This is a genomic window from Dyella caseinilytica (assembly GCF_016865235.1).
Classification (GTDB): domain Bacteria; phylum Pseudomonadota; class Gammaproteobacteria; order Xanthomonadales; family Rhodanobacteraceae; genus Dyella_B; species Dyella_B caseinilytica.
Window position 1 is genome coordinate 2982698 of record NZ_CP064030.1, and the last position, 57514, is coordinate 3040211.

The 57514-nt window shown below is 59.6% G+C and carries 56 protein-coding genes (2 of these 56 cut by a window edge); 10 read left to right on the forward strand and 46 right to left on the reverse strand.

What is annotated here, in order from left to right:
* The 3 genes from hflX to miaA form a co-directional block, all read right to left on the reverse strand.
* Positions 1-738: the 5' portion of a ribosome rescue GTPase HflX gene (gene hflX, locus ISN74_RS12830; protein ID WP_188801228.1), read on the reverse strand. It extends 573 nt beyond the left edge of the window; 738 of the gene's 1311 nt are visible here — the first part of the coding sequence; its start codon is at positions 736-738; the stop codon falls past the left edge of the window.
* A gap of 6 nt (positions 739-744) precedes the next feature.
* Positions 745-1026 carry an RNA chaperone Hfq gene (hfq, locus tag ISN74_RS12835; protein WP_188801190.1) on the reverse strand — a complete coding sequence of 94 codons (282 nt, stop codon included), beginning with the start codon at positions 1024-1026 and terminating at the stop codon, positions 745-747.
* A gap of 153 nt (positions 1027-1179) precedes the next feature.
* On the reverse strand, positions 1180-2139 hold the full coding sequence (gene miaA, locus ISN74_RS12840; RefSeq protein WP_188801191.1) for a tRNA (adenosine(37)-N6)-dimethylallyltransferase MiaA: 960 nt from the start codon (positions 2137-2139) through the stop codon (positions 1180-1182).
* A 136-nt stretch (positions 2140-2275) separates the two neighbouring features.
* On the opposite strand from miaA, the gene ISN74_RS12845 reads away from it, so the two are divergent.
* The 4 genes from ISN74_RS12845 (at position 2276) to kbl (ending at position 9463) form a co-directional block, all read left to right on the forward strand.
* Entirely contained in the window at positions 2276-2989 is a 714-nt protein-coding gene (locus tag ISN74_RS12845) for a hypothetical protein (protein WP_188801193.1), read from the forward strand.
* Between the two features lie 232 nt (positions 2990-3221).
* Positions 3222-4256, forward strand: a complete 1035-nt coding sequence (tdh, locus tag ISN74_RS12850; protein WP_188801195.1) for an L-threonine 3-dehydrogenase — start codon at positions 3222-3224, stop codon at positions 4254-4256.
* Between the two features lie 225 nt (positions 4257-4481).
* On the forward strand, positions 4482-8129 hold the full coding sequence (locus ISN74_RS12855) for a DUF748 domain-containing protein (RefSeq protein WP_188801197.1): 3648 nt from the start codon (positions 4482-4484) through the stop codon (positions 8127-8129).
* A gap of 137 nt (positions 8130-8266) precedes the next feature.
* Positions 8267-9463 (forward strand): glycine C-acetyltransferase, encoded by a 1197-nt coding sequence (gene kbl / locus ISN74_RS12860; protein ID WP_188801199.1) that lies wholly within the window; start codon positions 8267-8269, stop codon positions 9461-9463.
* A 151-nt stretch (positions 9464-9614) separates the two neighbouring features.
* On the opposite strand, the gene ISN74_RS12865 is transcribed toward kbl, so the two are convergent.
* From ISN74_RS12865 to ISN74_RS12880, 4 genes are all read right to left on the reverse strand, one after another.
* On the reverse strand, positions 9615-10340 hold the full coding sequence (locus ISN74_RS12865) for a pseudouridine synthase (RefSeq protein WP_229679401.1): 726 nt from the start codon (positions 10338-10340) through the stop codon (positions 9615-9617).
* Between the two features lie 83 nt (positions 10341-10423).
* On the reverse strand, positions 10424-11563 hold the full coding sequence (locus tag ISN74_RS12870) for an OmpA family protein (RefSeq protein WP_188801201.1): 1140 nt from the start codon (positions 11561-11563) through the stop codon (positions 10424-10426).
* 316 nt (positions 11564-11879) lie between these two features.
* A complete protein-coding gene (locus tag ISN74_RS12875; protein ID WP_203546608.1) occupies positions 11880-13022 on the reverse strand; it encodes an OmpA family protein in 1143 nt (380 codons plus the stop codon).
* 291 nt (positions 13023-13313) lie between these two features.
* A complete protein-coding gene (locus ISN74_RS12880) occupies positions 13314-14765 on the reverse strand; it encodes a bifunctional 2-methylcitrate dehydratase/aconitate hydratase (RefSeq protein ID WP_188799620.1) in 1452 nt (483 codons plus the stop codon).
* Positions 14766-15060: 295 nt separating this feature from the next.
* On the opposite strand from ISN74_RS12880, the gene ISN74_RS12885 reads away from it, so the two are divergent.
* Positions 15061-15747 (forward strand): TerC family protein, encoded by a 687-nt coding sequence (locus ISN74_RS12885; RefSeq protein WP_188799621.1) that lies wholly within the window; start codon positions 15061-15063, stop codon positions 15745-15747.
* 58 nt (positions 15748-15805) lie between these two features.
* The gene (locus ISN74_RS12890) at positions 15806-16417 is read left to right on the forward strand and encodes a glutathione S-transferase N-terminal domain-containing protein (RefSeq protein WP_188799622.1); all 612 of its coding nucleotides are present in this window, start codon (positions 15806-15808) and stop codon (positions 16415-16417) included.
* A gap of 341 nt (positions 16418-16758) precedes the next feature.
* On the opposite strand, the gene ISN74_RS12895 is transcribed toward ISN74_RS12890, so the two are convergent.
* The 8 genes from ISN74_RS12895 to ISN74_RS12930 form a co-directional block, all read right to left on the reverse strand.
* The gene (locus ISN74_RS12895; protein WP_229679257.1) at positions 16759-18156 is read right to left on the reverse strand and encodes an acetate kinase; all 1398 of its coding nucleotides are present in this window, start codon (positions 18154-18156) and stop codon (positions 16759-16761) included.
* Between the two features lie 35 nt (positions 18157-18191).
* Positions 18192-18719, reverse strand: a complete 528-nt coding sequence (locus ISN74_RS12900; protein ID WP_188799623.1) for a hypothetical protein — start codon at positions 18717-18719, stop codon at positions 18192-18194.
* The gene (locus ISN74_RS12905) at positions 18716-19408 is read right to left on the reverse strand and encodes a C39 family peptidase (RefSeq protein WP_188799624.1); all 693 of its coding nucleotides are present in this window, start codon (positions 19406-19408) and stop codon (positions 18716-18718) included. Before ISN74_RS12905 ends, ISN74_RS12900 begins: the two co-directional genes overlap by 4 nt.
* Complete coding sequence (locus ISN74_RS21120) at positions 19405-19806, reverse strand: hypothetical protein (RefSeq protein WP_229679258.1); 402 nt, start codon at positions 19804-19806, stop codon at positions 19405-19407. The genes ISN74_RS12905 and ISN74_RS21120 overlap by 4 nt, the downstream gene beginning before the upstream one ends.
* Before the next feature lie 126 nt (positions 19807-19932).
* A complete protein-coding gene (locus ISN74_RS12915) occupies positions 19933-20856 on the reverse strand; it encodes a hypothetical protein (protein WP_188799625.1) in 924 nt (307 codons plus the stop codon).
* Positions 20857-21268: 412 nt separating this feature from the next.
* A complete protein-coding gene (gene prpC, locus ISN74_RS12920; RefSeq protein WP_188799626.1) occupies positions 21269-22417 on the reverse strand; it encodes a bifunctional 2-methylcitrate synthase/citrate synthase in 1149 nt (382 codons plus the stop codon).
* 87 nt (positions 22418-22504) lie between these two features.
* Positions 22505-23389, reverse strand: a complete 885-nt coding sequence (gene prpB, locus ISN74_RS12925) for a methylisocitrate lyase (RefSeq protein WP_188799627.1) — start codon at positions 23387-23389, stop codon at positions 22505-22507.
* Positions 23386-24522, reverse strand: a complete 1137-nt coding sequence (locus ISN74_RS12930) for a DUF2332 domain-containing protein (protein WP_188799628.1) — start codon at positions 24520-24522, stop codon at positions 23386-23388. The genes prpB and ISN74_RS12930 overlap by 4 nt, the downstream gene beginning before the upstream one ends.
* Before the next feature lie 87 nt (positions 24523-24609).
* On the opposite strand from ISN74_RS12930, the gene ISN74_RS12935 reads away from it, so the two are divergent.
* Positions 24610-25827 (forward strand): citrate synthase family protein, encoded by a 1218-nt coding sequence (locus tag ISN74_RS12935; protein WP_188799629.1) that lies wholly within the window; start codon positions 24610-24612, stop codon positions 25825-25827.
* A 245-nt stretch (positions 25828-26072) separates the two neighbouring features.
* Entirely contained in the window at positions 26073-27263 is a 1191-nt protein-coding gene (locus ISN74_RS12940; protein WP_188799630.1) for a tyrosine-type recombinase/integrase, read from the forward strand.
* Positions 27264-27364: 101 nt separating this feature from the next.
* Here ISN74_RS12940 and ISN74_RS12945 read toward each other — a convergent pair whose 3' ends face one another.
* From ISN74_RS12945 to ISN74_RS13070, 26 genes are all read right to left on the reverse strand, one after another.
* Positions 27365-28537, reverse strand: coding sequence for a hypothetical protein (locus tag ISN74_RS12945; protein WP_188799631.1), 1173 nt, complete (start codon positions 28535-28537; stop codon positions 27365-27367).
* 1 nt (position 28538) lies between these two features.
* Positions 28539-29231 (reverse strand): hypothetical protein, encoded by a 693-nt coding sequence (locus tag ISN74_RS12950; protein WP_188799632.1) that lies wholly within the window; start codon positions 29229-29231, stop codon positions 28539-28541.
* 290 nt (positions 29232-29521) lie between these two features.
* The gene (locus ISN74_RS12955) at positions 29522-32779 is read right to left on the reverse strand and encodes a TipJ family phage tail tip protein (protein ID WP_188799633.1); all 3258 of its coding nucleotides are present in this window, start codon (positions 32777-32779) and stop codon (positions 29522-29524) included.
* Positions 32772-33410 carry a tail assembly protein gene (locus tag ISN74_RS12960; RefSeq protein ID WP_188799634.1) on the reverse strand — a complete coding sequence of 213 codons (639 nt, stop codon included), beginning with the start codon at positions 33408-33410 and terminating at the stop codon, positions 32772-32774. The genes ISN74_RS12955 and ISN74_RS12960 overlap by 8 nt, the downstream gene beginning before the upstream one ends.
* Before the next feature lie 73 nt (positions 33411-33483).
* Positions 33484-34305 carry a C40 family peptidase gene (locus ISN74_RS12965; protein WP_229679261.1) on the reverse strand — a complete coding sequence of 274 codons (822 nt, stop codon included), beginning with the start codon at positions 34303-34305 and terminating at the stop codon, positions 33484-33486.
* On the reverse strand, positions 34230-34868 hold the full coding sequence (locus tag ISN74_RS12970; RefSeq protein ID WP_229679263.1) for a phage minor tail protein L: 639 nt from the start codon (positions 34866-34868) through the stop codon (positions 34230-34232). Before ISN74_RS12970 ends, ISN74_RS12965 begins: the two co-directional genes overlap by 76 nt.
* A gap of 50 nt (positions 34869-34918) precedes the next feature.
* A complete protein-coding gene (locus ISN74_RS12975) occupies positions 34919-35254 on the reverse strand; it encodes a phage tail protein (RefSeq protein WP_188799636.1) in 336 nt (111 codons plus the stop codon).
* Positions 35247-38030 carry a phage tail tape measure protein gene (locus ISN74_RS12980; RefSeq protein ID WP_188799637.1) on the reverse strand — a complete coding sequence of 928 codons (2784 nt, stop codon included), beginning with the start codon at positions 38028-38030 and terminating at the stop codon, positions 35247-35249. The genes ISN74_RS12975 and ISN74_RS12980 overlap by 8 nt, the downstream gene beginning before the upstream one ends.
* An 8-nt stretch (positions 38031-38038) precedes the next feature.
* On the reverse strand, positions 38039-38389 hold the full coding sequence (locus ISN74_RS21125) for a DUF1799 domain-containing protein (RefSeq protein ID WP_203546766.1): 351 nt from the start codon (positions 38387-38389) through the stop codon (positions 38039-38041).
* Entirely contained in the window at positions 38350-38661 is a 312-nt protein-coding gene (locus ISN74_RS12990) for a phage tail assembly chaperone (RefSeq protein ID WP_188799638.1), read from the reverse strand. Before ISN74_RS12990 ends, ISN74_RS21125 begins: the two co-directional genes overlap by 40 nt.
* A gap of 78 nt (positions 38662-38739) precedes the next feature.
* Positions 38740-39387, reverse strand: coding sequence for a phage tail protein (locus tag ISN74_RS12995; RefSeq protein ID WP_188799639.1), 648 nt, complete (start codon positions 39385-39387; stop codon positions 38740-38742).
* A gap of 39 nt (positions 39388-39426) precedes the next feature.
* Positions 39427-39840, reverse strand: a complete 414-nt coding sequence (locus ISN74_RS13000; protein ID WP_188799640.1) for a phage tail terminator-like protein — start codon at positions 39838-39840, stop codon at positions 39427-39429.
* Complete coding sequence (locus ISN74_RS13005) at positions 39837-40421, reverse strand: hypothetical protein (protein ID WP_188799641.1); 585 nt, start codon at positions 40419-40421, stop codon at positions 39837-39839. The genes ISN74_RS13000 and ISN74_RS13005 overlap by 4 nt, the downstream gene beginning before the upstream one ends.
* Positions 40414-40794, reverse strand: coding sequence for a hypothetical protein (locus tag ISN74_RS13010; protein WP_188799642.1), 381 nt, complete (start codon positions 40792-40794; stop codon positions 40414-40416). Before ISN74_RS13010 ends, ISN74_RS13005 begins: the two co-directional genes overlap by 8 nt.
* A complete protein-coding gene (locus ISN74_RS13015) occupies positions 40791-41324 on the reverse strand; it encodes a DnaT-like ssDNA-binding protein (protein ID WP_188799643.1) in 534 nt (177 codons plus the stop codon). Before ISN74_RS13015 ends, ISN74_RS13010 begins: the two co-directional genes overlap by 4 nt.
* Before the next feature lie 2 nt (positions 41325-41326).
* Positions 41327-41500, reverse strand: a complete 174-nt coding sequence (locus ISN74_RS13020; protein ID WP_188799644.1) for a hypothetical protein — start codon at positions 41498-41500, stop codon at positions 41327-41329.
* Positions 41501-41567: 67 nt separating this feature from the next.
* Positions 41568-42536: a major capsid protein gene (locus ISN74_RS13025; RefSeq protein ID WP_188799645.1), complete on the reverse strand. Its 969-nt coding sequence runs from the start codon at positions 42534-42536 to the stop codon at positions 41568-41570.
* 61 nt (positions 42537-42597) lie between these two features.
* A complete protein-coding gene (locus ISN74_RS13030; RefSeq protein WP_188799646.1) occupies positions 42598-43212 on the reverse strand; it encodes a hypothetical protein in 615 nt (204 codons plus the stop codon).
* 341 nt (positions 43213-43553) lie between these two features.
* Entirely contained in the window at positions 43554-44561 is a 1008-nt protein-coding gene (locus ISN74_RS13035; RefSeq protein ID WP_203546610.1) for a phage minor head protein, read from the reverse strand.
* A gap of 73 nt (positions 44562-44634) precedes the next feature.
* Complete coding sequence (locus ISN74_RS13040; protein WP_188799648.1) at positions 44635-46044, reverse strand: DUF4055 domain-containing protein; 1410 nt, start codon at positions 46042-46044, stop codon at positions 44635-44637.
* Positions 46045-46048: 4 nt separating this feature from the next.
* Positions 46049-47377 (reverse strand): terminase large subunit domain-containing protein, encoded by a 1329-nt coding sequence (locus ISN74_RS13045; protein ID WP_188799649.1) that lies wholly within the window; start codon positions 47375-47377, stop codon positions 46049-46051.
* Positions 47374-47694, reverse strand: coding sequence for a DUF5681 domain-containing protein (locus ISN74_RS13050; RefSeq protein WP_188799650.1), 321 nt, complete (start codon positions 47692-47694; stop codon positions 47374-47376). The genes ISN74_RS13045 and ISN74_RS13050 overlap by 4 nt, the downstream gene beginning before the upstream one ends.
* A 17-nt stretch (positions 47695-47711) precedes the next feature.
* Positions 47712-48203, reverse strand: a complete 492-nt coding sequence (locus ISN74_RS13055; RefSeq protein ID WP_188799651.1) for a lysis system i-spanin subunit Rz — start codon at positions 48201-48203, stop codon at positions 47712-47714.
* Positions 48200-48706 carry a lysozyme gene (locus ISN74_RS13060; protein WP_188799652.1) on the reverse strand — a complete coding sequence of 169 codons (507 nt, stop codon included), beginning with the start codon at positions 48704-48706 and terminating at the stop codon, positions 48200-48202. The genes ISN74_RS13055 and ISN74_RS13060 overlap by 4 nt, the downstream gene beginning before the upstream one ends.
* 157 nt (positions 48707-48863) lie before the next feature.
* A complete protein-coding gene (locus ISN74_RS13065; protein ID WP_188799653.1) occupies positions 48864-50027 on the reverse strand; it encodes an oxidoreductase in 1164 nt (387 codons plus the stop codon).
* 43 nt (positions 50028-50070) lie between these two features.
* Positions 50071-50655 (reverse strand): dATP/dGTP diphosphohydrolase domain-containing protein, encoded by a 585-nt coding sequence (locus ISN74_RS13070; protein ID WP_188799654.1) that lies wholly within the window; start codon positions 50653-50655, stop codon positions 50071-50073.
* Between the two features lie 403 nt (positions 50656-51058).
* Here ISN74_RS13070 and ISN74_RS13075 point away from each other — a divergent pair, with 403 nt between their 5' ends.
* Positions 51059-51508 (forward strand): hypothetical protein, encoded by a 450-nt coding sequence (locus tag ISN74_RS13075; protein WP_188799655.1) that lies wholly within the window; start codon positions 51059-51061, stop codon positions 51506-51508.
* On the opposite strand, the gene ISN74_RS13080 is transcribed toward ISN74_RS13075, so the two are convergent.
* Positions 51509-53140: an MASE1 domain-containing protein gene (locus ISN74_RS13080; protein WP_188799656.1), complete on the reverse strand. Its 1632-nt coding sequence runs from the start codon at positions 53138-53140 to the stop codon at positions 51509-51511.
* 449 nt (positions 53141-53589) lie between these two features.
* Between ISN74_RS13080 and ISN74_RS13085 the strand changes: the two genes are divergently transcribed.
* The gene (locus ISN74_RS13085; RefSeq protein WP_188799657.1) at positions 53590-54510 is read left to right on the forward strand and encodes a hypothetical protein; all 921 of its coding nucleotides are present in this window, start codon (positions 53590-53592) and stop codon (positions 54508-54510) included.
* A 392-nt stretch (positions 54511-54902) separates the two neighbouring features.
* Here the strand turns inward: ISN74_RS13085 and ISN74_RS13090 are convergent, their stop codons facing one another.
* The 4 genes from ISN74_RS13090 to ISN74_RS13105 form a co-directional block, all read right to left on the reverse strand.
* Positions 54903-55091, reverse strand: a complete 189-nt coding sequence (locus tag ISN74_RS13090) for a hypothetical protein (RefSeq protein ID WP_188799658.1) — start codon at positions 55089-55091, stop codon at positions 54903-54905.
* Positions 55088-55651, reverse strand: coding sequence for a hypothetical protein (locus ISN74_RS13095; RefSeq protein WP_188799659.1), 564 nt, complete (start codon positions 55649-55651; stop codon positions 55088-55090). Before ISN74_RS13095 ends, ISN74_RS13090 begins: the two co-directional genes overlap by 4 nt.
* Before the next feature lie 76 nt (positions 55652-55727).
* The gene (locus tag ISN74_RS13100) at positions 55728-56141 is read right to left on the reverse strand and encodes a VRR-NUC domain-containing protein (protein WP_203546611.1); all 414 of its coding nucleotides are present in this window, start codon (positions 56139-56141) and stop codon (positions 55728-55730) included.
* 350 nt (positions 56142-56491) lie between these two features.
* Positions 56492-57514 carry the 3' end of a DUF3987 domain-containing protein gene (locus ISN74_RS13105; protein WP_188799660.1) on the reverse strand. 1398 nt of this gene lie beyond the right edge of the window, so only the last 1023 of its 2421 coding nucleotides appear in the window; its start codon lies beyond the right edge, outside the window; its stop codon occupies positions 56492-56494.

Consider the following 57514-nt stretch of genomic DNA (forward strand, 5'->3'; position numbering starts at 1 on the left):
GCAGCTCAGGTTTTCCAGCTTGCGCACGGTGGGATCGAGCGTGGCGAACAGTTGGTCCGCCGCGTAGACCTCGCCTTCCGTAAGCGTGTTGAACAGTGTGGATTTGCCGGCATTGGTGTAGCCCACCAACGCCACGCGTGGCACGGTGTTGCGCAAGCGGGCGCGACGCTGCTGATTGCGCTGGGTCTGCACCTTCTCCAGCCGCTTGGTGAGCATCTTCACGCGCTCAGCCAGCAGGCGACGATCGGTTTCCAGCTGGGTTTCACCCGGGCCACGGTTGCCGATGGCACCGCCACGCTGTGCATCAAGGTGAGTCCAGCCTCGTACCAGGCGAGTAGCCAGGTGTTTGAGCTGGGCCAGCTCGACTTCCATCTTGCCTTCGTGGGAGCGGGCGCGCTGGGCGAAGATGTCCAGGATCAACCCGGCACGGTCGACCACCCGGGCGCTGAGCAGCTTCTCCAGATTACGCTCCTGCACCGGCGACAGCAGATGATCGACCAGGACCAAGTCAGCGCCCAGGGCACGTACGGCCTCGGCCACTTCTTCGGCTTTACCGGTGCCGATGTAATAACGGGGATTGGGCACGTCGATACGTGCGGGAATCGTAGCCAGCACTTCGGCGCCGGCTGATTTCACCAGCTCGACGAATTCTTCCGCCCGTTCGGCCGCATCGCTCCCGCCACGGGAATGTGGCAGGACGAGTACGGCACGTTCGCCTTTCTTTTGTCTATCGAACAGGGTGAATCAACCTTCGCTTTCTGCCGACACGTGCTCGAGGTGGCTTTCGTTGCCGTCATGGCCCTCATGGCCATTGCCGACGCGGACGTTGCGACTGGGCACCACGGTGGAGATGGCATGTTTGTAGACCATCTGGCTCACCTGATTACGCAGCAGCACCACGAACTGATCGAAGGATTCGATCGTGCCCTGCAGCTTAATGCCATTCACCAGGTAGATGGCGACCGGTACGCGCTCACGGCGCAATGCATTTAGAAACGGATCTTGCAAGGATTGCCCTTTTGACATTTTTGTTCTCCCCCTCGTCCACCGGATGGGCCGAAAAAGAATGGCGCCAACGGCGCCTCGGCCCTAGTTCTTCGAATGTTAACCGCTTTTAAATCGTCCGTGAAAGACTTTTGTAAGTTATGACAAAGAGATAACAAAACTGCGTCATCAGTTTCACGAGGATTGCTCAGTTTCGCGCAGAAACAGGTCTAGCGCCTCGCTGGAGCGCTCCAGCAGCCCCACTTTTTCCGGGTCCAGCACCCGGGCGTCCAGTTCGCTGCGCAGCCAGGTGATCTGCCGCTTGGCAAGCTGGCGAGTGGCGAAGATGCCCCGATCGCGCAGTTCCGAGGCCCCGTAGGCGCCATCCAGATGTTCCCAGGCTTGGCGGTAACCCACTGCGCGAATGGCTGGCAGATCGGGCTGCAGATCGCCCCGCTGACGCAAGGCCCGTACCTCGTCGAGCAGGCCCTGCTGAAGCATGGCCTCGAAACGATGGGCGATACGGGCGTGCAGTGGGGCTCGCTCCTGCGGCAGCAGGGCCAGCTTGAGCACTCGCCAGGGGAAAGGCTGCCCCCTTCCACCCTGTTGCTGAGCGCTGAGTGGCTGCCCGGTCAGGGTGATCACCTCCAGGGCACGCTGGATGCGCTGGACATCGTTGGGCTTGATGCGTTCGGCCGCGGGCGGATCGAGTTCGGCCAGCCGCCGATGCATTCCATCCCACCCGATCGCAGCGGCTTCTTCAGCCAGTTGGGCGCGCGTTTCGGGATCGGCCTCCGGCAGGCTCGACAGACCGCGTTGCAGGGCGCGGAAATAAAGGCCGGTACCACCCACCAGCAGAGGTACTTTTCCGATGTCGCGCAAGCGCTGCATGGCCACCTGCGCATCCGCGCTGAAGTCGGCAGCGGAGTAAGGTTGGGCAGGATCGCGGATATCGATGAGCTCGTGCGGATAGCGCGCCAAAGTCGCAGCATCCGGTTTGGCGCTACCGATATCCAGACCGCGATACACCAGCGCCGAATCGACACTGATCAAGCCGAGTGGAAAACGTTCGCTCAGCGCACAGGCGAGCGCAGTCTTGCCCGATGCAGTCGGGCCCATCAGGAATATGGCGAGCGGACGGCGATCGACAGGCATCGACGTATTCTATGTGATCGCTTGCAACTTGTTCCCACGGCATTTGTCGATCATCGGGTGTGCACTGGATAACCCCCGGTGCGTTGATACCCGCACGACCTCGTCTCACTGCAAAGACCTCATCCTCATGCTGCTCATGAAACTTTCTCGCTCGTCATGCTTGTGGCTTACCGCCGGTTTGCTGGTTGCCGGCCATGCTTTTGCACAGAGCACCTCATCGGCCGGACCTGATTTCAACGGTATCTGGCAACTCAACGACAAGCAAAGCGACAGCGCCGCGGACATCACCGCACGTTTGCGCGCGGAAAAGCACCGAGAGGAAGCCCCTTCATCGAGCCCAGCCAGCGCGAGTTCAAGCGCTGCACCCGCAAATTCGTCCAACAGTAGTGGCGGGCACGGCGGCGGACGCGGCATGGGTGGTGGCGGTGGTATGGGAGGAGGCATGGGTGGCGGCCGACATGGCGGCGGCAACCACAGCAGCCAGGATTCGAGCAGCGACAAGAGCACGCCGAAGAAAGATCCCACACCGCCACTGCTTGCCAACGACTCCCTGCTCAACGTGCAACAGACCAGCAAGGGCATGCAGGTTGACTACAACAACACCGATCGCCTCGACACCAAGTTCGACGGCGTCACCCGACAGTCGCTCAGCGGCAGTGCCCAAGTGCAAACGCAGCAGTCGACGGACGGCATGCAGATATCGATGCAGTTCGACGACGGCACCCAGTTGGATCAGACCTGGGTGCGCTCGCCTGACGGCCATCATCTGACGGTGACGGAAACCTGGACGACGAATGAGGTGAAGGAACCTATCGTGTTCAAGCGGACGTATGACCGCCTGGATCTTTAATCTCGGCTTACCACATAGCCCGTCGTCCCGGCGCAGGCCGGGACCCAGTGACTTTATGTGTAACGAAGACACTAGGCCCCGGCCTGCGCCGGGACGACGGCACAGTTGGTGGCTTTCGTACAAGCCCTTGCACTCGACACCGATGCCGCAGCGCGTCAAGGCATGTCCCATACCCGCAGTTCTATAATTGGCGGATTACGTTCCCTCCCCCGCCCGCTTTTGGATGTGCCCCATGCCGCAAACGATGAAAGCCCTGGTCAAGCGCCACGCCGAGAAAGGTATCTGGATGGAAGAGGTGCCGGTACCGGAAGTCGGCCCGAACGAGGTGCTGATCAAACTCGAGAAGACCGCGATCTGCGGCACCGACCTGCACATCTACAAGTGGGACGAATGGTCCCAGCGCACCATCAAGCCCGGCCTCACCATCGGCCATGAATTCGTCGGCCGCATCGTGGAAATCGGCCCGGGCGTCACTGGCTACAAGATCGGTGACCGCGTATCGGCCGAAGGCCATATTGTTTGCGGCCACTGCCGCAACTGCCGCGCCGGCCGCCAGCATCTGTGCCCGAATACCGTGGGCATCGGCGTGAACCGCAATGGCGCGTTCGCCGAATACATGAGCATGCCGGCCTCCAACCTGTGGCCGATTCCGGATCAGATTCCCTCTGAACTGGCCGCGTTCTTCGATCCCTATGGCAACGCCGCGCACTGCGCGCTGGAGTTCGACATGGTCGGCGAGGACGTGCTGATCACCGGTGCCGGCCCCATCGGCATCATCGCCGCCGGCATCGCCAAGCACGTCGGCGCGCGCAACGTGGTGGTCACCGACGTCAACGACTATCGCCTCAAGCTCGCTGCCGATATGGGCGCGACACGCGTGGTGAACGTGGCGAACCAGTCGCTGAAAGACGTGATGAAAGACCTGCATATGGAAGGCTTCGACGTAGGTCTGGAAATGAGCGGCAACCAGCGCGCCTTCAACGACATGCTTGACTGCATGTATCACGGTGGCAGGATCGCGCTGCTGGGCATCCTGCCCAAGGGCGCCGGCATCGACTGGGACCGGGTGATCTTCAAGGGCCTTACCCTGCAAGGTATCTACGGTCGCCGCATGTACGAGACTTGGTACAAGATGACCCAGATGGTACTCACCGGCTTCCCGCTGCAGAAGGTGCTGACGCACCAGATCCACATCGACGACTTCCAGAAGGGTTTCGACCTGATGGACGCGGGCACCTGCGGCAAGGTCGTCTGTTCCTGGCATTGAACATGGCTTTGCGCTCGCCTCCTCTCCCCTTTGGGGAGAGGATCAAGGCAGCTCAACACATCTGCAGACGTTGACGTTACGTAAACACTTACAACAACACTGCGCAATCTCCTACGCCGCACGCTACACTTCCCCCGGGCGTGCCGACATGAGTTCCTAGCTTGGGTAAGTGCACGGTTTCCGCCGTGCACGGTCGGTCCGCGATGTCACGGGAGCATCGACGGCATGGCAAACCGGAACGCATCACCCAAGGCGGTCATGGACGCCGGGCGCGAACACGCAGTACGTCTCTATCGATCGCGCGGCTTGCGCATCACGGCACTGGTGCTGGTCATTTTCCTGGCCCTGCTTGGCCTATTTGGCTTCTTTATCGCGCCGGGCATCATCAAGAGCCAGTTGGAGAAACAACTCAGCGCTCAACTGGATCGCCCGGTAAGCATCGGCGCGATTCACGTCAATCCCTACACCTTGCGCGTAGCGGTGGACAAGCTGCACATCGGCGAGCGCGACGGCACTTCACCTTTCGTTGACATTGACAATCTGGTGGTCAATGCCTCCTGGGGCTCGGTGTTCCGCATGGCGCCGGTGCTGGACGAACTGTCGGTGGTGCATCCGCAGATCCATATCACGCGCACCGGGCCGCAGCAGTTCAATTTCACCGACATCGTGCAGAAGTTTGCTTCCAAGCCGGCTGCGCCGAATGCACCGCCCGCCCGCTTTGCGGTTTCCAACATCAGCGTGCATAACGGCGATATCACGCTTGACGATAAGGTGCTGAACGCCACGCATCGCGTCGACCAGCTGGAAATCGGCATTCCGTTCCTGGCCAATCTGCCGCATGACACTGACATCTTTGTGCAGCCGCTGCTGGCCATGCAGGTCGATGGCAGTCCACTGCGTATTCAGGGCCAGACCAAACCTTTTGCGAACAGCCACGAATCGGTGATCAGCTTCACGCTGGATCATCTGGATCTAGCCAAGTACCTGGGTTATGTCCCCGAGCCCTTACCTGCGAATATTCCCAGCGGTTTGTTGACCGGCAAACTCGATCTGCACTTCATCGACACCCAACCCAACCAGCAATTGCTGTTGCAAGGTCAATTGCAGGTCGACAACTTCGCGATGACCACGCACGACAACGCGCCGATGCTCGAGCTTGGCCACGGCACGGCGACGATGGACGATGTGCAGCCGCTACTGTCGCGCTATCACCTTGGCACCATCCAGCTCGACCAGGCCAAGCTTCATTACACGAAACTACCCGGCGGCAAGACCAATTTCGACGCCCTGCTCGGCAAGGACAAGCCGCCGGCACCACCCGGCACGCCGCCGACCGATGCCTTGATCGGGACGCTGGCGTTGCAAAACAGCGTGCTCGACTACGCCGACCGCAGCGGCCCCACGCCTGCGCAACTCACGCTGGACAACCTGCACGGCAGCATCCGCAATTTGTCCACGGTATCGGCACAGCCAAGCACCATCGACCTGAGTTCTGGCCTTGCCGGCGGCAATCTGCACGCAACCGGCAATCTGTTCATGAGCACCAGTCGCTTCAATGGCGAAATCAGCGCGAACAGCGCAGGTGTACAGCCGCTGCTTGCGATGGCACCACCCATGCTGAATGCGGAAATCGCCAGCGGAACCCTCGACGCTGACATGCACCTATTGGTCGACTGGAGCAAGACGCTCACGCTGACCATGGACAACAGCAAGCTCGCGGCCAACAACGTGGCACTGGAGCAGCGCGGTCGCAAGCCGGTGGCCTGGCAGGCGCTCAACGTCGATATCAATCATCTCGACCTCGACAACAGCGTGGCGCAGTTGGGCAATGTCACCGTGCAAGGACTGAAGATCGATGCCCGCCGCCTTAAGAATGGCAGCGTCGATCTCACCAACCTGATGAAGTCCTCGCCATCGCATGGCAAGCAGGCAGCCTCGCCATCCTGGCACTGGAACATTGCGCACCTGAGCATCGATGGCAGCACCTTTGCGCTGACCGATCCCAGCCTGCCAGGCAAGGATGGACGCATCGAGGTAAAGGCCGATAAGTTCGGCCTGGACAGCCTGTCCGACAACATGCACAAGCCGATCAAGCTCGATCTGGCCGGCAGCATAGGTAGCGGCAAGTTTCACGTCGACGGCAATGTGAAGCCGGAGCCGGCGGATGCGGATCTGCGCATCCAGGCCACACGCCTGAACGTGGCGCCCTTTGCATCATTGGTGAACGTACCGTTGAACGTACGTCTCGACAGCGCATTGCTCAGCGCCAATGGCCGCGCCCGTTACCGGGATCGCAAGCCGTCGCCGCTGATCAGTTATCAGGGCCGCATGGTGCTTGGCCGCGTGCGTGTGTTGGACAAGGTCACCAACGACAACTTCCTGAGCTGGAACTCACTTGCCGCCAGCGGCATGAAAGTGCGCATGGGTGAAGGCGCGCCACAGGTGGATATCGGCGGCCTTGCGCTCAACGATTTCTACGCGCGCGTGATCATCAATGCCAACGGCCGCATCAATGTGCAGGATGTCGTGTCCAATCCTGCGCAAGCACCTGTATCGGTAACGCGCGCTGAAAACGGTCCGGCCCCGCCGGCTCCGACCAATACGTCGCCACCTGCGGCGACAACCGCTCCGGCGGTCAGTTCATCCGCGGCACTGGCTTCGGCCAGCAGCGTTGCAGCCCCGCCCGCGCAAATCCATATCGGACAAATCACGCTGGCGAACGGCAACCTCAATTACACCGATAACTTCATCAAGCCGAACTACACCGCCAACATTACCCAGCTCGCGGGCAAAATCGGCGCATTCGGCACCGATACCAGCACCACACCAGCGGACGTCACCTTGCAAGGTTCGCTGGACAACAACTCGCCCGTGGACATCAACGGCACGATCAATCCGCTGACGCCGGTCGCATTCCTGGACATCAAGGCCAACGCGAACGATGTCGAGCTGACACATCTGACGCCCTACTCCGGCAAATACGCCGGTTACCCCATCATCAAGGGGCGTCTGACCATGGATGTGCACTACCAGCTCGATCAGGGCAAGTTGAATGCCGACAACCACATCGTGCTCAAGCAACTCACCTTCGGCGACCGCCTGGAAGGCCCGGGTATCAGTCACTTGCCGGTGAAGCTGGCCGTGGCGCTATTGAAGGATTCCGACGGCAACATCGACATCCATGTGCCGGTGTCCGGCTCGCTCAATGATCCGAAGTTCAGCCTCGGCGGCGTGATCTGGCAGGCGTTCGTCAATCTCATCAAGCGCGCAGTGACCGCGCCATTCCGTTTACTCGCTTCGGCGGTGGGCGGCGGCGACCAGCAGGATCTGGGTTATGTGGAATTCGCGCCAGGTTCGGATGTGCTGGACAAGGAAGCCGATGACCGCCTGGCCAAGATTGTCGACATACTCAACAAAAAGTCTGCGCTGAAACTCGACATCACTGGCCGCACTGATCCGGCGTTTGACGAAAACGGCCTGCGCACCGTGATGGTCGACCAGATGGTGCAAAAAGAAGAAGCCGACGATATCGGTACCGAAGCAGCCAAGGCGGCTCCGGTGAAACCGGGTACCGACGACTACAACAAATACCTGGCCAAGGCGTACAAGCACGCTGACTTCAAGAAGCCGCGCGACTTCATCGGCATGACCAAATCGCAGCCGCCGGATGTGATGATCAAGTTGATGGAAACCAATGTGCCCGTGGACCAGGACGCGCTGCGCCATCTGGCCGAACGCCGCGCCGATGCGGTGCGGCAATACATGCACGGCAAGATCGATGACGGCCGCGTGTTCGTGCTGGCTCCCAAGCTCGATGCGAAAGGTATCGACGATAAGGGCAAGACGACACGGGATGATTTCGGCTTGCACTGACGGTTACATCGCAACGCTGTGCCCCCACAGTCCACCCCTCCCCTAATGTGGGGAGGGAGCTGCCATGACGGCCCATAGGTTTCGCAAAGCCAGCCCCCGGCTACAATTGGCTGTCTCCCCCACCGAGCTTCGTCCCCATGAGCTATTCCGGCCAGGCGCGCTACGCCCAAGAACTCGAATCCATCCGCGAACAGGGCCTGTTCAAGGCCGAGCGCATCATCACCTCGCCTCAGTCGGCCGAAATCGAGCTGGAAGGCGGCCGCAAGGTGCTGAACTTCTGCGCCAACAACTACCTCGGCCTGGCCGATCACCCGGACGTGATCCAGGCAGCCAAAGATGCGCTCGATACCCACGGTTTCGGCATGGCCTCGGTGCGCTTCATCTGCGGCACGCAAGATCTCCACAAGCAGTTGGAAAAGAAGATTGCGGCATTCTTCGGCACTGAGGACACCATCCTTTATGCGGCGTGCTTCGACGCCAACGGTGGCTTGTACGAGCCGCTGCTGGGCGAAGAAGACGCGATCATTTCCGATGCGCTGAACCACGCCTCGATCATCGACGGCATTCGCCTGTGCAAAGCCAAGCGCTTCCGCTATGCCAACTGCGACATGGCGGATCTGGAAGCGCAACTGAAGGCCGCTGACGCAGCAGGTGCACGCACCAAGCTGATCACCAGCGACGGCGCTTTCTCGATGGACGGCTTTATCGCGCCACTGGACCAGATCACCGCACTGGCCGCCAAATACAACGCACTGGTGCACATCGACGAGTGCCATTGCACTGGTTTCCTCGGGCCCCACGGCCGCGGTTCCGCCGAAGTGCATGGCGTGATGGACAAGATCGACATCTTCACCGGCACGCTGGGCAAAGCACTGGGTGGCGCGCTGGGCGGTTTCACCACGGGTCGCGCGGAAGTCATCGAGATGCTGCGCCAGCGCTCACGCCCGTATCTGTTCTCCAATTCGCTGCCGCCGCACGTCGTGGCTGCGGCGATCAAGGTGTTCGACATGCTGGGCTCGGCCGGTGACTTGCGTGATCGCGTGCAGGAAAACACCCGGTATTTCCGCGAACAGATGACCCAGGCCGGTTTCGACATCAGGCCCGGCGTGCATCCGATCGTGCCGGTGATGGTGTACGACGCCAAGAAAGCGCAGGCCATGGCCGCAGCGCTGCTTGATGAAGGCATCTACGTCACGGGCTTCTTCTACCCGGTGGTACCGCAAGGTCAGGCGCGTATCCGCACGCAGATGAGCGCCGCGCATACGCGCGAGCATCTTGATCGGGCCATTGCGGCGTTTACCAAGGTGGGCCGCACGCTGGGCGTGATTGGCTGATTCGGTTGTAACCCTCAAGGCCGTCATTCCCGCGAAAAGGGAATGACGGTAGTGAGGGTTATACGACCATCTCGCTGCCTGAAGCCTTTACGGCAAGTTGCTCAGATCGACGCGATAATCCCAACGTTCCGTACCCATATTGGGGACGGCATCAATAGCGCCGCAAACTCGCCACTTCGGCAACGGTCAGATGACGCCATTGCCCTTTGGCAAGTTCACCCAGCACGAGCTCTCCGATCGCCACGCGAATCAGGCGCAATACGCCGATGCTTTGTGCTTCGAGCAAGCGGCGGATGTGCCGATTGCGCCCCTCATCGAGCACGACTTCCAGCCACGCGTTTTTCTCGCCGGTACGTAGCAAGGACACGCGCCGCGCGGACAAATGTTCGCCCTTGTCGGTGACGCCCTCCATCATCCGTTCCATCACGGCTGGATCCGGAATGGTGTCGACCTGCACGTGATAGGTCTTGTCGACGTGATAACGCGGATCGGTCAGCTGAGCTGCCCAGATGCTGTCGTTGCTCAGCAGCAGCAATCCTTCGCTGGCCTTGTCCAATCGCCCTACCGGGCCTAGCCAGGGCAAGCCTGCGTCTGACAGCAAGGCATAGACAGTATCTCTGCCGCGCTCATCGGCAGCGCTCACCACGATGCCTCGCGGCTTGTTGAGCACAATGTAGACGCGCTCCCGCGCCGAGACTGCTTCGCCATCCAGACATATACGTTGCCGCTCGGGGTCAGCCGAACGCTCTGGATCGAGCACGACTCGCCCGTCGACAGTCACCCTGCCCTCGCACACTGCCTTTTCGGCCTGACTGCGCGAGCACACGCCCAGCTTGCTGAGCATGCGTGCAAGACCAAAGCGTGGAGCGGAAGACATGGGCATGGGGCAAGAAGATTAGCGGGCTCACAAAAGAAAAGCCCGGCTTTCGCCGGGCTTTTCCATAACGTCTTGCAGTCCGATTACTGCTGGACCTGCAGCTCGGTGCGACGGTTGCGGGCGCGGCCGGCATCCGTCTTGTTGGTGTCGATCGGATCGTTCTCGCCGTGGCCAACCGGGCCTTCCAGACGGCTTGCATCGATGCCGTGCGAGGTCAGGTAGTCGTACACGATCTGAGCGCGACGCTCGGACAGGGCCTGGTTGTAAGCCGGCTTGCCGACGCTGTCGGTGTAACCAGCAACCATCACCTTCACCTGCGGATAGCGCTTCAGCGTATCCACGGCCTGGTCCAGGATAGCCATCGAGTCGCTGCTCGGAGCTGCCAGAGCCGGCTCGATGTTGGTCTCGCCCTTCTTCGGACGGTCGAACTTGAAGTTCACGCCCTTCAGATCGATGACAACCTTGACCGGGCAGCCATCCGGGCCAACGATCGTGCCTTCCGGCAGATCCGGGCACTTGTTGTCGCACAGGTTCACGCCGTTGCGGAACTGCTTGGAGCAGTCCGGAGCAGCCGGAGCGGGAGCCGGGGCCGGAGCGGCAGCAGCCGGCACAGCGCCGATCTTGGCGACCAGGCTGAAGCCCAGGTACCAGTCACCGTAGCCATTGCGAGCCGGCTGGGTCTTGTCGTCCCAGTCGTAACGGTAAGCGGCTTCAACGCGGAAGTCGGCGCTGTCGGTGATCGACTTGGAGATACCCACGCCAGCCTGCGCTGCCGGAGCCCAGCCCTTGTCGAACGGGTTGCTGTGGTAGCTGCCCATCACGCCGCCCATCAGGTACGGGCGCCATGCGTTCGCGTCACCGAAGAAGTAACGGGTCGACACGCCGTAGTTGTTGTTCGCCCACTTGTTGCCCTGGCCGAACACATCCGAATCCGCATCGCGCTTGGTGCGGTCGGCGAACAGTTCCACCGAAACGTTCGGGCTGATGAACTTACCCACGGACAGGCCGTAGAAGATCTGGCGGCTGTGGGTGTTGCGGTTGCTGTCGTTGTAGTAGCCGCCGAGAGTCGGGGCAACGTACCAACGGTCATCAAACCCATTCGGCCATGCCGGCGCGGTCGTGCTGGTGCTGCCAGCGGCTGCAGCCGTATTGTCCTGCGCGTGAACGGCACCCACGCCGCCCAGGGCAAGAGCAATCAAGAAATAAAGGCCCTTACGTTTCATCAGGTGTCTCCTCGATTATTGGTGTTCGCGTCCATTCCACCCCAGACGGAAATCGCGCGGCAGAACTTATAGGTATGCGGGGGACTTATTCGCCACCTTGCTTGACGTCCCTAACAGCAAGCCGCGCAAGTGTAGCAAAACCGTTAAGTGATCCGCACGCCAGTCTTTCGTCAAATGTTGGCTTTCGGTGAAGCTGTGTTCAGGTAGATCGCGCACATTCGCCACTAAACGCATGCAATTCCTTACTCTTCGCAGCTCTATACGCAAGAAAAAGCCCGGCAAACGCCGGGCTTTTTCGTTAACGGCTGTAGGTGGATTACTGCTGAACCTGCAGTTCCGTGCGACGGTTGCGTGCGCGACCGGCAGCGGTCTTGTTGGTGTCGATCGGGTCGTTCAAGCCGTGACCGATCGGACCGTCCAGACGGCTTGCGTCGATGCCATGCGATGTCAGGTAGTCGTACACGATCTTCGCACGACGCTCCGACAGGCCCTGGTTGTAAGCGGCCGTGCCCACGCTGTCGGTGTAACCGGCAACGGTGACATGCACCTGCGGATAGCGCTTGAGCGTATCCACCGCCTGATCCAGGATCGCCATCGAATCGGATGCCGGCACTGCCAGGGTCGGTTCGATGTTGGTCTCGCCCTTCTTCGGACGGTCGAACTTGAAGTTCACGCCCTTCAGGTCGATCACCACCTTCTGCGGGCAACCATCCGGACCGACGATCGTGCCTTCCGGCAGATCCGGGCACTTGTTGTCGCACAGGTTCACGCCGTTGCGGAACTGCTTGGAGCAGTCCGGAGCAGCAGGCTGCGGCGGAGCGGCCGGAGCGGCAGCGGCCGGCACAGCGCCGATCTTGGCGACCAGGCTGAAGCCCAGGTACCAGTCACCGTAGCCATTGCGAGCCGGCTGGGTCTTGTCGTCCCAGTCGTAGCGGTAGGCAGCTTCCACGCGGAAGTCGGTGCTGTCGGTGATCGACTTGGAGATACCCACGCCAGCCTGTGCAGCCGGGGCCCAGCCGTGATCAAACGGGTTGCTGTGGTAGCTGCCCATCACGCCGCCCATCAGGTACGGACGCCAGGAGTTCGGATCGCCGAAGAAGTAACGGGCCGACGCACCGTAGTTGTTGCTCGACCACTTGTTGCCCTGGCCGAACACAGCCGTATCCGCATCGCGCTTGGTACGGTCGACGAACAGTTCCACCGAAACGTTCGACCTGATGAACTTGCCCACGGAAAGGCCGTAGAAGATCTGGCGGCTGTGGGTGTTGCGGTTGCTGTCGTTGTAGTAACCACCGACGGTCGGGGCAACATACCAACGGTCATCAAAACCGTTCGGCCATGCAGGCGCACCAGAGGTCTCGGTGCTGCCGGCCGCAGCGGCCGTGTTGTCCTGCGCATGGGCGGCACCTACTCCCCCCAGGGCAAGAGCGATCAGAAAATAAAGGCCCTTACGTTTCATCAGGTGTCTCCTCATTGCTTAATGATTTGGGGCATTGATCTGCCAAGAACCAAACCGCTTTTTATTGTTGAGCAGATAACGAATTCGGTATATCGCATTTCTGCGATGGCCATGCAGCTTGCGCAGGCAGTTTAACTAAAACTAAACGATTTGCAAAATTATTGCTTAATACATCCGACAGCCTACCGAAAGCTTCCTGCAAATCAAGCGTTTAACGCCGCCTGGGTCAGGCGGGAAAGCCCTTGGGAGCACTTTCCCGCCATTTCGTTACCCTTTCCTTACGCCAGGGACTTACAACGCAAACAATCCCAGGAAAGTCTGGATAGGCATCGCGTCCAGCTTGGCCGGATCGGCAGTGGCGTCCAGAATCGCCTTGACGCGATGCGATGGCAAGTGACCCCGCATGGCCGCTTCGAACTTCTTGAGCAGCACCGGGATGCCTTCGGCGCGACGCTTGCGGTGGCCGATCGGGTAATCGATGGAAACTTTCCCGGTGCTACTGCCGTCCTTGAAGAACACCTGCACCGAATTGCCGATATAGCGCTTCTCCGGATCGAAGTAGTCCTTGGTGAACTGCGGGTTCTCGGTAACCACCATCTTTTCGCGCAGCGCGTCGATGCGCGGATCGGTGGCGACATCGTCGTTGTAGTCATCGGCGGTGAGGCGACCGAAGATCAACGGCACTGCCACCATGTACTGGATGCAGTGGTCGCGGTCAGCGTAATTGGCAAGCGGGCCGGTCTTGTCGATGATGCGGCAGCCGGCTTCCTGAGTTTCGATGACCACCTTCTCGATCTGATCCAGCTTGCCAGCAACCTGAGCGTGCAGTTCCATCGCGCACTCCACTGCGGTTTGCGCGTGGAATTCGGCCGGGAAGCTGATCTTGAACAGCACGTTCTCCATCACATAGCTGCCGAACGGACGCTCGAACTGGAACGCATTGCCCTTGAAGGCAACGTCGTAATAGCCCCAGGTCTTGGCGCTCAGCGCTGACGGATAGCCCACCACACCGCGATACACGGCATTGATGGCGTGCGTGACGGCGCGGCGGCAAGCATCGCCGGCCGCCCAGCTCTTGCGCGGTCCCGTATTCGGAGCATGGCGATACGTGCGCAGCGCGCCGTTATCGATCCAGCTGTGTGATACGGCGGTAGTGATCTGCTCCTTATTGCCGCCCAGCATGGCGGTGGCCACGGCGGTGGAAGCCAGACGCACCAGAATCACGTGATCCTGCCCGACGCGGTTGAAGCTGTTGAGCAGCGCGTAGCAGCCCTGGATTTCATGCGCCTTGATGGCGTACGTGAGCACATCGTGCACCGACAGCGGCTTACCGCCTTCACGCTCCGCCTGACGGCTGAGGTAATCGGCCACTGCGAGAATGGCGCCGAGATTGTCCGACGGATGGCCCCATTCGGCGGCGAGCCAGGTGTCATTGAAATCCAGCCAGCGGATCTGCGTGCCGATGGCAAACGCGGCCTGCACCGGATCCAGTTCGTGGCTGGTACCCGGCACGCGCGCACCGCCGGGCAGCGTAGCGCCCGGCACGAGCGGGCCGAGGTGCTTCACGCATTCCGGAAACTTCATCGCCATCATCGCCGTCGCCAGCGAGTCGAGCAGCATGTAGCGCGCGGTGTCGTAGGCCTCGGTCGAGTTGATCTTGTAATCGGCAACGTAATTGGCGATGTCGACCAGCGGCTGATCGGGGTCGGGACGCTTGGCGGAACGGATATCATGCGCGCTCATGGCAGGGGTCTCGCGATGTAGGAAAACGCCCATTGTAGCGGGAGGGCGGGGTTTCTCGAAGGATCCGCGCCGGATCTGCTTGACCAGCCTGCCCTTCCTTGCCGAAAATCCCTGCGAATCATCCCAAAGGGGAGTAGTTCCGGATGCGGCAGTGCCGTATCCGCGCGGCGATCGTCATCACGAGCGAGGCTTCGCTCCGGGCGCCGCGGTGGGTTCACGAACGAGACTTTTGCGATGACAGCGGGCCACGCGCGTCCGCCGTCATCGCTTGAGTCCAGCGCGTCAAGGAATCCGCATGACCTTCCCTACTCACCTGCTATCAGACCTGCTCACCATCGTCCTGCTGGACGTGGTGCTGGCGGGCGACAACGCCATTGTCATCGCGCTGGCCGCCCGTAACCTGCCGCGTCATTTGCAGAAGCAGGCGGTGTTCTGGGGCACCTTTGGCGCGGTCGCCATTCGGATTGTGCTGACGGTGTTGGTGGTTTACCTGCTTGGGTTACCCGGATTGATGCTGGCCGGCGGTTTACTGTTGCTGCCCATTGCCTGGAAGCTGCTGAAGCCCGGTCACGACGACACGCATGAGTTTGCCCCCGCTGCAAACTTCTGGTCCGCGTTGCGCACGATCGTGGTCGCCGATGCCTTGATGGGGCTGGACAACGTGCTGGCCATCGCAGGTGCAGCGAAAGGTCATACCGGGCTGGTCGTGGCAGGCCTGTTGATCAGCATTCCGCTGGTGGTGTGGGGCTCCACTCTGATCCTGAAACTGATCGAACGCTTCCCGGTCATCATCTACGCCGGCGCTGCGGCGATTGCCTGGACAGCGGGCCGCATGATCAGCCACGAAACGTTGTGGCTGGATTGGTTTGATGCACACGGCTGGATGAAACACGTGCTTGAAGTGGGATTGGTGATCGGCGTCTGCGGTGGCCGCTGGCTTTTCAACCGGCGCGTCGCTACTGCACGCACACGCAGTACTTGAGGCGCAAGCCAAGGCACAGGACACTGTGCGGCTATCCCATCGTCAACATGGAGTTCTCATGAAGTTGTATTACCTGCCCGGCGCCTGCTCGATGGCCGACCACATCGTGCTGGAATGGATCGGCAAGCCGTATCAGGCGGAAGCCGTAGCGCGCGAAGCACTGCGCTCGCCGGAATATCTGAAGATCAGTCCCCACGGCATGGTGCCTGCGCTGGTCGATGACGATGGTTGGACCCTCACCGAAAACGTCGCCATCCTCAACTACCTGATGGATCGCTTCCCCGAGGCCAAACTCGACGGCGAGAGTTCGCCGCGCGAACGCGCCGAGGTGAACCGCTGGCTCGCCTTCCTCAATTCCGACTTGCATCCGGCATTCAAGCCGCTGTTTGGTGCACAGCGTTTCAGTGCTGACGAAACACATCATCCGTCACTGCACGAAGCTGCGCGCCAACGGTTGCGCGGACTGTTCGAGCGGGTGAACACGCAACTTGCCGATCGCGAATGGCTGACCGGCCACCGCTCGGTCGCTGACGCTTATTTGTTCGTTGTATTGCGCTGGGCCAAGGGCAAGCAAGTTGATCTTCAGGGCCTGGATCATCTTGATGCCTTTAGCAAACGCCTGCATGCCGATCCGGGCGTGAAAGCTGCCATGCAGGCAGAAGGTATCTGATTCTGCAGCCCCTAGGCGCAACCTCGGGGCCGGACTAAATCATCCGGCCCTAAGACATTTTTGCCTGGCGACTTCTGCAGAATTTTGAAGCCATCTAAGCTCACCAACAGCTTTCATATCGCCCAGTCGTCATTCCGGCGAAGGCCGGAATCCATCTCCAGCTTGCCGCATGGATTCCGGCCTTCGCCGGAATGACGACTGGGCAGTTGCTGTGTCTCAAGGGAAACGCTGAAAACTCAGCAGTCTTCAACTTGCTTTCAGCGCCAGACCGCCATTGTAATAATCACGTTCCTGACTGATCTTGATGCGCGTGTAGTCGTACGGAGCGTGTTGTACGCTTATCAGTACATCATGGGCATGCGGACGGTCACGGTGGCATCGGGCGTATCACGTGTTACGCCAACGCCAAGCGTGAAATTCAAGGTGCGCTTCTCGTTGAAGCGATACGATCCGCCAATCAGCAATGACCCCAGCCATACCTTGGTGGAACCCGGCAGCTTCTGCCCGCTCTCGTAGGTCGTGCCGATAAAGGTCTGATCGTAGCCGATGCTCAATGACGCCTTGTCGTTGAGCGCCATGCCCATGCCGATACTCATGTCCACCTCGTTACCCATCTTCACATTGCCGAGATACTCCGTACCCAGCACGAGGTGCTCATAAACGTTGTGACGCTCGACGTTGTAGAGGTAACTCAGGTTACCGAAGAACACGACCGGATCCGATGGCAGCAACCACGTCACGCCCGGCTGCAAAGTATAGAAACCGGTTCCCGTAGGTTGCTGCACTGGCAAACCAGTGCCAGTGAGATTCTCGACGCAACGCGTGACGCAATCCGTGACAACCTGGAAGGGATCCTCGCCGGTACGCGACTTGAAGCGGAACCAACCGATGTAATAGGCGCTGTCTGCGCCGCCATCGTTGATCTGATAGCGGGCTGTCGCCTCGATATCACCAAGACCTTTGCCACTGGAACTGAAAACATTGTCCTCGGCCGAACCAGTAAGCACGGCACGACTCACTGTATCGTCATGCGTATCGACATAAGGTACGCGCACTTCCAATTCCAGACGATTGGTGAGGCCATAACGTGCGGTCAGAACCGCTGTCTGTGTGGTATCGCGTACCTCACGCACGTCGATCAAACCGATCAAGATCGCAGGAATGATGGTGTAACCCACCAGCGCGACACGGTCGGCGGTGGAATAGCCAAACTGATAGGCGGGCTCAATCACAAGCTTATTTTTCGGCGTCAACACGCCTGGCTGTTGGAAAATCGGCGCCACTTCGGGCGGCCGCGAATTTTGCGGCGGAGCTTGTCCTACTGGCGTGGAAGGTGTGCCCGGTGTCTGCTGTGCCGCCTGCTGATCTGGCGAAGCGTCGGCTCCAGGCATCGGCAACGCGCTAGCCATGCTGCCGCCGGCGGCGATGTTACCGCCTCGCGTCCGCGCCAACTCATCCATGCCAACGGCATGACGCAACGCTTTGTAGTCAGCCTCCTGTTGCGCGAGCTGGTGCTGCAAGGCATCGATCTGGGTTCGCATCGCCTCGATGCGCGTATCTTGCTCTTGCAGGCGCTGGCGTATCGCCGGTGATGAAACATTGCCGACCGTCGAAGACGATGCCGGCGCATCCTGCGCGATCGTCCAGCCGCAGCCCAGCATGCAACAGGCAAGACCGATCGCCTGCGCCAATGCCTTGCGCCCGCATCCGCTCTTGGTCTTCCCCTTCCTCTGGTTCATCGCCGCTCCCCGAAAGAACCCGTCATGAAACTCCATCAATGCCCAAGCGCTTGCACCTGTGCCGCTTGCAAGGCCTGCTGCATACCCTCGTCACGGAATGCGTTGAGCGTATTGACCGCCACGTTCAACGTCGTCAGGCTGCGTATCGTCTGGTTGTTCAACGTGTTCTGGATGACCGTCGCGGCGGTGGTATTTCCCAGCGACGAGGGGTCGAAAGTATTGCCCTGACCGCTCTGCACATTCACCGTGCTGAGCGCGGAAGCAAGCGCCATCGCTTGCTGTGTCGTGACATGGGCAAGATCGGGAATGTTGACGCTGGCGTAAGTCACCAGATTGCCATCGATATAAACCGCCCTCTGGATGCCTAGCGATGCCTCAAGCCCATCGCCCAGATCAAAGCCACCGCGTACTACGTCAAGCTTTTCGTTGGGCACGGGAAGGCCGAATCCGGCGACGTGTTTCGCAGGAGCGGATTGCGCATGCACCATGACCGCACACACCACCAAAGCTGCGAACAGAGACAGGCGCAGCAAAACATTCGGGCGAGATAAGCGCTTGCTCATATATCACCCGGACCGTATTTGGACATGGTGATGGTATCGAGCCCACGACGATCGACGCCGATACCCAGTGGCGCAATCGGCGCACTGCGCCAATCACTATCGGCGTTGAAACGCGCAAACTCACGCCGGTTATGGATGACGAAAAGCAGTCCGTTCTTCCACAACTGGCTGAAATGGTCCAGAGGAATCGCGCGTGTACCGCGCGCCGGATCGCCTACCAGCACTCGTCCGTAACGAATGCCTTTGATGACCACGAAATGGTGATAACCACGATCCTGGATCAGCACGATCGCCGGAAGATTGGCTTTCTGCAACTGGTCGAGCGTAGCGTGGAAGCCATCCGCATCGAAGCCGATACTCGCCAGATAGAGCTTGATATCGAGCAGTGAAAAGCCTTCCTTGTTGATCTTCTTGCGATCACCATGCGCATACATCTGCTCGAACACCACTTGCTCATTGATCGGATAGTCGTACTGATAGGTCAACAGCGTAGCAACTGCTGCCGAGCCGCAACTGAAATCGTATTTCTGGTGAATGGTGTTGCGGTATTTGACTTCCTTCAACGTGGCAATGTGCAGAATGTAGGTGTGTCCGACGTTATCGTTCAGCGCCATCGTTGCCGCACGCGCTCCCAGCGGCGATGCGATCGCCAGCACCAGGAAAGTCAACGTCGGCAGCGTCAGCTTCATGGCTTCATCTGCACATTCACGATGACGCCGTTCTGAATGAGCACATTGTTGCCGCTGTTCTGGATCACCGAAGGCAGACCGGATGCCCCGGCGAAGGAATCACCGGTGATCGAGTTAGTCCCCGTGACCACTTGCGACGCACTGTTGCCAGTGACCGCACCGGTAAGGTTCTGGTTGCTTTGCACCAAACTACTGCCACCGCTGTAGTGCTCCAGCGTTCCAGCGCTGACCGCCATGCCGAATCCATCGACATTCGCCGGCTGCGCATTGGTTGTTGTTGCTGTGTGATTCCCCGGTTGCGCTGCAGATGTGCTTGGAGGATTGGCAGCCAGCCCCACTCCAGCCCATCCCATGACGCACACCAGCGCTACACCTGCTGCAAGGCTTGAAAGAGACATGACACGACTCCGCTTGCGTTCGGCGCATCGTTGACGACCGTGTGCCAGCCGACTGCACCAACAGCCGGCTGGCCCTTATGGCAACCGGGGAGCGATGCGCGCTCCCCGGTGCCGATCAGTCGCTACTTAATGGCCGCCCACATTCAGGTTGGCCTGTACAGTCACGCCCTGCTGGATCAACGCTGCTGCGCCGCTGTTCTGCGCAATCGTGGTAATGCCAGCTGCTGCGGCTGCCGTGCTATCCATCGCGTTGGACATGGAGAAGCTGCCAGCATCGGCTGACGTACTTCCGCCTGCGCCACCCGCACCACCGCCGCCGCCGGATCCGTCACCACCCGCTGCTGAGCCACCGGCTGCACCGGCTCCGCCGGCACCTGCCGTGCTGGCGACACCACCACTGGCTCCACCGGTTGCGCTACTGGTTCCAGTCGTGGCCGACGCTGCACCTGCTGTATTGGTGCCGCCCGTGCCCGAGCCTTCGCCACCTGTAGCCATTCCACCGCTACCACCCTTCGAGCCACCGTTGGCGCTAGCTTCGCCACCTTCGCCCGATGTGCTTCCTGCTGCACCACTTCCCGCTGCAGCGTCTCCGCTGCTGGAGCCGGATCCGCCAGCCTTTCCACTGTGGGCATAAGCATTGCCGCCATCACCGCCCATTCCGCCGGCACCGGCGACAGCGCTGCCACCAATACCTTGACCGCCGCTACCACCTTTACCGCCGCTTGCACCTGCGTTATCGGTTGCGTTGTTGCCGATGCCCCATACCTGGACATTGCTGACGTAACCGGTGAGATTGGTGCTGGCGACCGCTTCGCTGGTGTTGAAGGCGTCGTTGACGGACGAGGTTGCCGTAGCGCCGTTGTTGGCTGCGGAAGTACCCATGCCATCGGAATAAACATCTCCGGAATTGGCGCGGTCGTTACCCGAACTGCTATCTGTGCTGGTATTGGTGCTGTTGTTGTTGTGTTGGTTGGAGTTGTTGTTTGCCATAGCCGGGAGAGCAAGTCCCAAGCCAAGCATCAATGCCGTGAAGATTAGAGTCTTGCGCATGTTGATTCCTCCCGGGAATGGATGCGACGACCCCCTGCTTTTTGCGTGTACAGCGCCATACACTCGCAAAGCGCATGCCAGTTGTGCCGTTGCGTACGCGCATGTACAACGCGCAATGAAATCAATCCATTACAGAAGATGCATTGAGGCGTATCAGCGAAATCGCGTCAGGAAGGGATACACAAATGCAACACTGCTCAGCGACGCAGACAAACTTCCCTACGCAAACCTATCTGCACGCATTGCAGGACAAGGCATCACGGCCATAGCCCCGAAACGCCGGGATGTGTCACGGATGTAACACCTCAGATCCACGCATGGCACGCTCAAATACGAATATTTCGTCAATGCCACGTAAAGAAAGAGGGAGCCTGCGCCCCCTCTTTCGACATCCTCATATTTAAAGAAGCAATCAACGCTTCTCGATCGGCACGTAGGTGCGATCTTCCGGACCGGTGTAGTTCGCGCTGGGACGGATGATTTTGCCGTCTTCGCGCTGCTCGATCACGTGCGCACTCCAACCTGAGGTGCGGGCGATCACAAACAGCGGAGTGAACATGGCGGTCGGCACGCCCATCATGTGGTAGGCGCTGGCCGAATACCAATCGAGGTTGGGGAACATTTTCTTCAATTCCCACATGAGCTTCTCGATACGCTCGGACACATCGAACAGGGTCGGATTGCCGCCATCGGTGCACAGCTTGCGCGAGATTTCCTTGATGATCTCGTTGCGCGGATCGGACACGGTGTAAACCGGATGACCGAAGCCGATGATGATTTCCTTGCGCTCGACACGGGCACGGATATCCGCTTCTGCATCAGCGGCATTGCGGTAACGGGCAATGATTTCCATCGCCACTTCGTTGGCACCACCATGTTTCGGGCCACGCAGCGCACCGATCGCACCCGTGATGGCCGAGTACATGTCCGAGCCGGTGCCGGCAATCACGCGCGCGGTAAAAGTCGAGGCATTGAACTCATGTTCCGCATACAGGACCAGCGACCGATCCAGCGAATGCGCACACAGTTCGCTTGGCTTCTTGCCGTGCAGCAGATGCAGGAAGTGTGCGGCGATCGATTCGTCTTCCGTCTCGGTCTCGATGCGCTTGCCGTTGTGGCTGAAGTGATACCAGTACAACAGCATGGAGCCGAAGCTGGCCATCAGGCGATCGGCGATATCACGCGCGCCGGTGACATTGTGGTCATCCTTCTCCGGCAACACCGTGCCGAGCACCGAGCAACCCGTACGCATCACGTCCATCGGATGCGTTGCCGCCGGCAGCAGCTCCAGCGCACTCTTCACCGGTGCTGGCAGGCCGCGCAGGCGCTTCAGCTTCGCCCTGTAGGCATTGAGCTCAGCCCAGTTCGGCAGCACGCCGTGCACCAGCAGATAAGCCACTTCTTCGAAACAGCCCTTGGCTGCCAGATCGTGAATGTCGTAACCGCGATAATGCAGGTCGTTGCCGCTGCGGCCGACCGTGCACAACGCGGTATTGCCCGCCGCCACGCCAGAGAGGGCGACGGATTTCTTCGGTTTGGGGGCGGTGGATTGCTCGCTCATCGGATCATGCTCCTGGTGCGGTACTGGAACTTTGCGATACTGGAACTCAAGGCTGCGCAGGGTGCCACAGCCGAAACGAAGCCGTGTTTATTTTTTGCTGGAAAAAAGTTCGTCGAGCTTGTCTTCATAGGCGTGATAGCCCAGGAAGTCGTACAGCTCTTCGCGCGTCTGCAGTGTGTCGATGATGTTCTTCTGCGTGCCTTCGCGGCGCACGGTTTCGTAGAAGTGCAGCGCCGCCTTGTTCATGGCGCGATAGGCGCCGCAGCAGTACAAGGCGATATCCACGTTAGCGCTACGCAGTTCGTCAGTGGTGAAGAACGGCGTGGAGCCGAACTCGGTGAGGTTGGCCAGAATCGGCACCTTCACCGCGGCCCTGAAACGGCGGTAATCGTCCAACGTCTTCATCGCTTCCGGGAAGATCATGTCGGCGCCTGCCTCCACGTATGCGCAAGCACGATCGATCGCGGCATCAATGCCTTCCACCGCGGCAGCGTCGGTACGCGCCATGATCACGAAGCCGGCATCGGTACGCGCATCGACCGCTGCCTTGACGCGATCGACCATCTCCTCCTTCGGCACCACTTCCTTGCCGGGGCGATGGCCGCAGCGCTTCTGGCCAACCTGATCCTCGATATGCACCGCCGCCACGCCGATATTGATGAACGAGCGAATCGTACGCGCGATATTGAAGGCGCCGCCCCAGCCGGTATCGATATCGACCAGCAACGGCATCTGCGTGGCATCCACGATGCGGCGTGCGTCAGTAAGCACGTCTTCCATGGTGCTGATGCCCAGATCCGGCATACCCAACGAATTGGCCGCCACGCCACCCCCGGAGAGGTACAGCGCCTTATAGCCGACACGCTTGGCCATCAGGCCGGCGTAGGCGGTGATCGCACCGATCACTTGGAGCGGATTTTCGGCGGTGAGCGCCGCACGGAAGCGGCTTCCGGCAGAGTTGAGCTGGGTCATCTTGGGTCTCCGAAACGACGAATTGTAAGTGATGTGGCAGCCTGGCCATGCCGCGGCGCAGTACGCAGCAGTTCGTCTGCAGCGGCGGCATGCCAGAAAATCTCGGCGCCATGCGCCTGGGCGTCCGCCAGATGCAGGTCTTGCGGTCCTGGCCAAAGGCTCAGAAGCAGGCGCGGATGACTGCGAAAATCAGCCATCTCGAAGCGCAGCCAGGCCAGCGGCGTTACCGCCGTGGCGGCCTGTCCGGCCATACGAATCGCCGATTCGATCCGCGCCTGAACATCCGGCGGCAGATAGGTCCAGAAAATGGTGTGGTAGATCACCGTGGCGACGCCAACGGGCCATGGCGCAGCAAGCACATGCTCAATCCATGCCGACGCATCCGCCTGCTCGACACGCACCGCGTGCTGTGCGGCAACGCCTATCGCAGCATCCAGCTGCTTTAGGCGGGAGGATTGATCCGCCCACACATAGGCACGCAGTCGCTGGCGTTGTGCTTCATCGGAAATATCGATCGGCGAACGGTCGCATGCGTCACGAGCAGCGACGTTCAGTGATGTCGCAGGCGGCAACTCGCCGTGCCATACCGGCGCCAACACCAGCGTGCTGGATGCATCACCCACCAGGCTATCGCCAAGACGGTAGTGATAACGATCCCAGTTCGTGTTGAGGCCAGCGCTGGCGCCAAGCTCGAACAGGCGCAGCGGCAAACCTGTGTGCGCGGCTATCGTCATGAATCCACCAAGCAATACGGCTGAGCGCCCTACTTCATTGGTTTGCGGTGGCGATGCGAGGTATTGCGTGAGTACAGGCGCATGCAACCTCAACGCTTCCACCACTGCGCGTTGAAGCGCGAGCTCAGTCGCTTCACCGTTGCCGCCGGGATAATGCCGTGCCAGTTCCGGCGCACTTCCATCCAACACCAGCGCATGCAAGGCACCCGCCACACGCAAAGGCAACGCATCGTTCATCGGATCGCCCTGCCACGTGGCAACGGCTTGCAATGACGGATCGCCTTCGCGCATCGCCTGGATCAATCCACGCAACAAACGCGCGGTGAACGGTGAACCGTGCTCATCGCAGTACGTTGCCTGCCTGGTAAAGGCGTCGCATACCGTTTCGAAAGTGGCCACGGGGATAGCCAGGAAAATCCGGGGACACCACTGTGTCACGCGGAAATATATTGATCAATCTTGATTAAAAGGATCAATATATTGCCCATGCGAACCGACTACCTTTCTGCCCAGGAAGCGGCATCACGCCTCGGCGTGAGTCTGGCCACGCTCTACGCCTATGTCAGCCGAGGCCACGTCGATTCACGTCCCGGCACCGATGGACGCAGCCGGGAATACAGCGGCAGCGATATCGAGCGGCTGATCGAGCGCCGTCAGGCAGGCCGTGGTGCCGCACAAGCTGCAGCGCACAGCCTAGCCTGGGGCTTGCCGGTGCTCGAAACGAGGATCTCACTGATCCGCTCGCACGGTCACTATTACCGCGGTCAATCGGCGATTGCGCTCGCCGAATCAGACGCGACGCTGGAAGACACCGCACGTCTGCTCTGGGATTGCGGCGAACATGATCCCTTCGCCATCACTCCCATGCGGCAGTGGCCGGAATCGGTCGCATCCCTGCTCTGTCATCACACCCTACCGCCGTTGGCACGCATGGCAGCCGCATTGCCGCTGCTGGCGCTCGACGCTGAGCATCCCCATAGCAGCAGTCCGCTACATCGCCGCAACTACGCCGCTCAACTGCTGCGTGAAACTGTCGCGATGCTCTGCGCCACCCATCCAGATGCGCTGCCGATCCATCAGCAAATCGCGGCAAGCTGGCACATCGAAGATGCCGGCCTGCCGGAACTGGTGCGTTGCGCCTTGGTGCTTTGCGCTGATCACGAACTGAACGCGTCTGCGTTTGCCACGCGTGTCGCAGCCTCGACCGGCGCGAGCCTGCACGCCGCAGCAAGCGCGGGACTGGCAACCTTGTCCGGTCCTCATCATGGCGGCGCCACGGCGCGCGCTTACGCCTTCATCCAAGACATGCTTTCCGAAGGGCATCCTGCAGACAAAGTACGCGAACGCCTGCAGCGCGGAGACACGATCCCCGGCCTTGGACATCCGCTTTACGCCGAAGGCGATCCGCGCGCGACAACGCTGATGAATGCGTTGCGCGAAACACGGCCACACCCCGCAAGACTTGCGCACATCCAGAAATTGGCTGACGTGATGCAAGCGTTGTGCGGCACGCGCCCTAATCTGGATTTTGCATTGGCGGCCATTGCGTACGCCTATGACCTTGATGCCGACGCTGCCATGACGATCTTCGCAGCGGGGCGCATGACCGGTTGGCTTGCACATGCACTGGAGCAACAGGAAAGTGGCAGCCTGATACGGCCACGAGCGAATTACGTGGGCCGCATGCCTGTGCGCGACGAGTGAGTCGCATTGGCCTTGTTTCACTCAGCCAGACTAGGCATACCATTCTCCAGAAAGCAAAAAGCCCTGCAGAGACAGGGCTTTGTGCAAACTGGCGGAGAGAGAGTCCGCGTGCGGAGCATTCCGCATTGTTCGCCATTGTCCGCAAAACGTTGATGTGGCGCGGTTTGCTAAGGGTTGGGCGTTCGCCAGTGTTCGCACATATTCGCTACAATCCCAGTCTCAAACATGGGTAGGAACATGGGTAGATGGCAAGGGCATTAAACAGGCTTTCGGCCCGACGCGTGGCAACCGTGACTGAGCAAGGCTATCACGCGGACGGAGGCGGTCTGTATCTGCAGGTCACGGCCAGCGGAGCAAAGTCGTGGATATTCCGATACACGCGCGGCGGTAAGACGCGGGACATGGGGCTAGGCCCGGTGCACACCATAGGGCTTGCCGAGGCGCGCACAGAGGCCACCGAGGCAAGGCGGGCACTGGTTGCTGGAACTGACCCGCTCGACGCACGCCGCGCCGCTCAGGCTGAGCGGGCGCGTATCCCGACGTTTGCCGAGGCCGCTGCCGAATATATCGACCAGCACAAGTCAACATGGACGAATCCGAAGCACGCCGACCAGTGGGCAAACACCCTGGCGACCTACGCAGATCCGTTCATTGGAACGAAGGCGGTTGATCAGGTGGACACTGCCGACATGCTGGCAATCTTGAAACCGATATGGGAGAGCAAGACCGAGACTGCAACGCGCGTTCGGCAGCGCGTGGAGACTGTCCTAGATGCGCAGTACGCCCAGCGGCATTGGGACAAACGCAACCCGGCACGCTGGCGCGGTCATTTGGACAAGCTATTGCCGAAGCCTAGCCGCGTCCGCAAGGTCGAGCACTTCGCCGCCCTTCCCTACGCCGATATGCCAGCGTTCATGGCAAAGCTTAGGGACGATTCCGGCATAGCCGCGCGGGCGCTTGAATTCCTGATCATGACCGCCTCGCGCACAAACATGGTCACCAAAGCGGTGCGCTCAGAAATTGCGGATGACACTTGGACCATCCCGGCCGAGCGCATGAAGATGAAGAAGGAACACCGCATCCCGCTAATCGGCGCTGCCGTCGCCCTGGTTGACGCCCTGCCGCGCATCAGCGGAAGTGACTACTTATTCCACGGCGACCGGCACAAGTTCAAGTCGCACCTATCGAATGGCGCTATGGATGCTCTACTTGAGCGCATGGGTTGCGCGCATATCACCGTGCATGGATTCCGCAGCACCTTCAAGGATTGGGCTACCGAACAAACCGACTTCGCCAACGAGGTGAGCGAGGCTGCGCTCGCGCACGCGGTGGCTGACAAGACGGAGGCGGCTTATCGACGTGGCGAGCTGATGGACAAGCGCCGCAAGCTTATGGAGGCGTGGGGCGCATATCTCGCGCAGTCGCCGCAGGCATAGAAAAACGCCGCCCCGAAGGGCGGCGGTCGGGCGTCGGTCATCCCTGATGCAGCGGTGCACCACTGCGGCGCCTGGGCTTCCCGGCAGGATGAGTATAAGCGTTAGGCGGCCTCTTGGTGACTTGGATCGTTGGCGGATACCAGTTCGGCAATGCGGGCGGCCAGCGCCACAATCTGCGCCTGCTGCTGCTGAATCGCCAGCACCAGCGGGGCTATCATTTCTTCGTAACGCAAGCCCTGCTGACTGTTCGGGTCATCCGGGTCAATAAGGATGTGGATCGCAATGTCTTTATCCGTGCTCGCGGCAATCGAATCCCGCACGTCTTGCGCTAGCATCCCCGCGTGGTAGCGCACCCCTGGCATCGGCGTGACCACCTGCTGATAGATTGGCAGCGATACTTCAACGTCCTTTGTTGTTCCATCTTCCTGGACTTGCTGCACGGTGTCTGCTTGCACACCGCCAAGAACTTGCTCAACCTTGTTATATCCAAGCGCCATCTTGTAGATGCAGGGCTTTAACGACATAACAAAATCAAGCCCTAACGGGCATTCTGAAACATCGACCTTTGCGCGCGCGTCTGATGTTTGAATTGTGCCATTCGTGGCAAAAATATTGCGGAATCGATTGCCTCCCGCGCCCACGTCATACGCACCATCGCTGCTCGGGAAAAGGGTGTTGCCGCCGTAGTAAATTTGATGAGACACGTTTCCATATGACCAACCACCAACCCTTAGCGTGTTGTCATTATCAATGCCGAAATGTGCGCCAAAATTATTTTCTCGAATAAACGACAGCACGGCAGAGGCCGCATTGTTACCGCCGTTACTGAATAGAATAGAACCCTTGCGATCGTTACCTGCACTGCTAATTTGCGAAATGCTTGGCATTTGTCCGGAAGTAATGACCGTACCAGTCACGCTATTCGTCACGCCAGCCTGCAATGACGTGTTTGCTTTTGAGAGGGCACTAGTGGCCGTTGTGTTTGCGGTTCCTGCGAGCGTGTTCGCGGCATTTGCTGTGGTCTGCGCCGATGCTGCGTCAGATACGCCCTTGTCAGCTCGCGCTTGAGCTGTCGCCGCATTCGTTACGCCGGTGTTTGCCGTGCTTTGCGCCGCTGCCGCTGCCGCACTCGCCGCACTCGCTGCCGTTGCGTTAGCAGCCATTCCTGCATATAGCTCCGTGTCATTCGCATTCACTTTGTCGAACGCGGCGCGCACGGTATCGCCGTCCTGGCCGCCCGCGAGCGAACCAAAGACAATCTTTTGTTGTGCCATTTTAGAGTCCCGTTACGTCAAGGATGATTGCCGATTGCGGTGCCTTGTATGTGGTGGTTGATGTAGAGCCTGGCGGGTATGTGATGCCCGCAACGTTCGGGCGGTTCCAAACTGTCAGCGCGTTACCGCTTATGGAAAAGCACCATTGCTGATTCACCCGGAACAGCGTTTGACCGCCTTGTATTGAAAGCCGCTCGATAATGAAGCCGTTGTAATTGAGCGCTACGGCGTAGCCGCCAGGACCGACACCAGGCAAGCCGAACTGCTTTCCGGCTGTACCGCCAATGGTTGCGCTTGACGTGTCAATGTTGCCGATCACGCGCATGTATTTATTTGCACTATCAAACGTACATTGCCCATCGCTGCGGAAAATCTGCAAACCAAAGCGCGATGTCGGCGCGGGAGGCGTGCCAAAAACCCAGTAGTTTACAGACGTAACTCCACTCGCCATCCAAATAGTGAACGTGCGCACGCCGCCGCTATCGCTAACCGCTCCAACTGCAACACCAATTTGCGACGCGCGAAGGAAAATCATTGCGTTGGCTGCGCCGGTCGATACCTGCATCATGTTGCCGCCGTCCTGGCCCGGATTGCCCGGCGACAGCGTTCCCTTGCCAACTAACGCAAGGTTTGCGTAGTTGTCATCGATCTGCACCGCCCCGCTATCACCAAAGACCTGAAAGCCAACTGGCATTTAGTAGACTCCATAAACGATGGTTGTGGGGAATGGCGACGATCCTGCTGCGCTGTCGAATGCCCACGACATCGTTGTGCCGTTGAACGTGACGAACGCACCAACTGCCGGGGAACTTGGTATCGACGTTTGATATGCAAGCCCCCATGGCGCGCCCTGTGAAAGGTCGGGGATGTTTTGCGATCCATTGGACGTGATGCCCGTCAACTGACCGAGCACGCGCCCCATGCGCCACGACGAATCGAGCACTTGTGTGCCCGATTCGTCCCATATCTGCAAACCCAGACCCATTACCAAGCCCCCCAGCGCATGCGCAACGTTCCGTTTCCGTCGTAGAGTCGCGCGCCGTTTCCATCCCGCTCCGTGCGGTATGCGCCGCCAGCGCCACCGCGCATCGTCATGCTTCCGTTCTTGTCGATGCTCCATACCGGGTTGCCGGTAGGGTCAACTGCGGTTGATTGAATTACTCCGCCAATCTTCGCGTTAGTGATTGTGCCGTCCTGAATATACGCCTGGCTGATAAACGTCTGCCCGTTCTGAATCACAAACGGCGAAGTGACGGCGTTGTTGTTGACGTTGATCAACGCGAAGCGGTCGGCCTGAAACAGTATTTGCGACTGCGCAACTCCGCTGCTGTTGTCAACGCCAATTGCCATGCCAGCCGCGTAATACTGGCCGTTACTGGCGATCTGCACTTTGATCTGATATGACGCGGACACCTTGCCGTTCAAGCTGGCAACCGCCGTGCTTGTTGTCTGCGCCAGTGCTTGCGCGTCGCCTGCCGTGGCCTGCACAGTCGTGATCTGCGTAGACAGTGCCGTATCGCCGTCAATACGTGCTTGCGCTTCCGTCTGTACCAGCCCGTCAAAGCCATCGATCTTCACGGCCACCGTGTCAATCTGCCCAGCAAGCGCCGCATCGCCTTCCTGCTGTGCGTACATCTGCGACCAAACACCGGCATAGTGCGTGTCATCGCCTGCGTACAACTCTGCGTCACCGGCCATAGGCGGGGTAAGCGCCTGGATCGGTGCAAGCACGTCTTGCGCAAGCTGAGTTTGACCAATCTGCCCGGCCAGGTAAGTGAGGATGTCACCGGCATCACTGGAAGACTGCCCATTGACGCCGTTGCCGGTCGGATAGAACGGACCAATATTGCCGGTGCGGTCCACCATACGGCCCCAAAAGAAAAACGACACGCCAGCCGCCAGGCCCAGCATTTGATAGCTGGCTTGCGGATATGCAAAATCGCCCAACTTTTGCGCCGTGCTCAACTGCGGCGATGCGCTGTACCAAATTTCAGTCCGTTGCGTGTCGTCTGCGCCAGGCGGGAAGCCCCAGGCGAGCGCGATGCCGAACACCAGCGGCTTTGCCGTCAACGACGTGAGCAAAGGCGGAGCGCCTGTTTTGCCCAGCACATCCGTGAGCGGCGACAGTGCTGGCAGCGACGTGACGCCGCTTACGTTGATCGCATACACGCGGGCGATATAGCTGCCCGTGTAGATGCCCTGCACGTCCACTGACTGCCCGCTTACCCGGCCCGCGCTTACCCACTCGCCGGAATCCTTGCGCCAATCCACCTGATATTGCACCGCGCCAGGCGCTGCATCCCATGCGATCGTCATCACGTTAGTGGCGATGCCCTGCATGGTGACAACGTTGCTCGACAGGTGCACGTTAGACGGTGCAGGCTGTACGCTCGCTGGTAGCTGCGAAATCGGCGGAATCTGAATCTGTGTTCCGTTGTCGATAGCCGCAAACTTGCTGGCGTTATGCTGCAAGGCCGTGATGGTGAAACTAATCTCCGTATCGGTGTTGTTGTACTTGACGCCAATAACTTTGAACGTCTGCGCCGAGAGTGATGCGCTCTCAACCGTCCACACACTTTCGGCGTTGGGTGCAACGCTGAAAGGCGTCACCGTAATATCGCGACCACTCACGGAGACAACCGTCTGCGTTTCACTAACGCCCGAAGGCATCACACAAGTCAATGTGTCGCCTTGAGCAACCTTGCCCGGCGGTCGGTCAAGGGTGATAACGTTGATGGTCGCGCGGCTGATACGGCCGCCCTGGCGAAGCCCTGCGCGGAATGGGTCGGCAATGCGGATAATCTGCCCAGGTGAAGCAATCATGCCGTCAAGGCCAACGTCAAACGTAACCGTGTCGGTCTCAAGCTGCGAAGTGAGCAAGATCCACTTGCCAGCTCGCTGCGCCTGTCCCTGCGACGTGCAACCGAACGCGCTTACCTGTGTTGGCTGGATGCCGTAGCGCGCGAGTCCGGCATCGTCTTGCACGTACTCTTGCGCTTGCTGGTAGGCGTTCGCGGGGTCGTTCCACGTAACCAGCGCCGTGGTATATCTCGTTTTACGCGAACTGGCCGAGTAAGTGAATTTGCCATTGATGACGTTTGCAGCGGTGTAGACATATGTCGGGTCGCCCGGCATGTCCGCCGATGCCGTGATGCTGCCGCCCATCCAATACGAAATGCCGCGAAAGACACTAGCCAGGTCAGACAGCAGCTTGTATGCGTCATTTGCCGTTTGCAGGAACACATTGAGCGTAAAGCGCGGTTCCTGGCCGCCCTTCCCGTCCGGCACAAGCTGATCGCAATACTGCGCGATCTGGTACAGCGTCCACTTGTTAACCTGCGCCTGCGTGATGAGGTGGCCGAGGCCAAAGCGCGGATTAGTCACCAGGTCGTAGTAAGCCCATGCTGGATTATTCGTCCACGCTGGCTTGAACGTACCATCCCATACACCGCTGTACGTGCGGCGCTGCGGATCGTAGTTGCTTGGCACCAGGACGATGCGACCCCACATGTCATAGGCGCGCGGGGGAATGCTGCTGAACTGCGAGGCGTCGCCAGTGATGCCGATTAGAGCGCTGTTCGGATATGCAAACTTGCCGTCTACAATCTCCGTGTAGCTGTCAATCGTCGTCGTGTCGGCAATGCTGCTGCTGTTCGCGTTAGCCGTGGTGCGCGTAACGCGAATCGACCAGCCAAGCCGAGCGGGTGGCAAGTCAACGCGGATGCTGCGCTGGTACTTGGTCGTGGTCTTGCCGGTGATCGCACCGTTATATGCAAGCTGATACGCGCCGCCGTCCGATTGAACTTCAATACGGAAGGCAACACTGTAGCCGCTCACATCGCCCGTGCTAGTGTCGATCTTTGACAGTGCCGGGGTGCTGATCGTGACGCTTACAGCGGAAAGCTGCAGATTGTTGATCGCCTGAACCCACGGCGTTTCAGACTTCAATTCAATGCCGAGCGAGATAGCATTTTCGACTGACGCAAAGCCGGGGATGTAATCCTGATCTTGCGTGCCGGTACGCTGCGTTACGGACACATTGGAAAAGTTGAGCGAACCATCAGGATTCGCCAGCGGCGTCCCCGCCAGGTAAACCGATTGCAGGCCGTTGACCAGGCCACCGATTTCACCCTCTCCTATCAAGTCAACGATGCGGAACGTGGCGATTGAACGGAGATTGTCCGGTGACTCGACCGGCGTATGCTGGCCGCTACTGCCCTTGAAGCCTTGCAGGTTAAGCATAGAAATTAGCCTTTAGACTTCCGTCAACCGTTCCGGCCAGAACGTTGGATGCGAACGACGCGTATTCCTGAGCATCAACGCCAGCGGACACCACTGCGCTGCCAACGCGCAGACGGCCAAAGAAATACGGGACGGGGTTTCCCTGCGCCTGAGTGTTTACGGCACCGTTGAATACATAGCTGGGCTGGTTGTCCGGCGAGTCGCCTTTGTCGGCGCCACGCGGCTGCGGAGAAAGCATCTGCACCACGCCACCAGCAACCATGCCCATGCCCAGGCTGGTGAGGTATCCGGTGTGAAATAGGTAGGTGTCCGCGACGATCAGGACAATGCCCAAGATCGTCTGAAAGATGCCGCCGTTTTTCGCGCCGATGAGTACGGGCGCAATGCGAATGTCATCGGAGCCGGACGGGTGCGCAATCTCGCGCTCACTGATGTTGCGCTTTCCGACGAATACGGCAAACGTGATGCCGTTGTCTTTCGCTTGCATCATGAACGCACGAAATCCGGCAAGCTGGCTGCTTAGCGCCTGCATCGCCTCGCTGATGGAATTGCCATCAAGCGCGAAGCGGTGCACGCGGCCAAAGCGAGCGCCTAGCTTGCCGTAAAGTCGAATGGTGCGAAGCTGTGCCATGGGGTTTACTCCGGGCATAAAAAAGCCCCGCACATGGCGGGGCTTGGGTGAATCAATGAATTGTCAAACTGTTCTAACTCTCGACCACCCCATTATAGCGCATCAGTGACACTGCACATTCGAGCCAGTAACCGCCGAACACGTCGCGGGTAGATAGTCGGCCGTGCATGTGGTGCAGCATTTGGCCGTCCCCGAGATAGACACCGGCATGGTTTGGCACAAGGTTGCGGCTCCGAACCTGCATGAGGATGATGTCCCCCGGCTGGATATCCTGCATGGCGACCTTGACAAGGCCAGCATTTGCGAGAGCGTCGGGGCTGTAAAGATTCGAGTGTCCATCATTCCACCATTCATCTGCGCGCGGTGGGTTGGGCAATGTGATGCCGCGTTCCTGCGCGTACCAGTCACGCACCAGCGCCCAGCAATCAAGTACGCCATGCTGCCACTGCCTGCCAACAAGCGGCGCTTTGTAGCCGCTTGGGCGCGTCTCTGTACGCCCCGCGATCACGGGCGCACCATCGGCTTGCTTATGCACGGCAACGATGATCCATGGCAGGCCGGACGCTTCCAGTGCCACCAGGTCGCCGGGGCTTGGCTGCGCGTTCACGTCAGGATGCGAGTGCACCACAGCGACAACCTCGCCAATGTCCTCAATCTCGGCATACTCGGCCGGATCAATCATGAACTGATCGCCCGGCGTGGCCGCGACGTTGACGCACGGGAAGTAACGACGGCGACCCTTGATGATCACCACCAGGCCGCATGCCTCCCGTGGGTACTCCCGCAAGGCATGGGCGTCTATTGCATCGTTTAGGCGGCTCATTGATTCATCAATTGTGCGGCGGGGAATCCCCCGAAATTCAGCTTGTTGTTTGCACCAAAGCGAAGCTTGCATGCGACCACCATCCCGCTACACGCATCCTGTGCAGGATCGTCCGTGGGCGTGTTGTCAACTTTCGCGACAGGCGGCCCGTTGTATCCGCAGTAAGGCCCTCGGTATCCGCCGCGCGCAAGCCATGTGCATGAGTTTGCGATGATCTGTCGGCCGGGCAATTGCTGCTGCCCGAAGTCGAGCGGCGAAGACAATTCAAATTGCACAAAGTCGCTCGACTCGCTGGCCTTGCGTTCAATAAACCAAATGTCTGGCGGGAACTCCTGCGAAGGGTCTGCGCCCGGCTGGCCGTCCAAATACTGACCAAACGTGACATGCCGCGTGATGACAGCGCCCGCAAGGTCTTGGTACGCAAGGCATAGCGCGGTGATCGATCCGTCCACGTTGCCAACGCTAAGCGATGGCGTGGGCGGTGACTGCGGGTCGATATCGAATCCGTCACCCTGGATCGGCCACGGGGTGTAAGTCTTGCCCTGCCAAACGATAGGCCCGACCTGCGTATAACCGTGGAAGCGGATAACGTCGCCGTCACCGCCTCCCGTGATCGTGCGCGCGTCCAGCTCCATGAGGACAACCTCCGCGCCAGGCTCAAGCTTTTGGACGTCCGCGAATACCGTCATGGCGTGAATGCCTGGTTCAAGATGACTGTGAGCGTGTAGGCGTTGCCGCCGCGTGGCTGCACCGTCCACGTATCAGCGCGGTAAAGCCCCTGCACATCGCCGGGCGGAGTCCAGTAGAAAGACGATGCACCCTTGTGTGCGCGCAGAAAGTCGCGTATCTGAAAGATCATGTCGCGCGGACCGCTGAACGTGAGAGGCCATGACTGCACTAGGTTGTTGATGCCATCCGGCACCACCTGCTTGTAACCGTCGCCAAACTGCGCGGAGCGTGTCCGCGCAGTTTCCGTGCCGGTGTCATCCGTCTGCTGTTGCCAGCGAAACGTATCAACCATTTTTCGATCTCCAAAGAATGCCACCGGGGCGCATCGCTCGCTGTAGCGTGTCCATAGACACCTTTTGCATCTGGTCGGTGAGCTGTTTTGCTGCGGTAGCGTTAGCGCCTTGAGCGTCGTTGGTAACGGACGCATTACCGCTGTTGTCTATGCTGATGTTTTGGGTGAAAACGATCCCGCCAGCTCCACCACCGGACGACTGGACACCTAGCTTCCCGTCACTGCCGCGCGTTAGCGGCAAGATGGCCTCGGGGCCTGCCTCGCCCATCAGGCCCGCGCCCTTCGCAAATGCAAACATCGTCGGGCTGCTTACAATCTGCCCGGAGAACGCGGACAAACTAGGCGAGTCGTAAACGCCGCCCTTCGCGTTCGCGGTGAATAGTCCGCTCCCCGTCTGCGAAGCGCTGCCTATGGAGCCGACTGACGAACCACCACCGAACAGCGACGAAAGCGCCTTAGACGCGGCTAGGCGAATCTCCAACTTAGCCAAGTCCGAAAGGACTGATGAAATAAAGCCCTTGAAGTCAAGCTTGCCGGTGGTAGCAAACTCCGCGAGCTTGTCGGTCATGTTTCCGAATGCCGACGTGAAAAAGCTTTCCGTCTGCCCTGCAACATTCTTGCCCTGGTCGATGAAGTCGGCGGAAGCCTTGCGCCACCCGTTCACCCAGTCACCTTGTGCTTTGTCCATTGCGTCAAAGCCGTTAGTGACTATCTGAACCTGCTTCTGCGTGGCCGCTTCCTGCGCCGCAATCTGCTGGTCAATCAGCTTTGTGTTTGCGCCTGGCGCACTGCGCTGAGCATTGAGCTTGGTTAGCGCATCTGCACCTTGCTGATAGATGGCGTTTAGCTTTTGCTGCTGCTGATATTCCTTATCGCCCATGCCCACCGCAGCGGTTTGCGCATCCACGCTGCGTTGTAGTGCCGCGTTCTGCTTATCAAGCGACGCCTGATACTGCGCCATAGCCGCCGCATCTTTCTGCTGCAAAATGTCGGCTTGCTTGGAATAGTATTCGTTGGTGGCCGCGACCGCCTTACCTACCTGTCCCTGTACCGCAGCAATGCTTGCGCCCTTTTCGATTGCGCGTGCGCCTGCATCCGTGATTGCCTGCAACTGCTTTACCTGATCGGCCAGCAACTTGTTCGTTGCCGTGTCGTCGCTGTTGGGCAGCATGTTTTGCGTTACGGCGCGATCAGTGAGCGTATTAAGCGCCGCCATGGGATCGGCTTTGTGCGTGGGCTTTTTCTCCCAGCTCGCACGCGCCGCCGCATCCGCCGCCGCCTCTTGCTGCATAATCTTGTCGGCTAGTGCCTGGTCACCCTGCGCAAGTGCAGCCGCAATCGCCTTGTTTGCCGCGTTGTGGATCGCGACAATCTGCGCCTCGCGCTTCTGTTCCTGGCTTTGGTATTGCTTCAGGTAGCCATCTAAAGCGGCCTGCCCAGCGATACCAGCCGTCTGCATCTGCGACGCCTGCGACTTATCGTCGGCATCCTGCATTTGCTTCTGTAGCTGCGCCTGCAAGTCTTGTAGCTTTTTCTCATCGGCAGCGGTCCAGCCTTGGCCGAACGAGTTAAGCATTCTCCCGCCGTAGCTTTGCGCATTGTCCTGCGCTGTTTGCTTCTGACCCATCAGCGCGTAAATCTGCGTTTGGGTGTCCGCAGTGCCGCCGATGAGTGAAGCGCCTTGCTTGAACGTCGTCCAGAATCCGGTAAAAGATTCCTTTACCTTGTCCCATGCGGCAGCAATGCCGGTGACCTGGCTGTGCATGTCATCCAATCGCGGCGAGATGGCGTCATGAAATGCCTGCGCGGCAACTTCCACGGCCCTTTGCGTCTCGCCCTGCTGTTCAAGCGCGGCGATCTGATCGTAAATCTCGACCGTGAGGAAGTGGTATTGCTCGTTGGCCTTCGCCGCGCTAGCTGCCGTGCCGTCAAACATGTTCGTGACGCTTGCTGCCGCCTTGTCTGCCGTTTGCCCGGTAAGCGTTGACATGTCCATAGCAGCCTGCCCGAGCGCGAGCAATGACGTGCTTGTCACCTTTCCGTTACCAGCCAGGGCAATGAGTATTTCATTTGCTTTGCCCAGGTTGCCATTAGCACCGGCCACCTGCCCGGAAAGCTGGCTCATGCCTTGCGTAGCGATACCGGCATAGCCGCCGGTTTGCGCGAGTGATTCGTTGAACTTGTTTTGTACGTTGCTCGCGTCATTCGCCGCATATACAAACACGCCGATTTCAGCGGCAGCGGCCATGATCGAAACGCCGAGACCACTAAACAGAACCTGCACCAGGCCGCTTTGCGCTGCGAGCGTCGCAAGGCTTTGCTCAAGGCGACCCCATTGCCCGGTGGCAATGTCTTTCGTGATGAGGCCAATCTCACGGCGTGCGGCAGCGTTACCCAGCGTGAACTTGCCCATTGCTTCCGTTGCGCCGCTGATCTTTGCGCGCGTATCGTCAATTGCCTGGCTGTATGCCTTCCAGTCGTCACCGCTAATCACGCCCTTGGACTTGAACGCGTTTAGCTTGGTCTGCATTTTGTCCAAGCGATCAAGCGCGGCCACAGTCGGGGCAATTTGCCCGATCAGTTTCGCTAGCGCGTCCTGCTGGTCTTTGATTGCTCGATTGTCGAATGACTTGCTGGTGCGCTGGGCGGTCTTGCCCAGCTTGTCGGTTGCCGCCTCCGCTTTCGTGCCGCTGTCGGTGAGCTTATCCAAGTCAGTCTGAGCTTGTGCAACGCCCGACGATGTAACTTGAATGCCCAGGCTTGCGATATCTGCCATGTGTCACCCTACTTGTTTTGTTCGGCCATCACGCGGAGCGCCTCGCCTTCCATGGTTCGGATGCACTCGAATGTGTCGGACTGTTCCGCACGCGGCACGCCCACCAAGCGCATCACTGCAGGCAGCGCGTTGTAGTCAAGACCGATCGGCCCGCCCATGCTTACTCGCCACTGCGTTGCCATTGCGATGAACACGTTTACCGCTGCCAAGTTGTCCGGCAGGATTTCTACGTGGTCGGGGAAGTCTTCAAGCGCGAAGCCAAGCGCCGCCAGTTCGGCAGCGGTCGGCCCCTTTTCATAGATCGCCCTGGCAACGCTTATTAGTTTTTTGCGCGTGCACCGCGCAGTTCTGCCAGGTATGCGTCAAGGATCGCGCCACCAGCGCCGGGGTAGTTGTCGCAAAGCGTGGCGATGTTGTCCGGCGTGAATTCGTCGTCCAAATCCCAGCCAGCAGCCATGTCCTGCACGATTACATAATCCTCTTTCGTGCTCGTTGTTTTTAGCCAGTCGATCGTATCAGTGCGCTTGCGGTGCTTGAAGGTGAATGTCACCGGGTCTGACTCGCCACCGGGAACGGGAATTTTTACCTGCGCAGTGAAGGTCGGAGCGGGGTTGAGTTTGAGCTTTGCCATGTTAGCGATCCCGAAAGAGAAACAAAAAAAGAGGGCGCGGTAGCTAGCCGCGCCCAGGTGGGGAAAACTTGCGGCCGGTTAGCTCGCGTAGCGCACCGGCTCGTTGAGGAACGACAGCGTAAGAGCGCAGGCCATCAGTTCGTTTACGGTAAGCGTGGGAGTTTTGTTGAAAGACACGTAATTGTTGTAGAGGATCTTCGCGCCGGACGGGAGCGCGATCTGCGCAGCACGTGGCAGGCGGTCATCGTTCGCCTGCGAGGCGAGCTGATAGCCCGGCAACGTCGGGTCATCGCCCACGGAGAGGGTCAGGCCAGCGGCATTCTTGAACGTCGGGATTCGCTGCTGCGCATCAGCTTCGAGGAACTGATATTCCAAGAACTGCTGATCACCGCCGGACGAACTGGACGAAAGGATCTGCGAAATCTGCTGCCAGCCGGTGATGCTGCGTGCGGAGCCTGCGCCGCCGCCAGTGGCATAGATGCTGGTCAAGCTGGTGTCGTAACCTTCCAACTCAAACGTGCCGGAAGTGACCGCGCCCACGCGCACAATCTTATTTGCCAAGCGCGACCAGCCAGACGTGATTTCCACGTAGTCGCCCTGCTTGAACGTGTGGCCGGTGGCGCTCGCCACGGCCGGGTTAGCGTTGCTGATCGCCTGGATCGTGACGGGAGCGCTATAGCCCTTCGCCATGTTGACAATCGCGCCATTCGGTACGGATACGGCCATTGTTTATTTGCCTTTGGTGATTAGCCCTGAATGGGCGGGTTAAACGAAGCTGTCTGCGCGGTACTGAAACGACACGGGCACGATGTAGTCAGAAGCGTCCTGAGCGCCCTTTGCGACCGTGCAAGGCGAAACAATCTGCAGCGCAAGCGGTGGCGCGGTGTATCGCGTATTGAGCTTGAACAGCTGTGCCAGTTCGTCGGCAATCGCGCCTGCCGGTCCTGCGCCTTCGTTGATCGGAGCCACGATGTCAATCTGATAGATACCGCGATACGTCGTGATCGCGCCTGCCAGGTCGGGGCTTGTGCTGTTGGCGGGAAGTTGGAAGGCGCGCAAGTACGTCTGCCCGGTCACCGGCTCGAATGGAACGTTTTCCCATTCAACATCGAGTGATTGCGAAACCGCCCACGCGCCGAGCGCCGTCTCGATGAGGCGGCGGCAAAGGTTTTGACTCATGAGTTAAGCGCCTCATTCGCTGCTTTAGCAACGTAGTCCTGAAACTCCGCGATAGTGACGCGCACCATGCCTTGCGGTGCCTGCACGCCGCTGTGTCCGTATTCAATCGGGACTGCATAAGGCAGGCTGTTTACGATGAATATGTCACCGTCACCCGTGGCCTGGTCGATGATCGCAGCGCCGTCGCTGATCGTGCTATTGCCCTGCGCGTCCGTCGCGTCCGTGGTGATTTCTGTATAACCACCAATTGACGCGAACCAGTTGGCGCGGAGCCGTCCGCCTACGTAGCCTTTTGGCGCAATGATGTCCATGCTGTCGCTTGATTTCTTACCAGGCTTCAAGCGCCCCGCCCTGGTCAAGTTGACCGGATCGTTACGCATTTCTGCATTCCATTGCGCCACGGCCGCGTTGTAGTTTTTCGCGATGCGGTTGACTGCCCACAACTCGGGGTTGCCTACAGGCGTCCGCATAACCGTCGCGGTGAGCAAGTCAATTGACACCTTGCGCACTACCTCGCGGGCTTTCTCCGGGGCTTTCTGCGCGAACGCAGTCAGCGACAGCGCAAAGGTTTTATCAGCCACGCAATTGCGCCTCGAATAGGACGGGCACACCGGCCGGGCCAATCGGCTTCACGTTAACCACCGTGAAGTCCCTGTATTCGCAGTCGCGCATCGGATCGCGGCAGTTCAGCACGTCGCCTTGGCGAACCACGACGCCAGGCGCGCAATACGCCATGGTGTCGCCCATAAGGATGAGTGTTCCGTCCACGTACTTTTGCGGCATGGGGAAGGTTGCGCACACGCTAGGCGTGCTGGTTGAGCCGCCAGGCGTTACCGTGCCGGTGGCCGGGTCATAACCGCCCTTCGTGCTGCGCTTGACCGTACAGGCCGCGCCGTAGCGTTTCAGCATGCGCGTGGCGCTCGCGGCCGGGCGGCTGTAGTCGAATGCGCTCATGCGCGCACCACGGCGATGCCGCCAGCAGCCAGCGTAAAGCGCGACACAAGCGCCTCAACCGCCGCGTAACGGGGATTCTGCCGCGCGCCTGCCGCGTACTCGGTTGTGATCGGGCCGATGGTCTCGCGCGTTACCTGCGACCCCTCATCGGGGGCCAGTTCACCGGCTGATGCACGCAAGGCTAACTCTGCGTTAGCGCGTGCGATCTGCACCGGAACCTGGTCGGCGGGAAGGTTCACGCCGTCTGCACGGACACCGCGACGCGGCCAGGATAGCCCCTGTGGCACGGTTGAGGACGGCACCGCGTAGCCGTATGCGAGGCGCAGCGATGCCGTGGTGCGCTCGCCCTGCCAGGTGTAGCGCGACTCCATGAAGTCGCAGCCGGCGCGCAACGCGCTTTCCTGGTCGGCCACGCTTAGCGCTGCCCATGCAACGACGCCGCGCGCTGCGAAGTACGCGCTGGCGTCTGCGGCGCTGATGTACGCTTCCGCGTCAGGCAAGCCGGTGCCGTCCTCAACAATCAATGCCATGATTAGTTGCCCTTTTTCTTCTTGCCCGGCTGCGCGCTTGGCGCGGCGGACGGTGTGCCAGGCTGGGTGTTGTCGCCAGGCTTCAATTCGGGATCATTCGCGGCGGGGATCAGTTCCGCCTGCACAACGTCAGGCTTGCGCCACAACGAAGCGCGTACAAGGTCGATCAGTTCCATGCGTGCATCCTCGAAAAAGAAAGGGGCGCCGTAGCGCCCCTTTCCGTGTTGCCCCTGTAGCCGTTGCTTACTTGGTCTTGAGGAACGCCAGCGGCAGCTGCTTGCGCTGGAAAATGCGCTCCCAGGTTGCGCCGGACGTGAACGTGGCGTTCTTCGGGTTGGCAGTCTTCGCCACGTACGAGAAACCAGCCGGGTGCAGAATGAACTGCTGACGGCTATGGAATACTTCCTCGCCGCCACCGTTGCCGCGATCCGGATAGCGATGCACCTCAACCGGAACCTTCGGCTGGCCCATGCCCAGGCGGAATACGCCGTTACCAAACAGCATGGACGTGTAGACCGGCGCGGCGCCGCTGGTGTCCACCGGCATGCCGTCGTCCTGTACCACGCGATAACCCAAGTACGTCGGGAAATGCACATCCGCGTTACCGTCGCGCAGGTAAACGATGAGATTTTGTTTCTGCAACGCGGTGTATTGCACCGAGTGCATCGCAATGCTGGTCAGCGCACCAGCCGCGTCGCCCATGGTGGCCTTTGCATTGAGGATCGCCTCACCGCTGATCGGCGCGGCGGATCCGTCAAAAAGCATATCGGCGCCATTGTTGGCGATGTTCGATGCCAGGATGCCGCCGCCAATGGCGATAGTGGCTTTCTGGAAGCGATGCGCCCAATACGAGGCAACGCGCGAGCGGATCACGGAGACCGGGTCGGGCGAGGACAGCGCGGCCACGAGATCCATGCTCGACCAGGACTGATTGCGCGACAGCTTCACCGCCAACTGCTCACCCTCGGTCACATTCTGCGGGGTGCTCAGTTCGGTCGGATCATCGCTGGAACTGTTTTCCTCGACATTCAACAGGTCATTGATGTGACGGATGTGGAACGTGGAGCCTTCGCCGTTTGCAAATGCGGCAATCACGTCATCGTGCGACACGATGCCGGATTGGAATAGAGCGATCAGTTCCGGCGACGCCAGCAGAAATGCCGGGGTCCACTGTTCCGGTACGATCACATCGGCAATGCGAGTAGTCGTCATGCTTGTTACTTCCTATGTGGTGATGATGTGGAAAGGGGGCGCTTTCGCGCCCCTTCCCGGCTTACTTCTGCTGTTGCGCCTTGAGCGCGAGCGCTTGCTCTGTCAGCGTGGGCTGCTTTGCGCCGACCCCCGCTGCGCCCGCGTTGGCTGCGCCACCGCCGGATACGTTGGCGACAGTGACGAAGTGCTTACCCTCATCGCTGCCAGCCCATTCGGTCACGAAATCCCCTAGCGACTTGTCGCCTGCCTTCACCGTGCGCACGCCGTTTTCATCGGCCACGCTGAGCGAGCCGCCGTGCATGGCTTTTGCGGCCTTCACGTGCACAGGGTTTGTTACGCCCGCCCTGGTCAGCGCCTCAGTGAGAGCCGCGTCAGTGAACGCGCGATCATTCGCCGCCGTCAGGTCGGCTAGGCGCTTGGTTGCCGTGTCAGCATCTTTGGTGGCCTTGGCGGTAGCCTTGTTGGCGTCGGCCAACTGCGCGGCCAGGTTGTCGCGTTCCGCTTCGAGCGCGGCATGCTCCGCCGGGTCGATGGTCTGCGCGCCCTTCGCTTTTTGCAGCTTGCCGAGTAGTTCGGTGTTTTTAGTCTTGAGGCCAGCTGTAGCTGCCTCCACCGCTTCAGCTACTGCGGCTGCAAGCACTTCCTGGTCTTTGGGGTCGTTCGCGTCAAATGCCATTTGTGACCTTTGGTCTTTGGAGTGGGCTTAGCCCGGAAACGAAAAAGGCCCCGCATAGCGGAGCCTTTGGAATTCAGTGGATTGATTGGTTAGGCGGCTATTCGATAATCACGCGCTGGCCGCCCATGAGGCACACCACGCACAGCTTGTTGCTCGCCTTCCCCATTCGGGCGGTTATTGTCTCGATGCCGCCGCATCGGTGGCACGACGGCAACGCCGGATGCTTGCGGGCGCGCATCTTCGCGCGCACTTTCTCCGCTGGCGTGTCCGGCGCTGCCGTCCCTTTTATTACATGTAGTTTTGCCATCATGGACAGTTTGTGACGCCCACCTAGAGGACTGTCAACCCCCTATGCGCACCTCAAGCTGGTCAAGGGTTAAAAACGTGCCCTTTGCGCTGTAAAACTTGTCAAACGACACCTTACCGCTTCGATACATCGCGGCTCGCTCCGGGCCTAGAATGTCGTCCTGTCGGCCAGCCGATTGTTTGGCGAACCACTCCGCATAGGTTTGCTCCGCCGGCACTTGCCCGTCCATGCTTGCGCGCGTGCCTGCCGGCATCTCGTCGGCAGGGATGCCCAACTCTTTCCACGATTTCAGCACCGGCACGGAGACGCTGCGGCAATTGAAATGGATGCGCCCCGGACCTTCGCCCCACGGAATCGAGTGGCCTATCGGTTTGTGCGTGTCGCATGTGTAAAGCAGGCCGTCACGGATGCGGCACTGCGGGCTGGTCTTGGTGTCCAACGTGGCGACCCAGCCGGTGGCCTTCACAAGGTCTTTGTTGGCATCCGTCATGGACTGCCGCGCAAGCTGCGCGGTGTGGCTCAATGCCGTCTGCACCACCGTAGCAACTTCCTGGCGACCACGCTGCAGGATTCCGTCGCGGTAGCCCATGGCCCGCGTCCCGCGAATGGTTTGGATGATCTCCGATGTGGTCTTGCCCTCGACGTACCCGGCGCGCACCGTGTTGCGAATGAGCGTGAGCCGCGATGCCTCCAAGTTGCTTGCCCAGTCACGCAGCAAACGCCCCTGAAAGGGCCGTGATAGCGCGGCGGCATAAACCTGGTCCGCTGATACCCCGGCAATGGGGAAATGCGCCTGCACGACGGCAGGGACGGCGGCGCGCCATGCAACGGACTGCGCCGACACTTCCAGCTTGGCAGCGGCCTTTACCTCCGGGTCCATCGCGGCCAGGATCGCGGCATAGGCTTGCGCGTTGACGGCACGCACTGATGCGAGCAACGCGTCAAGGCGCTCGACAGTGAAGCTATCGCGGTCAATCTGCAGCAGCGCTTCCGTAAGCTGCGCGGTTAACCTGGTGTCTGTCTTGTTGAGCAATGCAACCATGCGTTGAGCTACGCCGGACGTATACCGGCGTAGGTCAATTTCATGGCTGATTGCGCGATCCTGTAGGACAGCGTTAGCCGTTTGCGACATTCGTTTCTGCTCCCGCGCCAGCCATAGGTGCTGGCGGTAGTGATGCCGTCATTTCCGCTTCTGCGTTGGCCGCCTCTACTGCCGGGTCCACGTCGTCGGACAGGATGCCGCGACGCTGCAGCTCGACAATGGCCGTTTCACTGGTGATAACGCCAGACAGGTGCAAGTCTTTGATGAGTGCGCCGGACGCTTCGCCCATCGTGGCCGCGCCGTAATCGCTGAACAGCTTTGCCGTGGGCACAGTCGATTGCTTCGCCCATTGCGCCGTGTAGTGCAACGCAAGGTCTATTGCATCCTCAAACTGTTCGGCCATGCGCTGCAAGTCGGACTTGTTCGCCTCTGCATCATTGGCCGACTCGGTGGCAGTGCGTGCGCCCGGCTTCTTTACCATCAGTTCCGCGCCGGTTTGGATCATCTGTTCCTCAAGCGCGTTGATGGCCGACACGCCAGCACCGATGGCCTGGCCGGTGTGCTCGACATATTCAAGCTTAGCGCCCTGCGGCAGCTTCACAGCCGTTGCCGCGCCCACTGAAAGCTTGGTGTCGTCATCGGCACCGGACAGCGCGAGGATCGGCACGCGCGCAACGTGCATGATGGTGTCCTGGTCGCTTTGGCTCTGCCAGTGCTTGACGTTGAGGTATGCCAAGTCCTCAAGCGGAGCACGTCCAATCATGAATCCGTCGCGGATGCCGTACAGCGGAACGTACGGGATATCTTCAAGCGTGGTGGTGCCCTTGTCGAAGATGCCCCAACCTTTGCCGTCCGCATCCTCGCGCCAAATTTCCCAAGCGCCAGGCGACAACACTCGAACCTGCGGAAGCCACTTGGTTGCAAACAAGCCGTCTGCCTGTTCGTACGTTTCGAGAATGCGCAACTGCGTTAGGCGCATCTTTCCGCTCTGGATCTGCGCTTGCCATCCCAAAATCTGATGATGCTTGACGCGTACCCAGTACGGCCGCGCACCAGTCGCCTCAAGTGCCGCCCGTGTAGTGGTCTCGGTTCCATCTACACGGGGGAAATCCACCAGGATACCGGCCAGGCCATAGCCGACAACTTCCGCGAACATTTCCGCCGCGAAATTGTTCAGGCTCATGCCCTGCAGATCGATATCCTCCGCCCACTTGTCAAAGTCGGAGTTTGAATCGCGCAGTGCAAGCGGCTTCGCAAACGGCTTTCCGCTCATCACTGACACAGTGCGACGGTAGGCAGGAAACAGCGTTGCCGTTTCCACGCGCGCCTTGTGTGCGTCGATATCTTCAGCAGGCCAGCGGGGCATGAGTGTATGCCCCGCTGCGCGCATCGTGCGCGTGCCGCCCATAAGCGCATCCAGCACCTTCCAAGTTACGGCCAGGTTGTTGATCGGTGCGCATGCTTCGTTAACTTGCAATGACATTTGATTACATCCTTAGCGGCGCAACTTCTGCAATGCGCTTGATGACGGGCCATTCCACATCCACGCAATAGCCAATGGCCGTCGTGATGTGCTGGTATTGGTTGCTCTGATCTTCTTGGAACGTTGAGCCGTCTTTTAGCTGCACCGTGGCAAGCCCTTTGTGGCACCACTCGGCAGTCTTTGGATTCACATACAACGACGTGTGGCCGTCCGCTGTCTTGATCTTCGTCCGTACTGCGTTTTGACGATCCTTGATCGCGGGTGCGGCGGGCTTTACGCGTCGCGTGTACTGCCACCCGTTCGCCTTCAAAACGCCTTCGATGTCCGTATAGTCGGACGCGTGGCCGTGTTTCTCGCCAGCCTTGCCAGCCGGATCGCCGTAAATGATGACGTGCTTGTTGCGGTGGTCTTTGTACTTCTCGACAAACTCAAGCGCCGACTGTTTCGACACCGCCGAGGTGAGCACGATTTCATCAAGCAAGTACAAGTCTTTACCGTCATTGCGCCGCACACCGATTGCGGATGACAACGGCGTGAAGTTTTGGTCGTGCATCCAAAGCAATTGTTCGTGCGACTGGATCGTTTCGTCCGTGTGATTGTGCTTGCCGAAGTCTTCATAGATTCGGCCGCCAGCAGTCTCGAATGACGCCTCGAATTCTTGCTTGAACTGTTTTGCCGACATGGCGGCGCGTGTAGCCTCCATCACGTCTGGCGGCAAAATCTCCGCCGACTTCCAATGGAACACAACGAAATTAGGATCTACGCCGGTCTCTGCCTTTTGGCACAAGTCGTAATAGTGGTTAAGACCATCAGGAACGCCGAGCAGCCAGCACCACGCGCGGTAATCGGGATCAAGTGGATTCACCGTGTTGAGCGCCGGGAAGATGTTCGCCTCCCATGCGTCGCTCTTTACGTCGGCAAATTCATCAATGCCGCCACCCTTCCAAGGGATGCCCTCGATACGTTCCGGTTTATCCAAACCGATAACGTGAATCTCGCTGCCGTTTGGCAGATAGATAATCAGGTCTGATTCGGACGGCTTGCGCTCATGCGACGCCGACAGCGAGAAAGCCTTGAGGTCATCCCAAAAGATTTTCTTTGCCTGGCTGTACGTCGGTGCTGCCGCGAAGTATTGGCCGACAATTGCGCTCGCCTGCTTCACCAGGAAGCGCTTAAACCGCTCCGTCTTGCCGCTACGTCTGCCAGCGGGAACCAGTGGAAAGCGGATGCCGTTGCGCACCGCCTCCACAAGCCTCAACTGGACAGGGTGATCCTTGAGCGGATACCAACGCGACAACTGGCGGTCTAACAAAAGATCGCCGGTTACACTCATGATGGGAGCTTGCTGATTAGATCAGTGAACAGCGTGGACATGTCTTTCTTGCCGTTCGTGTCCTCGGTCGGCTTCGCCTTGCCCAGGCCGCGATCAAGCACGGAGTTAGCAGCGCTCACGCGCGCGATGGGCGGCGCTTTCTTGTCCTGCATCACGTCCACAAGCGTTTGCATGGCAGACGTGATGAACGGCGCTGCGATCTGCGCGTTAGTCTCGCCATTCGGCCCCACGGACTTGGAACGGCCGCCCGGATTGCCCGATTGACCTTTCTGGAAGCTGGTCTTATTCGTGTGCTTGCTCTTGGGCTTGTCTGCCATGCGTGTACGCGCGGCAGTTACCCACCGCGTTCCTTTCGTAGAAATTCCTGCAACGCGCTTATGTCGGCGTCGCACCTGTCCCCTATTCCAATAAGATGCCCCGCACCTGTTTGCCGTAGGTCGGCGGCTGCATCAGGCTGGCCGGGACCGGCGGCAGCTTGGGCGGCTGCACTTGCAAGGGCGGGTGTACAGCTCCACTCGGCACGCAGGCGGACAGTGCCAGTACGGAGGTCAGCGATAATCCGATCAGAATTCGCCTTTGCATCGGCCATATCCTTTTGGTGTTTTGAATCCACGTCCGCAAACTTCGCGGCCATGTCCTGTTCGCTCTTGCGCGCGGCAGCTTCGGCCTGCGCGGTCAGTTCAGCAGCGTGCTGCGCCTGGTCGGCGTTCGCTTGCGTAACTTCGGCAAGCTTGAGTGCGCCCGCTTGATATGCGGCGTGGTGTCCGGCCGCATATCCGGCGATGTATAGGGCAATAGCCAGCGCAAACTTGAGGTATGCGCTCATTGTCGTTTCTCGCATAGCTCGCGTTCGGCGTGGCGACGCCGCACCAGGCCGGGCAACTCTTTGCCTCCCGCGTACACCCATCGCGTAATCTGCTGGCACGCGGCGGACCACTGGCCCGCGTTCGCGTACTGGCGGATCTTTGGGGCGCTTCCGTCCCGAAGGGTGCACAGGCCATCCTTCACGCCCTTCACGCCAGGCCCGACGTTGTAGGCAAAGTCAGTAAGGGCCGCCTCTTGGTTCGCAGTCATCGGCGCAGTGATGCAGCGGTGCACCGTGGCGTTCGCGATGGCGATATCCTCACGCGCCCACTGTTCGCACTGCGCGGCGCTGTAAGCGACACCTACGCGAACGTCTGCGCCGGTATGACCCATGCACGCGGTAGGCGTAGGATTGAGCGGCAGGCGGTCCATGTACGCCTTGGGCGGATTGCCTTCGAATGACAGGACAATCCCGAGCGTGAGAGCCAGCACCGCAGCGCTTACCTTGGCTGTCGGCTTTGCCATAGTGCACGCCCCCATCTGAAAAAGCGCTCAAGGATGAGCATCACGGAGAAAATCAAAGCCGCGCATGCGGCCCAGTCTTGAACGGTCCATCCCGAGAACGTGGCTGCAACGAAAGACACGGACGCGGCACCAGCCGCGTTATCCAAATGAGTACGCATTACGCGGCTTCCTTAATGTCGTCGCCGAATGCGTCGGCAAACACCTTTGTGCGCGCCCATTCGCCGCGTTCGTGGTGATAGACGATGCACGTCATGGATTGGTTACTGCGCCAGCCGCCGTTGGTGGCGTGCGCGTCTTTACCGGCCAACGTGTTGAATGACTCAACCGTGCAGCCCGCATACTCTTTCTTGCTTTCGTGGTGGATGTGACCAGTCAACCAGTGCCGATGCAGCGTTTCGCCCCAGTCTTTCGCGCGATCCACGGCCATCACGCCCATGAGCTTTTCAGCCTTGCACGAATGGCCGTGGTGCGCGCCAATCAACACCTTGCCGAAACGCACGTAATGAAACAGCGCGGGGCTTGTGTGCACCTTCACACGCGGCTCGTTTTCGTAGATGTGCGCGAACACGATAGCCAGCCATAGCGCGCCGGTTTCGTCGTGATTGCCGGGCACGTGGATGACTTCTACTTCGTCATGCACTTCGAGCGCCGAATCAACGCACTGGCGCAGCGTCTTGACGGCTACGCTCGCCATCTTTGCGTAGCGGCCATCGGCATCAACGTTGTGACCGCTGCGCGGCGTCACCGCAGCAAGCGAGTCATAGTGCAGCGCGTCGCCAAGGTTCAGCACCACGCCCTTGCGTGCACGCGGCGAGCGCTCGACCAGCTCCGCCATTGCGCCGCAGTGAACGCGTTCGGCAATCTTCAAATCCCAGGCATCGCCGGTTTCGTCCTGCCAGGCGTACATGCCTATGTGCGGGTCACCGATGGGATACACGCTCATCAGGTCGTCACGGTATTCGTGATCATTCGCGGCGCGCGGCGCAACCTGCGGAAGGTCTGCGGCCATCGCTGCGCATGCAGCGCGGAAAATCATGGCCTGTTCTTCGTCGTCGGCGCGGGTCTTGATCCACTGCGCGCCAATCGTGCCATCCGCCTTGTACATCGTGGACATGCCGCGCAGCTTCTGGCCTGCGGGCAGCGGGTGATTCAGGTCATTCTCGGGCGCATAACCCTTGTTCGCTGCATCAACGGCGGCGATTTCTTCCACGGAGCGCTCAAGCGGAACCCTTGGATGGGTCTTGCAGGAACGGCAATAAATACGGCCGTTGCCGTTGCGAAAGGTTTTCGTGCTTTCGCAGTTAGGGCAAATGATTGCCATGTGATGCTATCTCCGTCGCACGCCTGGCGCGCGGTGGTTGGAATCAGTTGCGGATAAGGTCGGGCACGTCGGGCACGTTCGCGCGGCGTGGCGTGTCGGGGACGTTCGCGCCGATGCGCTCGCAGTGCGCGCGCCACTCGGCGTCAGTCATCGGCACCGGCTCGGCGTTCACCAGTTCGCGCAGCTCAGCATCGGCGCGGCGCTGCAAGTCAGCATCAAGATGTTCGCGAACGCGTGCAGCGACGATGCCTGGCGCTGGTGAGCCATCGGCCAGGCGGATGGTGTGCGTGATCGACTGCGCCGAATCGACTGCGCACGCCTCTGCTGATCCGGGGCGGTCATCGCGGCCCTTGCTGCGCAGCTCATAAGCGATCAGGAACAGGATGCAGCAGCCCGCATGCCACAAGTGAGACTTGCCTGTCTCGGGGTCTGCCTTTTCGCCTTCCCACCACGAGGCTAGATGGCGATGCAGGCCCGCGAATACGCGCGACCAGTCCATGCCCTGCTCCCAGTTGCGCTCTTTGTACTTGCGAGCACCGAACGCGAGAATGTGGACGATGCAACGCACCGCGTCCCAGGGAAGCAGATTCCACGGCGCTTTGCCGCCGTCGTGTTTGACGCCAGTCATAGGAAAGTCCCGATGTTTGAACAGGGGTCGCCGCGTGCGGACACGGCAAAGCACGCCCGGAGGCGTGTGGCGACGTAAGGGAGTGCGGCAGGCGCACCGGGGATAACGCACCCTTCTTGTGTGCGCGTGCCGCAAGAAATGGGGAGACGCCCGCCTAAGCGTGGCGTACTGACCCCCTAGAAAACGAAAACCCCGCACATCGGCGGGGTTTGGTTACAGCAATCTCATCGTGGGTAGTCTGTGACAGCGGCCTAGAGGACTGTCAAGCCCCAATCAATGATGTCCGCACTGACCGCCTACTAAACCAGCGCGCAGCATCAATGCGCTTTCATGTTTCCCCGTACCCGTGTCCTGCTACATTTCGCACTCCGGTGGCGTGGCTACCATTTGAAGGGGAACGAGCATGAAAACAGGAACTTTACTTGCCGCCCTCATGGCCTTGGGGGTTGCTGGTGGCGCTCAGGCGCAAACGGCCAGCACGTCCGCCGGTCTAGGGCAGGCATGGCCGAACACTGCAGATGTGAGCGCCGCGCCGAATTGGCACGTGTACGTGTTCCACATGCACGGCATCAAGTACGTGCAGGTCAACGATCTAAGTGGCATCGTTCACGCGGCCATCGGAACTGCGAACGGCACAACCATCGTGCTGCCGATTGGCGTCGATGCGCAGAACGTGGTGACGACGGGCACAGCTGCGTCATCGTCGGCAGAAACGGTGTATCAGGACGCCACCACGACTGTCACGGCAACACCGCAGGCCAGTGGCGCAACTACCTTCACCGTGGCAAAGGCCCTCAATTCCTGCCCCCAGCTGCAATGCAGCGGCCCCGGCGTGACGTCTTCGGTCCCGTAATCAGTGCACCCATAAGCGCAGGGGAGCGCCTTCATTGAGCGCTCTCGCTGCGTCATGCAGCAGCACCGTGACGCTCATGTGTTCGTCGTCTTTGCGAACATGCAGTTCGCCATCAAAGACGCGCACTTGCTCGCCCAGCTGATCGATATTCAGCCCACTTGCACCAAGCCGAGCAGCAAGCCGCTTTCGATTATCGGCACCGTGAATAGCACGGGCAACCGTCATCGCGTTTATTGAGCCATCAACGCGTACAACGATCCAGCGCATGCGGTTCGTTTCGCCACCGCGCAAACTAACGCGAACAGTCGAACAGGCAATGCGGCTGGTAACAAGCACAACAGCTTCGCAGGCTATGCGGTAAGCGGCAGACATAACGGCGGGCTGCATGCGCGTCATGCCGCGCCCTTTTATCTCGCACCTGTAGTTTATTCCCGCATCATCCAGCGCTCGCCCGATTGTTTCTTGCAGCGCTGCAGGCAGGCCACGCTCACGCCATGCAACCGGGTGAATGCTCTCGGCCACCTGGCGCGCATCGCGTATCGCGTCAATCGCTTGCTTGTAGTGGTCCTGATTTTCGATGTCGGGATTGATCCGCCCGATACTCCCCAGTAAGCGCGTACCCGTCGTGTATAGCTTCGCTGCCGCCAGGTCGAGCGAGTGTGCAGCCTGTCGCAAGCGGTACTCGCCGTGCTTGTAGCTCTGCTGCGCTAACTGCTGCCCGTTCACCGCGCGCCGGTCTTGGGCCTGCTGTGCGCTGATGCGCGCACCAAGTACAAACAGGCTAGTGATAGCGACGCCTAGAAACACCTCTGTCTGTATTGTCGACATGTCACCACTTTGCGCCTCACTCGGCACTAGGAACGCGGCACATATGATAGTGACCGTCCCGCCCAGTGCTGCAGCTCGCCAGCCGTGGCGTGTTGTGAGCCACACCACCGGCACAAACATGCCCATCAAGGCAAGCTGCGCATAGGCAGCGTTGAGGCGCAACGCGGCCAGCACCAGCAAAGCAGTTGCCGGAATCAGCACCGTCATTCCTTCCAGCAGCAACTTGCTTTCGACCGCAAGCTGTAGCTTGTTGCGCCAATTACCCGCGCGCAGCTCATACCGCGCTATCAGCGGCCACGGCACAATGGCGAGGATCGCGAAATAGAAGCCCGCAAAGACCGCGAACGCATCGCTAGCAGTGAGCTGTAGCGTATTCGGGTGGAGATGCGCCAAAGCCATTGCCGCAGACGTGTATGCGGTCAGTGCAAGCGAAGTTGCCAAGGTGCAGATGAGTAGCGCATTGATGTTGATTAGGCGACGACTTGGAAAGAGTGCCAAGCGCGAACGGCAATAGCGCACTATGGGCATCATGACTGCAATAGGCGGGATTGCACGCAATGCCACCCAGGCTGCTCCGAACTGTTCAAGGCAAGGATAGACGGCCAGAAGGTTTGGCACGGATTCGCCAACGATAAGCGCGGGCCAGTAGCGATACGGAAGGAACAGCAGCCACAGCAGCCGGACGGCAGTACCGGTAGCGAATTCGGTATATGTGAGCTGGTGCGCCGCCTCGTACGTAGCCACGTAGGCCAATGCCACAGCCACTTGCTTCAGCCAGGTGTAACGCTGCGCCACCTTCCCCATTCCCTGCCCCTTGTTCCCCGGTTATGACGCCCAGCTATCCCCGTGGTCAGCAAGCGGACTGCCGACCAATGACCGATTTTCAATTGCCGATTGTGAAAAAGCCGTGTAGCCAGCGCGGCGCATGAACCTGCGGCAGGTTGACGCAGCCGCCCGGCTTCCGGGACGTCCTGCTGGGTGAGACAACCCCGGCGCATCCTTCGGCCGTGGAAATTGAAAGCGGTGTCGATGGCCTCGAATGGTATCGCTACACAACCCACAATGGCGCGGCATACGGCCCGTGCTTCCTGTGCCAACGGTCAACCATCACCGGCTCATTGAATAACAGAGTGACAGTTTGAAGCAAGGCTATTGCCTTCTGTTTTCATATCCGTTCTTCACGCAGTTTTCGCGTGGCCCGCAATCAAACTATAAGAACAGGGGAAAACAAAATTAATGGATAGGAGAGGTTCATGACGAACTACGCATGGAAAAGCACGCTCCGCAAATCTGCGTTGCTTTTGAGTTTCGCATTGATGGCTGCACTCCCCATTGCCTCAAGAGCAGACGAACCGCCTCCTGGTGGTGGTGTCGGCTGCACTGGTGGCCCCGGTGAGGATGTGGCGACTTCTTTACTTGCAAAAAATCCAATTCAGGGCACAACTCCGCTGGAAATTCAGCAGCGATTCGCTTCGATCATCGAAGGCAATTTCGCCAATGGCCCCGCCGAAAGCGTCATTCGTCACTTGAGTGACCGCGAGCTATTTGACTTAGCTAGTCGCTATAACGAATCGACAAGTGCTGGCAATCGACCGCTGATGGCGACATTTGCGAAGCGCCTCGGTGACAAGAGCTTGGTACGGGTTGCCAACGCCTTTGGCAAACAGCAGGTTCTGGACGCGGTAAATCAGTACGCATCCCCGGAGGTTAGGGCGGCGGCACTGCCAAAGTTGAATGCAATCGCACCTGATAGCTTACGCATTCAGCCGATGACCGCCCCCACAACAGATATGTCGATTGAAGATATTTATCTTGAATTCCGAACCGCCCAGGTTGGCTCCCTGTCGCCTGCATCTGCTCTGTCTGAAACGGCTAGCTTTGCCGGTAGAAATATCTTATTGGCCTACTGGGTAGGCAACCAAATTGGCACGCAAATTAATAACGCAATCAACACTTATGATCCAAGCTTGGGCGACGCTATCGGCGGCACGGTTTATGGCATGGTCAATGCCATTCAGTCAGCCGCAAATGACGTCTCGCAAGGTTCGATGCTCAAGTCTGTCGATGATCTGTTTGGCAGTCCAGTTTGGGATAGCCACCAATACTGGGGCGACTACGACGACATGATGCCGATGTATGACTTTTATTTGAGTGGCGGCAGTAGCTGCGACTAACGTCATCCGTCCTGAGTCACACGGCACTTAACCGTGTGACTCTCCAATGATCGAAAGGCTAATTCAAATGCACATGGACGAGAAAATTGAGAGACACCGACTCATACGGATTGCTGTATGTGCGGCACTGGCAATCACGCTGATGATTTTGGCTGGGTGGAACCATGCCGCACTTCTTCAGGACTTAGGCATTCTGTGCTTTGCTTGGGTGTACGCCTTTACGCCGCACCCCCATAAAAGCAAGACATTACGCGACGTGTACGACTCGGTTAGTGCTGGCTGGCGCACCCCTGCGAGTACCAAGCCCCTCACGTTGCTCGGCTGCATCTTGGTTGTCTTGGGAAGCTACTTGAAGTACCAGTAGATTTCGCAGCGAGCGCTGGCGAGGCTCATTACGTCGTCGGCTCCGCGATTGGCCCGGTGAATTCGCCGGGCATGCCGTCCAGCGCTGCCGACTGGTCAAGTCCGTGGAAATAAATACGCAGCCTGCCACTGCCCGGATCGGTCACGCTCACAACCTCGCTTTCGCCGCCATCGCGAAGCCAGTAGTAACCAGGCTGCGTAATCTCGTTCGCCTTCATGCCGCCTCCCTCTCTCGCTTCTTGTGCGCACGCTCCGCCAACTGTAGCGACTTCTCGCCAAGCGACTGCATAACGGTAGCCGCGACGTTGACCGCTGCGCGCCATTCGTCCACCGTCATGCCGTCCGGCTTGGGGACGATCATCGGCAGCTCCACTACTTGCACGTAGCCTGCCCACACAACGTTCCCGATAAACGGGCGCATGTAGCGGCGCGTGCGGTCGCGCTGATAGTTGGCGATGAGCGCAGCACCAACGGCCGCGCAAATCTTGCCCTTGTGCCGCATCGTCTGCGTTGCGATATCGAACGCGATATCCGGCCCGATGTCATCCGGTCCCTTGCGTGCATAGGCGAGCGCAGCGGCTACCAGGTGGTCACTTGGGATTGCGCGCATGTGGCCGGTTCCGCTGCCCGTGCCCGGCTCCCTGTACGCCGACTTGCCAGCCAACGCGGCCACGCGCTCGCGGAAACATGGCCGCTCGAATGCGAGCGCCGTCTTACGCCCCAGGCGCGGCATGTCGCTGGCCTGGTCTTGAATCTCATCGTGAAGGGGCTTCGTCATGTGGGGTTTTGCCTCGCATGGTGAATTGATAGGAGTGTAGCAGAGTCAACGGGATTCCGTTGTCACCAGGCGAAAGCTATTCCGGCCCATCGCTTGCGAGATAGTCCGAAATGACGGCGATTGCTTCCACGTGCCCTTCGCACATCGCCCATTCGTAACCGGACGCTGTGAGATGGTCGCGCCATTCGCGCTGTTCCTTCGATAGCCGCCCGCCCTCGGTGCGCTTCATCTCGATGTACAGGCCGTGGAATCCGCCACGCGGCACCGGCAACTCAAGATCCGGCACGCCTGACTTGACACCCATCGCCTTCAACTTCACCGCCGTGGACTTCGCGCGCTGCTCGCCGTTCGGGCAGTGATGCAGCCAACGCAATTCCGGCCACGTCGATTCCTGACCGATCGCCCAGCGCATGACTAGGATCTGTTCCTGATCTTCGCTGTTGACAAACGCGTCATTGGCGGGACGTGTTTTAGCTGAATGAACGCTCACGCGCGAACCCTCACGGCAGGGACCGGGCGCGCTCCCCATCCACGGATCACGCACCGTCACATCAACCGCCCTCTTTCGCTTTGCTGTACCCATTTCCAATTCCCGTATGTGGATCCAAAGGTGTGCCGCTGTAGACAAGATGCAGACGGCTTTGTCTGCGGCTTCGGCGGTGAGCGTAAGTAAAGGATTTATATAATAAATAAGAAAAAAATCTCTCCCTTTTATATATATAATTTCTTATTTTCTTACCCCCACCCCCATTTCTCTTTTCCTCGTCGTGATGGAGATTGCTTTCTCCCTCTACTGGAACGTCTTCGCCTTCAACGGAAAATCGTTGTAAATCATTGGCTTTAAGGCGTAGACACGTCCAAAGGCGCAGACACGTATTTGGCAATCGTCCATGCCTTGCGCTTCTGTCCGGTTCGGCCGGTTGTCTCCACCAGGTCGATATGACCATCTGCACGCATCGCCTTGAGCAACCGCTCGCGCGTATTCGGATCGGTCCCGCGCCAGGTGCGCGAACGCTGTGCTATCTCGCGGTCAGTAAGCCCGCGATCGTCCGTGCCCTCAAACAGCGCCAGGATCGTCTTGTACAGCTCGCCAAATGGCGAGGTAGTCATATGCCGCTGCACGGCGTCAATGGTCTTCTCTGTCGTCCACTGCACGTATGCGATGGCCCAGCGGATCACGTCGGCGGTGATGACTGGCCGTTCGATGTTGACGGAGCACGCCAGGATGACGCCCAGCCGCATGGCCTTCTCTTGCGACCGACTAACCATCTCCGCGAGCGCTTCGGATTCCTTCTCAAGCGTGTTTTGATCGTGGATGATCTTCTCTGCGTAGGCGAGCAAAAGCGCCTCGGCATCGCGGGTGAATTCCACCACCGTTGTAGCTGGCTCCATGGATGCGGTGTCCATCGTCGCTAGGTTGCCGCCTCCGCGCTCGCTGCGAGCCATCTTGCACCAGGCCAGTACGCTGGCTGGTATTTCCAGCTTGTCGGCCTTACGCGGCAGTGTGCGCGGTCCCGTGGCCTCCGCGATGATGAGGCGATTAAGAAACCCGCCTTCGATAGCCGACACGTTGAGCGCGCCATAGAACTGCCCTGGTGTCGCCATGCCAAGCAACGACAGCGCTGGCTTGCGCACAATGCGTTGCTCGCGTGCATCGCGGTCCTTTTGCTTCAATCCCTCTTCGCTGTACTGCGCCGGGCGGTGCGTGCCGTCCAGCTTGCCCCACAACTCTTTCAGCGTGGTGATGACCATGCCCTTTTGCGCATTACCCTTCGCGCCTGCGTACGCCAGCATGTCGCCAAATTCATCCATGATGCTGATGCTGCATGGCGAGCGCATCATCGCGGACATGACGGCCGGTTG

Coding starts and splice junctions, on each gene's coding strand:
- ISN74_RS12890 (WP_188799622.1), top strand. CDS start 15,806: ATGAAGTTGTATTACCTGCCCGGCGCCTGCTCGATGGCCGACCACATC.
- ISN74_RS13070 (WP_188799654.1), bottom strand. CDS start 50,655: ATGACTGGCGTCAAACACGACGGCGGCAAAGCGCCGTGGAATCTGCTT.
- ISN74_RS13035 (WP_203546610.1), bottom strand. CDS start 44,561: ATGGTTGCATTGCTCAACAAGACAGACACCAGGTTAACCGCGCAGCTT.
- ISN74_RS12960 (WP_188799634.1), bottom strand. CDS start 33,410: ATGGCACAGCTTCGCACCATTCGACTTTACGGCAAGCTAGGCGCTCGC.
- ISN74_RS12940 (WP_188799630.1), top strand. CDS start 26,073: ATGGCAAGGGCATTAAACAGGCTTTCGGCCCGACGCGTGGCAACCGTG.
- ISN74_RS12980 (WP_188799637.1), bottom strand. CDS start 38,030: ATGGCAGATATCGCAAGCCTGGGCATTCAAGTTACATCGTCGGGCGTT.
- ISN74_RS13000 (WP_188799640.1), bottom strand. CDS start 39,840: ATGAGTCAAAACCTTTGCCGCCGCCTCATCGAGACGGCGCTCGGCGCG.
- prpB (WP_188799627.1), bottom strand. CDS start 23,389: ATGACCCAGCTCAACTCTGCCGGAAGCCGCTTCCGTGCGGCGCTCACC.
- ISN74_RS12905 (WP_188799624.1), bottom strand. CDS start 19,408: ATGAAGCTGACGCTGCCGACGTTGACTTTCCTGGTGCTGGCGATCGCA.
- ISN74_RS12895 (WP_229679257.1), bottom strand. CDS start 18,156: ATGAACCAGAGGAAGGGGAAGACCAAGAGCGGATGCGGGCGCAAGGCA.
- ISN74_RS12990 (WP_188799638.1), bottom strand. CDS start 38,661: ATGGCAAAGCTCAAACTCAACCCCGCTCCGACCTTCACTGCGCAGGTA.
- ISN74_RS12870 (WP_188801201.1), bottom strand. CDS start 11,563: ATGAAACGTAAGGGCCTTTATTTCTTGATTGCTCTTGCCCTGGGCGGC.
- kbl (WP_188801199.1), top strand. CDS start 8,267: ATGAGCTATTCCGGCCAGGCGCGCTACGCCCAAGAACTCGAATCCATC.
- ISN74_RS13020 (WP_188799644.1), bottom strand. CDS start 41,500: ATGGAACTGATCGACCTTGTACGCGCTTCGTTGTGGCGCAAGCCTGAC.
- ISN74_RS13045 (WP_188799649.1), bottom strand. CDS start 47,377: ATGAGTGTAACCGGCGATCTTTTGTTAGACCGCCAGTTGTCGCGTTGG.
- ISN74_RS13015 (WP_188799643.1), bottom strand. CDS start 41,324: ATGGCATTGATTGTTGAGGACGGCACCGGCTTGCCTGACGCGGAAGCG.
- ISN74_RS21120 (WP_229679258.1), bottom strand. CDS start 19,806: ATGTCTCTTTCAAGCCTTGCAGCAGGTGTAGCGCTGGTGTGCGTCATG.
- ISN74_RS12995 (WP_188799639.1), bottom strand. CDS start 39,387: ATGGCCGTATCCGTACCGAATGGCGCGATTGTCAACATGGCGAAGGGC.
- ISN74_RS12875 (WP_203546608.1), bottom strand. CDS start 13,022: ATGAAACGTAAGGGCCTTTATTTTCTGATCGCTCTTGCCCTGGGGGGA.
- ISN74_RS13065 (WP_188799653.1), bottom strand. CDS start 50,027: ATGGCAATCATTTGCCCTAACTGCGAAAGCACGAAAACCTTTCGCAAC.
- ISN74_RS12900 (WP_188799623.1), bottom strand. CDS start 18,719: ATGAGCAAGCGCTTATCTCGCCCGAATGTTTTGCTGCGCCTGTCTCTG.
- ISN74_RS12915 (WP_188799625.1), bottom strand. CDS start 20,856: ATGCGCAAGACTCTAATCTTCACGGCATTGATGCTTGGCTTGGGACTT.
- ISN74_RS13080 (WP_188799656.1), bottom strand. CDS start 53,140: ATGGGGAAGGTGGCGCAGCGTTACACCTGGCTGAAGCAAGTGGCTGTG.
- ISN74_RS13060 (WP_188799652.1), bottom strand. CDS start 48,706: ATGGCAAAGCCGACAGCCAAGGTAAGCGCTGCGGTGCTGGCTCTCACG.
- ISN74_RS13050 (WP_188799650.1), bottom strand. CDS start 47,694: ATGGCAGACAAGCCCAAGAGCAAGCACACGAATAAGACCAGCTTCCAG.
- hfq (WP_188801190.1), bottom strand. CDS start 1,026: ATGTCAAAAGGGCAATCCTTGCAAGATCCGTTTCTAAATGCATTGCGC.
- ISN74_RS13025 (WP_188799645.1), bottom strand. CDS start 42,536: ATGACGACTACTCGCATTGCCGATGTGATCGTACCGGAACAGTGGACC.
- ISN74_RS12970 (WP_229679263.1), bottom strand. CDS start 34,868: ATGGAGCTGGACGCGCGCACGATCACGGGAGGCGGTGACGGCGACGTT.
- ISN74_RS13055 (WP_188799651.1), bottom strand. CDS start 48,203: ATGAGCGCATACCTCAAGTTTGCGCTGGCTATTGCCCTATACATCGCC.
- ISN74_RS12975 (WP_188799636.1), bottom strand. CDS start 35,254: ATGGTTGATACGTTTCGCTGGCAACAGCAGACGGATGACACCGGCACG.
- ISN74_RS13040 (WP_188799648.1), bottom strand. CDS start 46,044: ATGTCATTGCAAGTTAACGAAGCATGCGCACCGATCAACAACCTGGCC.
- ISN74_RS13030 (WP_188799646.1), bottom strand. CDS start 43,212: ATGGCATTTGACGCGAACGACCCCAAAGACCAGGAAGTGCTTGCAGCC.
- ISN74_RS12855 (WP_188801197.1), top strand. CDS start 4,482: ATGGCAAACCGGAACGCATCACCCAAGGCGGTCATGGACGCCGGGCGC.
- ISN74_RS12950 (WP_188799632.1), bottom strand. CDS start 29,231: ATGCCAGTTGGCTTTCAGGTCTTTGGTGATAGCGGGGCGGTGCAGATC.
- ISN74_RS13010 (WP_188799642.1), bottom strand. CDS start 40,794: ATGAGCGCATTCGACTACAGCCGCCCGGCCGCGAGCGCCACGCGCATG.
- ISN74_RS12865 (WP_229679401.1), bottom strand. CDS start 10,340: ATGTCTTCCGCTCCACGCTTTGGTCTTGCACGCATGCTCAGCAAGCTG.
- ISN74_RS13075 (WP_188799655.1), top strand. CDS start 51,059: ATGAAAACAGGAACTTTACTTGCCGCCCTCATGGCCTTGGGGGTTGCT.
- prpC (WP_188799626.1), bottom strand. CDS start 22,417: ATGAGCGAGCAATCCACCGCCCCCAAACCGAAGAAATCCGTCGCCCTC.
- ISN74_RS13085 (WP_188799657.1), top strand. CDS start 53,590: ATGACGAACTACGCATGGAAAAGCACGCTCCGCAAATCTGCGTTGCTT.
- ISN74_RS12880 (WP_188799620.1), bottom strand. CDS start 14,765: ATGAGCGCGCATGATATCCGTTCCGCCAAGCGTCCCGACCCCGATCAG.
- ISN74_RS12955 (WP_188799633.1), bottom strand. CDS start 32,779: ATGCTTAACCTGCAAGGCTTCAAGGGCAGTAGCGGCCAGCATACGCCG.
- ISN74_RS12885 (WP_188799621.1), top strand. CDS start 15,061: ATGACCTTCCCTACTCACCTGCTATCAGACCTGCTCACCATCGTCCTG.
- ISN74_RS12935 (WP_188799629.1), top strand. CDS start 24,610: ATGCGAACCGACTACCTTTCTGCCCAGGAAGCGGCATCACGCCTCGGC.
- ISN74_RS13090 (WP_188799658.1), bottom strand. CDS start 55,091: ATGAAGGCGAACGAGATTACGCAGCCTGGTTACTACTGGCTTCGCGAT.
- miaA (WP_188801191.1), bottom strand. CDS start 2,139: ATGCCTGTCGATCGCCGTCCGCTCGCCATATTCCTGATGGGCCCGACT.
- ISN74_RS12965 (WP_229679261.1), bottom strand. CDS start 34,305: ATGCAAGCTTCGCTTTGGTGCAAACAACAAGCTGAATTTCGGGGGATT.
- ISN74_RS13095 (WP_188799659.1), bottom strand. CDS start 55,651: ATGACGAAGCCCCTTCACGATGAGATTCAAGACCAGGCCAGCGACATG.
- tdh (WP_188801195.1), top strand. CDS start 3,222: ATGCCGCAAACGATGAAAGCCCTGGTCAAGCGCCACGCCGAGAAAGGT.
- ISN74_RS12845 (WP_188801193.1), top strand. CDS start 2,276: ATGAAACTTTCTCGCTCGTCATGCTTGTGGCTTACCGCCGGTTTGCTG.
- ISN74_RS12945 (WP_188799631.1), bottom strand. CDS start 28,537: ATGGCACAACAAAAGATTGTCTTTGGTTCGCTCGCGGGCGGCCAGGAC.